The following is a 56,339-nucleotide window of genomic DNA, read 5'->3' as shown; positions in this document are numbered from 1 at the left end:
CCGCCGGTGCAGCGCGTCGCGGAAAAAGGCGATGACCTTCGGCTTTGGCCCTGACCGGGTGACCATCTGCATCCGGCTGGTGAAATCGTCGCTGGTCACGGGCAGGCGGCGCAGCCGGCCGGCGGCCGCGAACATGGCGGCATGGTGTGTGGGCAAAAGCCCAAGGCAGCTGCCGCTGAGAACGAGAACGATCTGCGCCTCGATGCAATGCACGATCCGGTCGGCATCGACCTGCATGAAGGACTTCTGTCGCTGGCGGCTCCAATATCCCCGGTGCGCCCAAGGGTGCGCGTAGGCGGCTTCCTGCGTGATTTCCTCGTCCGCCAGATCGAAGAGCGGATGCCCCTTGCCGCAATAGAGCGCGTGCTGCTCGTCGTAGAGGTCTTCGTAGTCAAGACCGCTGATCCTGTTGTCAAAACCGCCGATGCCGAGGTGATAATCGCCATCGACGACCCCAGTCAGGATATTTTGGGGCTGATCGACGCTCAGTTCCAGCCGGACCGATGGTGCGCTCGCGGCCAGATCGCCGATCGCATCGGGCAGTTTCAGGTGCGGGTCGGTGGCGATGCAGTCGACCATCGCCACTTTCAGCCGGCCAGCCAGAGATCCCTTGATCGCGGCCAGCTTGCCCGAATGCGCATCGAGCGTTTCCAGCAGATCCAGGCCAATTTCATGCACCATGCGGCCCTCGTCGGTCAGCAGGAAGCCGCGCCGCCCGCGCTGGCACAGCTTGACGCCCAGCCGTTCTTCGAGCGCGGTGATGTGGTTGGAGATCGTCGGCTGGCTGAGCCCCAATTCCGCCTGCGCGGCGGAAAACCCGTTGTTGCGCACGACGCTGTCGAAAACGGTCAATAGGTGAATGTCGGTGCCCGAGATTTTCATGAATGTATTGAAAACGCCAAATGTATCATATTGCAATGCGCTATTTCATGGTGGCAGGTTTTCCCTAGCATGGTCGTGCAGGCGGATGGCCCTGCCCACCGGCCTGACACCGAGTGCCCGAACCCGCAAACGCAGACTTGAACCGACCAGACGAAGCCGAACCGATGTCCGACCTAAACAAGACCGCATTGCGGGATGTGACCCTGTTCCCATTCTGGCTGGACGGCAACGGCGAGGTGCCGGCGATCGAGCCGCAGCTGATCGGCCGCACCGACGCTGATCTGCTGATCGTCGGCGGCGGCTTTACCGGCCTCTGGGCGGCGATACAGGCGAAGGAGGACGACCCCGGCCGCGACGTGGTGCTGATCGAGGCCGAAAAGGTCGCCTATGGCGCCTCGGGCCGGCCCGGCGGCATCGTTTCGACGTCGGTGATGCATGGGCTGCACAATGCGGCGCGCGTCTTCCCGGACGATCTGGAGCGGTTGGAACAGCTTGGCCACGCCAACATGAAGGGTTTCCTTGATACGCTGGACCGTCATCGCATCGACTGCGACGCCGAATGGAACGGCGAATTGACCGTCGCGGTCAGTGAAGATCACATCGAGGTGGTTCGCGAAGAGTATGAATTGCACAAGGCCCACGGCCACGAGGTCGAGTTGCTCGATCGCATGGCAACCCGGGCGCAGCTGGACTCGCCGCTGTTTCACGGCGCGCTGTGGTCCAAGCGGAACAGCGGCACGGTGCATCCGGCGAAACTGGCCTGGGGGCTGAAGCGGGCGGCATTGTCGCTGGGCGTACGGCTTTACGAGCAATGCCCGATGAAACGCATCGAGGACCGGGGCAATCACCTGCGTGTCGTCACCCGGGACGGCGAAGTGTACACGCCGAAGGTGTTGCTCTGCACGAACGCCTTTGCGGCCGGGCACAAGAAGATCCGCAGCCGCGTCGCCATGGTGCGCGACCGCGTCCTGATGACCCAGCCCCTGAGCGACGAGCAGATGGCCCGGATCGGATGGGCCAACCGGCAGGGCGTCTATGACACGCGCACCCAGCTCAATTACATGCGGCTGACCAGGGACAACCGGATCCTGTATGGCGGGCGGCTCGGTTATTTCATGCACAGCCCGCGCGACCCCGAGCTTGACCGAACCACCGAACCCTACGAAAGCCTTGCGGCGGCCTTTTTCCGTACCTTTCCGCAGCTTGACGATCTGCGGTTCAGCCACGCCTGGAGCGGACCGATCGCGCTGACCACCCGAATGGCGGTGCATTTCCAGACCTATTTCGGCGGCAAGGCGGTCTATGCCGGCGGCTATTCGGGCTTTGGCATTTCCACCAGCCGGTTCGGCGCCGAGTTCGGCCTGGCCAAGCTGCTGGGCAGCGACCGGCCCGAACTGGAGATGGAATTTGCCCGCACCATGCCGAACTGGATTCCGCCCGAACCGTTCCGCCATATCGGCGCAAGGATCACCATGCACGCGATGGATACCGCCGACCGGAAGGGCGGCTGGCGCAACCTGTGGCTCAAATTCGTCACGCGGATGGGCTTTCCGTTGGGGTAGGCGTCCGGTCAGAAGGTCGGCGGCGTGCAGGCGCTGACGATCACGCATTTCTCGGGGCCGACCTGGCGGAACCGGTGCGGCGTGCGGCTGTCGAAGTAATAGGCGTCGCCGGGGCCCAGGATCTTGCGCTGATCGCCGACCGTGACCTCGATGCGGCCCGAGACCACGATGCCGCCTTCCTCGGCTTCGTGCCCGTACATCACGCGGCCGGTGTCGGCGTTCAGTTCGTAGGTTTCCAGCAGGATCATCATCGCGCGCCCGAACAGGTTGGTGCCAACCTGTTTCAGGGACACGCCGCCCTTGCCGATCTCGGGCAGATCCTCGGCCGCGTAGAACACGGTTTTCTCCGGTTCCGGCTCGAATGCGAAGAACTCGGACAGGCTGACGGGAATGCCGTCCAGAATGCGCCGCAAGGCGCCGACCGACGGGTTGGTCTTGCCGGCTTCGATCAGCGAGATCGCCGAATTCGTGACATTCGCGCGCTTTGCCAGCGCGCGCTGGGACAGGCCGGCTTTTTCGCGCAGGGCGCGCAGCCGCAATCCCAGATCAAGGTCTTCGTCGAAACTGTTCGGCATGTTGAGTATCCGCAACGAATTCGTTTCGCCAAGCGATAAATCAACATGTTGCGGCAATCAAGAAACAGGCTGTCAAGCGGTGCCTCGACGAATTACTGTGCGCAAGCCAAAGAAACGGGGCCTCAAGGCCCGCCTTCCGCGAAAGGGAACGTCATGTCCAACGCACAGATTGCAGAACGCCGCGAGGCCGCCATTTCCCGGGGTGTCGGGATGCAGACACAGATCTATGTGGAGCGCGCGCAGAACGCCGAGGTCTGGGACGTGGAAGGCCGTCGCTACATCGATTTCGCGGCCGGGATCGCGGTGGTCAACACCGGCCATTGCCACCCGAAGGTGATGGAGGCGGTGCAGAAGCAGATGGGAAATTTCACCCACACCTGCCACCAGGTGCTGCCCTATGAAAACTACATCCGGCTGGCCGAGCGGCTGAACGACAAGGTGCCGGGCAATTTCGAGAAGAAGACGGTCTTTGTCACCACCGGCGCCGAAGCGGTCGAGAACGCGGTGAAGATCGCCCGGATCGCGACCGGACGCCCGGCGGTGATCGCCTTTGGTGGTGCCTTTCATGGCCGCACCTTCATGGGGATGAGCCTGACTGGCAAGGTCGCGCCCTACAAGAAGGGCTTTGGCGCCATGATGCCGGATGTCTACCACGTGCCGTTCCCGGTCGATTTGCACGGAACCTCGACCGAAGACGCGCTGGGCGCGCTCGACAAGCTGTTCAAGGCCGATCTGGACCCCGCGCGGGTCGCGGCGATCATCGTCGAACCGGTGCAGGGCGAGGGCGGCTTTTACCCGGCCCCGGCGAAACTGATGCGCGGCCTCCGCGCGCTGTGTGACCAGCACGGCATCGTGATGATCGCGGACGAGGTGCAGACCGGATTTGCCCGCACCGGCCACCTGTTCGCGATGGAAGGCTATGACGTCGCCGCCGATATCACCACCATGGCCAAGGGGCTGGCCGGTGGCCTGCCGCTGGCCGCCGTCACAGGCCGCGCCGATCTGATGGACGCCGCCGAACCCGGCGGTCTGGGCGGCACCTACGGCGGCAACCCGCTTGGCATCGCCGCCGCGCATGCGGTGCTGGACGTGATCGAGGAAGAAGACCTTTGCGCACGTGCAAACGAATTGGGCGCGCGTTTGAAACAACGCCTTGCGGCGATTTCGGAACGCACCCCGGAGTTGGTGGATATCCGCGGCCCCGGCTTCATGGTGGCGGCCGAGTTCAACACCGCCGACGGCAAGGCCCCGAACCCCGAGATGGCCAACGCGATCCGTGCCGAGGCGCTGAAGCGCGGCCTCGTCCTGCTGACCTGCGGCGTCTACGGCAACGTGATCCGGTTCCTGGCGCCGCTGACCGTGCCGGACGACATCTTCGCCGAGGCCATGGACATTCTCGAAGCGTCCGTGGACGCGGCGAAAAGCGCCTGACGCACAGGGCCGAAGGATCGCCGCGAACCTGGTGGCGATCTTTCGGCAACTTTCGTCCGCCGAAAGCGGGTGAAGCTCTTTGAGCAGGGCGACACTCCCGATACTGTCGTTGGCATGGAGGCTTGGGCCGCCGCGAAGGACGGCCGGAGTTGAAAACTCGCAGGGGGCTGTCGGTTGACGCTTGCCACAGGATCAGGAAGCGGGATGGTGGCGTCGCCTCTGGCGCGCCGGTTTCCCGGGAAGCTGGCGTTTGCGCTGATTTGGGCGGCGGCCTCGGCGCTGTCCGCCTGTTCCTTTGGTCCCACGACCTACACCAAGACAGTGACGCGGGCGGCGGCGGATACCGGCGGGACATTCCTCGCCCAGCGGGCCAGCACCCTGGGCGACCCGATGGACGGACGTTCCGGCGTCTACCTGGTGTCTGACGGGCCAGAGGCGCTGGCGCTTAGGCTTGTGTTGTCGGAACGGGCGGAACGCACGATCGACGCGCAATACTACCTGTTGCATGACGATGCCTCGGGCCATCTGTTCACCTGGCAGCTTTTGCAGGCGGCGGATCGCGGCGTACGGGTGCGCCTGCTGCTCGATGACATGGACGTCTCTGGCTACGACCGGATGACCGCGGCGCTTGACCGGCATCCCAACATCGACATCCGCCTGTTCAACCCGTTCCGACGCGGGTTCGGCAGGAACCTGGCCGCCGTTTTCGAGTTCGAGCGGGTCAACCGCAGGATGCACAACAAGTCGATGACCTTCGACAACGAGGTGACGCTCGTCGGGGGGCGCAATATCGGTGACGAGTATTTCGCGGCGCGCGAGGACAGCAATTACAACGATCTCGATGTCCTTGGCGTCGGCCCCATCGCCAAGGAGGTTTCGGCCTCGTTCGATGCTTATTGGAACAGCCCCTATGCCGTTCCCGCGAGCGTGGTGGTGGGCGACAAGAAACAGGACCTGACGCTTGCGGAGGCGCGGCAGGGCTTGTCCGAACTGGCCGCCGAAGCAAGGCGAAGCCCTTACGGGGAGGCGCTGAAGCATGGAATCCGCGAAAGCATCACCCACCGGCACCTTGGCCTGACCTGGGTGCCGGCACGGCTTTTGGCCGACCCGCCCGAGAAGGCGGCAGGCGACGCCGACGAACAGAGTTTCGTGGCCGCACAGATGCTTCCCTATCTGACGCGCGCCGAACAAGAACTGTATGTCTCATCCGCATATTTCGTGCCCAGGAAAAGGGGCGTTGAATTCCTGTCGCAGATGAGCGCGCGCGGGGTCGAGGTTTCGATCCTGACCAATTCTCTGGACTCCACCGACGTTGTGCCGGTCTACGGCCATTATGCCCTGTCTCGCGAGGATCTGCTGTCCGCCGGGGTGGAGTTGTGGGAGTTGCGCCCCGACAGTTCGCGCGAAGATCGAGAGCGCCTTGGTCTGGGGTTGTCCCAGTCCTCGCTGCACACGAAAGCCTTTGCCATCGACCGGAAGTATCTCTTTGTCGGGTCGTTCAACTGGGACCCGCGCTCGGTCAGGATCAACAACGAGATGGGCGTTCTGATCGAGTCGGAAGCCCTGGCCAACGAGGCGGTGCGGCGGTTCCAGGAAAATCTCGACAGGAACGCCTACCGGCTTCGCCTTGACGAGGATGGCGACATCGAATGGCTGGCACGGCGCGAGGACGGGGTGCTGCTGCTGTACCGGCGAGAGCCCATCGACTCGTCCTGGCGCGCGTTCATGAGCGGCGTCTATGCCATTCTGCCGATCGGAGGCCAGTTGTAAGTGGTTTGCTGCAAGCGCCGGTCGGCATCGACGGCGTTCAATCGGAACCGCTGCGGATTGCCGCCAATGCCAGCGCGGCGGTATCTTCGACCGAACCATCCGCCGGCACGCGGGTCCAGTCCCCGGCTTCGGCCCGAAGCGCCAGTTGTTTCTCCAGCACCCCGACATCGGCGTCCGATGCGTCCCCTGTGCGAGCGCTGATCCGGGCGCGCAAGGTTTTCGGGCCGCAGTCCATCCAGATCGGGCAGAACGGTACGCCCGCCCGTCGCGCCGCCAATCGCACTTGCTCGCGCTCGAACGGCGACAGGAAAGTGGCGTCGACGACAGCCGGGAAACCCTGTCTCAAGACACGCCCGGCGTCGCGCAGAAGCCGGGTATAAACCAGTTCCGTCGTTCCCGGCCCATACGCGTCTTCGGGCAGCCGGTCTTCGGGCGATACGCCGAACATGTGCTTTCGCGCTACGTCCGAACGCAGGACGACCGCGCCGATGCCCCGACCGATCTGCGGTGCGGCACGGCGCGCGATGGTCGATTTTCCCGAACCGGACAAGCCGCCGATGGCGATCAATCGCGGCTTTGCCTGGTCGCGAAGCGCCCTGATGGCGAAGGCGAGGCGTTCGCCGGCGCCGGGTTCGTGCGGGTCCGGTTCTTTGCGCGAGGCCGCGACAAGCGCCCGCACCGCCGCCCGCATGGAGATGAAAAGCGGCAGCAGCCCCAAGCCCGAATAGTCGCGCGTCGCGGAAAGATATCGGCAGAGAAAGGCGTTCGCCTGATCGCGCAATCCGCGCTCCAACATGTCCATCACGATGAAGGCGATGTCGTAGATGACGTCGGTCGAGGCCATTTCTTCGTTGAACTCCAGCGCATCGAACGGGGTGGGGCGGCCGTCGATCAGGCAGATGTTGCCCAGATGAAGGTCGCCGTGGCAGCGGCGCACATAGCCATGCCGCCTGCGGGCATTCAACTGCGCCGTGCGCTTGTCCAATTCCGATTGGGCCCGCGACCGCCAGTCTGTCAATGGGTCCTTCAGATCCGCAGCCGCCGGCGAAGTCTCGATGGCCTCGGAAATTTGCTCGATCGTCGCCTTGACCCGCGCAGCCCCGCCGAATTCTGGCGCGACGGGGGCGCCAAGGTGCATTTTCGCGACGGTATCGGCCAGCGCCTCGGCCAGTTGAACACCGAGTTCCCCGCGCTCGGCAAGGCGGTCGAATTCTCCGGCGCGGTCGAACCGGCGCATCCTGACCACCCAGTCCACAGGGTCACCTTGGCCGCCGAGCTGCAGCCTCCTCTCCCGGCGAACGATCGGCAGGACGTCACGGTAGATTTGGGCGGCAACCGTCTGGTTCACCTCGATTTCGCGCCGGCACGCGGCCTCGCGCCGATTCAGCGTGCTGAAGTCGAGGAAATTCGTCCGAATGGGGCGCTTGAGTTTGAACGCCTCGGTGTCCGTCAGGAAGATATGCGAGATATGCGTGTCGACGCGTTGAACCTGTTGCCCGTCATGCGTGGCGGGATCGGCCAGAAAGGCGATGACGGCCTGGTGTTCCGGGCTGTTCTCCGGGTTTTGGAGCGTTCCTGAGCCTTCGGTGTTCACGCCATGATCCTCTCGCGGGCCGCGTCCCAGACTAGCGCAGCAGCCTTTCGCGTTCCATTGCGCGAGATCAATGCGCCGGTCCTGGCTAATTTCTAGGCTGGTTGTCGTTCGGTGCCGGACCCATTCAGGGGGCGCTTCGCGTTTATCTCTTGCGCGCTGGCACAGCTTGTGGACGAGGGTGTGTAGCGGCGTCGACAAAGGCGCAAGCCCTTGATATGCATGGGGGAAGAGGTGCAGCGGTGACCCGGAACACTTTCACCACAAGGAACTTGCGCAAGGTCTATGGCGAAGGACCGGCGGCGGTTCACGCCCTGCGCGGCGTCGATCTGGAAATTCCCGAAGGAGAATTCGTGGTGCTGCTGGGTGCCTCGGGCAGCGGCAAGTCCACGCTTTTGAACATCCTGGGGGGGCTGGACCGGGGCAGCGAGGGCGTGGTCCATTTCCGCGACAAGGAACTGTCGGCGATGTCAGACACCGAGCTGACACGGTACAGGCGCGACCACGTCGGCTTTGTCTTTCAGTTCTACAACCTGATGCCCAGCCTGACCGCGCGCGAAAATGTCGAACTGGTGACCGAGATTGCGCGAAACCCGATGGATCCGGGCGAGGCGCTGGACCTTGTCGGCCTGGCCAATCGGGCCGACCATTTTCCGGCGCAACTGTCGGGCGGCGAGCAGCAGCGCGTCGCCATCGCCCGCGCCGTGGCCAAGCAGCCCGACGTGCTGTTCTGCGACGAGCCGACGGGCGCGCTTGACAGCACGACGGGCCGGGCCGTGCTGCATGTCCTGAAAGACGTGAACGAAAAGCTGGGCGCCACGGTCCTGATCGTCACTCATGCGGCGTCGCAGGCGGCGATGGCCGACCGCGTGATCCGGTTCGGGGATGGCGCGGTGATCGAGGTCACGGTCAACGAAACCAAGCTGACGCCCGAGGATATCGAATGGTAGGTTCCCGATGTCCCCGCTGACGAAAAAGCTTGGCCGCGATCTGTGGCGGATCAAGGGGCAGGCGATCGCGATCGCCCTGGTCATAGCCGTTGGCGTCCTGATGCAGGTCATGCAGACCGGTCTTGTCGCCAGCCTGGACGAAACCCGCCGCGCCTATTACGAGCGGTACCGCCTGGCCGAGATCTTTGCGCCGGTGGCGCGCACGCCTGAAAGGCTGGCGGCGGATCTGCGCCGGATACCCGGGGTTTCGGCGGTCGAAACCCGCATCGTCGGTCACGCTCTGTTGGATATGCCGGGGATCGACCTGCCATTGCAGGCTCAGGCCGTTTCCCTGCCGGACTTCCGCGAACCGCGCCTCAACAACGTCTATCTCACCGACGGGCGCATGTTCGAGGGCGACAGACCCGATGAGGTGGTGATCCTGGAGAGCTTCGCCAAGGCGCACGGGTTGAAGCCGGGTGACAGTCTGAACGTCACGATGAACGGCGCCCGGCGGACTTTCGGCATCGTCGGTTTCGCGATGTCGCCTGAGTTCCTGTATTCCACGGCCCCGGGCGAATTGGTGCCAGATGACGACCGGTTTGCCGTTCTATGGATGAGCCGCACCGCGCTGGAAGCGGCCTTCGACATGGACGGCGCGTTCAACGAGGCGCTTATCTCTCTGAGCCGGGGCACCGAACCTGCTGAGGTCATCTCGGCGGCCGACCGCCTGCTGGACCGTTTCGGGGGGCTCGGGGCCTACGGGCTCGAGGATCTGCAATCGGACAAGTTCATCGCCGAGGAAATCGATGGTTTGCGCCGGACAACGGCGACGGTTCCGCCGGTGTTCATGGCCGTGGCGGCCTTTCTTCTCTACATCGTCATTTCGCGCATGATGCAGGCCGAGCGCGAAGAGATCGGGCTGATGAAGGCGTTCGGCTATACCGACTGGGAAGTCGGCGCCCACTATCTGCAACTGATCCTTGCCATTGCCGTTTCCGGCGCGCTGTTTGGCGGGCTGATGGGCATTGCCGCGGGTCGGGCGCTGGTCGATGTCTACCTTCTTTACTACAAGTTCCCGTTCCTCGTTTTCCGGCTCGCTCCGTCCAGCTTCGTCATCGGCATCGGAGCGAGTGTCCTGGCGGCGTCGGCGGGCGGGCTTTTCGTGCTGCGCGGTGTGTTTGCCCTGACGCCAGCCGTGGCCATGCGGGCGGCCGCGCCGGCGGATTACAGCAAGTCCCTGAAGTTCGACGGGACGCTTTCGGGGTTCCTGGATCAGCCGACCCGGATGGTGCTGCGCCGCCTGACCCGGCAGCCTGTCCGCATGGGCGGCGCCATTGTCGGAATCGCGGCTGGCGTGGCGCTGTCGGCGGCGATGGCCGCGATCCTCGCGAGCTTCGATGAAATGATGGAACTGACCTTCGACGTGATCGACCGCAGCGACGTGACCGTAAGCTTCATTCATCCGATCGAAGCCCGAAGCCTGCACGATATCGAGACAATGACGGGCGTGATCGAGGTGGAGCCGGTGCGGATCGTTCCCGCGATTCTGAAAAACGGCCGCCATACCCATCGCGGCGCGATCAGCGGTCTGGTCGAGTTGCCGCGCCCGAACCGGGCGGTGGACGCGGATACGCGGGCCATACGCCTGCGGCAGGACGGCATCATCCTGTCGGCCAGTCTTGCCCGGCGGTTGGATATCGCCCCGGGCGACTGGCTGACGGTCGACGTGCGCGAGGGGCGGCGCCCCGAGGTGCGGTTGCCGGTGATCGCCGTGGCCGAAAGCCTGATGGGATCGCCCGCATACATGGAACTCTTGGCGCTGAACCGGGCCCTGAAAGAGCCTTTGCGCGTTTCGGGCGCCTATTTGCGCATCGATACCGCTCATGCCGGCGAGATCTACCGGGCGCTCAAGCACATGCCGATGGTGGCCGGGGTGGCGCCAAAGGGCGACAGCCGGGCAGCTTTTCAGGAAATCACGGACCGGGGCGCGGGCGCGACGCGCTACATCATGGCGCTGGTTGCCGGGATCATCACCTTTGGCGTGATCTACAATGCCGCCCGGGTGGCCCAGGCCGAACGGGCGCGCGACCTGGCCGGCCTGCGGGTGCTGGGTTTCACGCGCGGCGAGATCGCCTTTGTCCTGTTGGGCGAACTGGCGGTAGTTACGTTGTTGGCGCTGCCGCTGGGGGCGCTTGGCGGATACGGCCTGACCTTCGCGATCTCGGCGGGATTCAGCACGGATCTTTACCAGTTGCCCGCCAGCTTCGGATTCTCCACCTTCGGGCAGGCGATGGTCGTGGTGGTGGCGGCTGCGGTACTGTCGGGATGGGTGGTGAAACGGGATATCGACAGGTCGGACCTTGTTCTGGCCCTGAAAACTAGGGAGTGACCCACTTGGCACGCAAGAAGAATTCTCGCCTGCTTCTGACGACGATCGCAGTGGTACTCGTGGCCGGTGTCCTGACGGCGGCGTTCTGGCCCCGGTCCGTGCTGGTGGACATGGCCGATGTCCGGCAGGGCGAAATGATCGTGACGATCAACGAGGAAGGCCGCACGCGGGTCAAGGAACCCTATGTCGTCTCGTCGCCCGTGGCCGGCGAATTGCAGCGCGTGACGGTTCTGCCCGGTGAACGGGTCGTCGGCGGCGAAACCATCGTCGCCCGGATGCAACCCACCAATCCTTCGGCGCTGGACGTTCGGACACGCGAGCAGGCCCATGCGGCGGTCACCGCCGCCGAAGCCGCGTTGCGCGTGGCGCATGCGGATCTGAACGCTGCGCTGGCCAAGCACGACTTTGCCGAGAGCGATCTGGAAAGGGCGCAAAAGCTTGTCGACCGGGGTGTCGCCAGCAAGGTGGCGATGGAGCGCGCCGAACAGGCGGCCAAGGTCGCCAAGGCCAATCTCGACACGGTCAGGGCCGCCATCGCCATGCGCGAGGCAGAACTGGCCAATGCCCGCGCGCAACTGATCGGGTTCGACGACATGGCGCTGGCCGCGGCGCTGGCCGACAGCGAACGTCCTGCCTACAGCATCCCGCTGCGCGCGCCAATCGACGGAACGATCCTGAAGGTCAACCACAAGAGCGAAACGACCCTGCCGGCGGGCGAACCGATTCTGGAAATCGGGGATGTCGACGGCGATCTCGAAGTCATGGCCGAACTGCTGTCATCGGATGCGGTGCAGGTCACCGAAGGCGACCGCGTGGTCATCACCAATTGGGGCGGGCAGGGGGATCTGACCGGCACCGTCAGCCGGATCGACCCCTACGGATACACCAAGTACTCGGCCCTCGGCGTCGAGGAACAGCGGGTCGAGACCACGATACAGTTCGCCAACCCCGGCGAGGACCGGGGCGATCTGGGACATGGCTATCGGGTAGAGATCCGCATCGTCGTCTGGGAAAAGCCGGACGCGGTCGTCGTGCCCTCGGCCGCGCTGTTCCGGCAGGGGCAGGACTGGGCCGTGTTCGTTGTCGACGATGGCCGAGCCAAGCTGCGGAAGATCGATGTGGGCCGCAACAACGGCGTCGATGCCGAGGTTCTCGGAGGGCTGGAGACAGGGGATACAGTCGTCCTGTTCCCGTCCGCCAACCTGGTTGACGGAATGCGGATCGCCCGTCGGCAGCTGGATTGATTTCAGGCTTCCTGACAGGGTGGCATTGTTGCCCGTAGGCAAGGCACAAACGGCTACGGAACCGGATGCCCGAGGTTGCGGTTTACCGGGTGAAGCGCATGCAGTACCACTTGAATCGCTCCACTCCGAAAGGGCCGGCGCGATGGCTTCAACGCCTGCGAAGCAACGTCGCGAGCCTTGGTTCGGTTGTGTGCGAAGGGTTTGATGAGAATGCCGGGACAGCGTAAACGTGCCTGAAAACATTACTATTTTCACGACCATGAAGAACGAGGGGCCGTACATGCTCGAGTGGGTGGCGTTTCACCGGACACTCGGCGTCGAACACTTCGTGATTTTCACGAACAGTTGCGAGGACGGCACGGATGATATCGCGAAACGGCTGCAGGATCTGGGGCTGGCGACCCATGTCGTGAACGAGGTGGCAGAAGGCGGAAACCCGCAGCACCAGATGCTGCGGCGGGCCAGAAGGCAGCCAAAGGTGAAATCCGCCGATTGGCTTTTGTGCCTGGACGTGGACGAGTTCTGGAACATCCGTTGCGGTGACGGCACCTTTCCCGCCTTGATCTCGGAAGTGGAACGCCGTGCGGGCCGGCAGGTGGATGCCATTTCCTTTGCCTGGCGGCTGTTCGGCAGTTCGGGCAACATCGCATTCGAGGACAGGCCGGTCACCGAGGCGTTCACCATGGCGGATATCGACTTTCCCCATCATTCGGGGCGGGCGTCGGGCCTGAAGACCTTGTTCCGGAACAACGGCAAGTTCACCCGGTTCGGCCCTCACCGTCCGAAAGGCATGGAAGAGGGCAGGGAGGACGAAGTCGCCTGGTCTGATGCAGGCGGCAACCTGTTTCCCGCCGCTGACGTGGGCTGGCGGGCTTGGCGAAACTTCGATCATTCGCTGGGGCGGCTGCATCATTACTCGGTCCGGTCCCTTGATGGCTTCCTGGTCAAGCGGGACCGCGGCAGGACCAATCACATCCGTGTGGATCAGGGGCAGTCCTACTGGCGCGATATGAACGCCAACAAAACGCCCGATACGTCGATCCAGCCGATTGCCGAACGGGCGGCGCCCTTGCTGGCGGAACTGAAGGCCGATCCGGACCTGGCGCGCCTGCATCAAGACGCCTGCGACTGGCATCGCGCCAAGGTGGCCGAGATCAAGATGCGGTCCGACTGGGTTGCCTTCCGCAGCTGGCTGGCGGACAATCTGGTCTGAGGCCATGACAGAAGAACTATCGAAAAGCCAACTCAAGCCCGACCACCCGGACCGCACGACGGGGTACGAACGCATCCTGACCGACCCCGCGCCCCCCTGGTTCGTCGAGCTTTACCCGGGCGGCGACGGCAAGGGGTTCCTGCAGAAACTCGAGCGTCACGCGATCAGCTTCCATCACCGGTCCGAAGAACGCCTGGTCGTCAGCTTCGACAACATCGCCGTCGTGAACGACCTGTCATTCGCGCGCGAACCCTGGGGGTGGAAGTTCTTCCGGGACCGGAATTGGTCCCACCTGGGTGTATTCGCACGCACGAAGGCCTGGTTTCGGGACGAGGAAATCATCACCTATCTCGAAGGCAAGGCTCGTGAGGGTTTTTTTGACCGGTTTGGGCAAGTGGTGCTGACCGGCTCTTCGATGGGCGCTTTCGCGGCGCTGGCATTCGCACGGCTGGTTCCCGGCGCGACCGTGGTCGCCTTCAACCCGCAATCCACTCTGGACGAAAGGCTGGTACCCTGGGAAACGCGGTACCGCTATGGCCGCATCCAGAACTGGGATCTGCCCTATGGGGATTGTGCCGAGTCCCTGCCTTCGATTGGGCGGCTGTACTTGTTCTACGATCCCTTCTTCGACCTTGACCACAAGCACGCACAACGCCTGATGGGGCCAAACACCACGATCCTGAAAACCTGGTTCTCGAACCATTTCTCTGCGCCAATGCTGCGCAAGCTTGGTCTGCTGAAACCGCTGATGAACGGCGCGATGGATGGAACCCTGACCGAAGCGCAGTTCTATCAGATGTTCAGAGCCAGGCGCACGCTGCCGTGGTACATGCGTGGGTTGGAAGAACGGGGCGCCGAGACCCATGCGCAGCTTGTGCAGGCCGCGCGGCGCAAGTTCAAGACTCTGCGCCGCGAGAGCAGGCGGAACGCCGAACCTCAGGACGATGCGGACGGGCTCGACGCGTGACAGACGGGCGCGGCGTTTTCATCGGGCAGCGGCGGGACCGGCTGGGCGCGCGGTTGCTCATGTTGCTGACCTGCATCCGCTTGGGCGAGGATTTTGGAACCGGCTTCAGGGTGAACTGGTTTCCTCAGGGGGCCGATGCGCCCGAACTGGACAATCCCGAAGAACTGTTCGCACCGGACTGGATGGAGCAGCATTTCCTCTCGGAAAAGGACTTTGAGGACCTGAACCGGACGGCTGCGCCCATCTGGAGTTTTCAGAGCGACACGAGCCCGAACAGGCTGAACGCGCATCTGGCCTCGGGGCGTGCCGTCATCGTCGAGGAAGGTTTCGAGATACTGGCCTTTCCATGGGAGGACATCGAGGCCATCCGCCCGCGCTATCGCGCGTTCATGGACCGGATCGGCTTTGACCCCGCCATCAGGGCGATCATGGACCGTGCCGATCGGGTTCTGTCGGGGCAGGGTGTATCCGCCTATCACATCCGCAGAGGCGATATCCTGAACGGGTTGCCGTGGAAGCACACGACCTGGCCTGCGAAAGTCGAGCCGGAGGAGTATTACGAGCGGCATCTGGAAAAGGCTTCGGGCGCTCCGGCGATCATGTTTTCAGACCAGCCGGAGCTTCTGAAGCGGTTTCAGCGCGGCCATCCGCATCTGATGCAGATGTCCGACATCGCGGATCTGACCGGCATGACGCGGGCCCAGCGCGATTTCCTGGAACTCTACGCCATGTCGCGTGCCGATCAGATCATAGCCCCGATCATATCGGCGTTTTCCATGGCCGCAGCCCGCATCTCGGGGCGGCAGAGGCTGGTGTTTCGCGATGTGTTGACGGAACAGGAGATCGCGGAGGCCAATGAACGGGTGATCGGGCGCGTGCGACAGGGGCCTTCGGTCTTTCTGAACCCGTCCGAGGCCGCGCATATCTATTCCAAGGCGGCGCAGTACCTCAATGCGGGCGACCGCAGCAAGGAAGCCTATGACCTGGCTTGGCCGATCATCGAAGCCGGGGCGGACAACGCCTTTCTGCCGTTGTTGCAGGCGTTGAACTGTTTCTACCTGGGCAAGTGGGCCGAAGCGGAAAAGCTGGCGCGGGAGGGTTTGAACAACAAGCAACTTTGGCCCGAAGATCACGCGGCCTTGTGTGCCCTGCTGGGCGCCGTTCTGGGCGCGCGGGGGAAACGCTGGGGCGCGGGGCGGATGTTCACCCGCGCCTTTTGGGCGAAACCGATGCGGCCCGACGTCATCGTTCTGGGCTCGCGCATGCTGTACCGGAACCAGTTGCCCGAGCGCCTTTGCCCGCCGATCGACTGGGAACTTCAAAGGCACGTCCGGCAGCGCAGTTTCACGCCGTTCAGCAACCTGCATCTGGTGCAGTGGAAGGTGATCGTTCGACAGCCCTGCAATTTCGACATGATCCTGCTTGACTGGCACGAGCTTGCCCTGGATCAGAAAGCCCGGCGGTTGCTGGACAGCGGCGACCGCCTGGCGCAACTGAAAGAGGGCTTGGACCGTGTGGAAGCCATCGCCCCCGAGCATCCCAGCCGGCGCAGCCTGGCTGCCATGCTCGGATACCGTCTGGGAGAGGTATCCGCCGCTTGCGCGATAGACGAAAGCCGCGCCGTACTGGCGCTGTCGAATGAGAACCCCCTGTATCACAAGCGGTTGGCAGAATTGCTTGAGGCCGAAGGTGACCACCAGGCGGCGAGATTCGCGTATGGCGACGCCTTGGCCCTGTCCCCGGACAGCCCGTTTCTGATCTATTCATCCGGGCGCTTTCTGGAACGCATTGGCGCCAAGGATCAGGGAGAAAGCCAGATCCTGCAGGCGGCGGGCCTGGACAACGAGACAGCATCGATCCAGGGCGCGGCGGGCCAGATCCTCATGCGCCGTGGCGAGGATCACAAAGCCCGACGTTTCTTGGAGCGCGCCCGCGACCTTTGCCCGTCATACCAGCGGTTTGCCAACCAGTTGGACCGCATTTCTTCGCGGAGCTAGCGGTGTCACAGCCCTTCGGTGGCTAGCTGTCCGATATCGAATTGCATGGCATGCAAGACGCCCAGCCGCCGCGGATAGCGAAGCTCGCCGTCTGGATGCGTGTTTTGGCTCTCTTGCAACAATCGCGCGGCCGTGTTCAGCGCAGTCGTTTTTTCGGTCGCTTCGAGGGAATTGTATAGCTGTATCAAGCCCCGGCGGTGGCGCCGCTTGCGTGACCAGGCGGGAAGCCCGGCCCCGTCGGGAGTGGCGTCGCTGTCCGCCGCGCGCTCACTCCGCCTGATTTCGAGGATCTCGGGGTTCGCGTACTGCATGTGGCACAGAATGAGCTCCGGGGTCACGCGCCACGGGTTTCCGAAGACGCCGTGGCCGCCGACGCTCCACGATATCGGTTGGCGCGTGATGCAGGGTTTCGAGTAACGGGAACTGAACAACGCGGCCTGGCACTGAGGAAAAATTCCGGCAGATTGATTGTATGGTTGGCGTGGCGGCAGGATTTCGACGCCGACCGGCGAAATCGTGGCGAAGTCGCCAAGTTCGGTCAGTACGTCCTGCAACCTTCTGGTTGGGTCCGCGGCAAGAACGATTTCATCCACATCCGAGCATAGCACCGTATCGTGATGTCGAAGCATCATGGTTGAGATATCCGACAGGAAGCGCCACCGCTGCCGCTCGAGGTCTTCGGACATCGCCCCATTGCGGGGAACAGCCAGCAACTGACAGCCGGACGCGATTTCCTCGTGCCTTGGATCCTGGCCGTGACTGACAATGACAAGGTTGTTTCTTCCGAATTGTTCCGAGTAGTAGCGAACCCATTTCTCGAGAAACCAATAATCTTTCCACGCCATTGTGATCGCACAAATATTCATTCGAATATGCCCGTAGGTTCTGAGGTGATGGACATCGAAAAAAGGCCCCCGAACCTGTCCCGAGCCGAGGGTCAACTCGCTTAATTCATGGGTACTTCGATACGGAAGGGCTTTCGAAAAAGCAACGCCGCCAGTTGAGCCGAGATCGTTTGCATGCGCAGGCCAAAGGGCTGGTCTTTGGTATTCGCGCTCTGCTGCGGGAGGGCGACCTGGCGATTGACTGCGGCGCGAATGTCGCGAACCGGGGCGGATGTGGATGCGTACGAACCCGATCCCCTGGCATTCGAACAGCTGTCCGGGCAATGCGCAGGGCAAAAAGTGTCCGGCTCCACAATGTGGCCGTTGGCGCGCGCCAAGGGCAGGTGGATCTGATGAGATCGGTGTCCTTCGATCGGAACCCCTTGGCTCAGACGGTCAAAAGCACGGTCGTCTCCGGGAGTTCCGAGGTGGATGCCAACTCTGAAAACATGGTTTCGGTCCCGATCGTGCGCCTCGCCGCGATCATCGAAGAGCGGCTTGAGGAGCGCAATGACATCGCCCTTCTCAAACTGGACATCGAAGGCGCCGAACTTGAAGTGATGAACGATCTCATGGATCGGGATCTGTTGCGGCATGTCAGGCTGACCGTCGTGGAAACCCACGAGCGGCAGTTTCCCGAATTGCGGCGCGATTACCGCATGTTGCGCAGGCGGGTGGCGGCGGCGCAACTGGAGGATAGGGTGTTTCTTGACTGGATCTGAACGGTCCGGATGGGCCAATGCCGAGTTGCGCTCAGGCCTTGCCACCCGCAAACAGCTCGCGCCGGACGAACAGCGCGTCGCCCCAACCCAGACGTTTCATCTGGCACCAGGCCAGTTCAAATCCCAACGTCTTCAGAAATGGGACAAAATCACCAAGCGCCGTGTCGCCCTGATAGATTCCGCCGATGCTTGCCTCCATCCACAGGAATTGCATCCGACCGAGTGTCTTCATGCCCCCTTTGAGGACGTGAAGCTCGGCGCCTTGGGTATCGACAAAGAGGAGATCATACTCTGAAGTATCCACCTTTTGTTCGTCCAGGAGCGCATCGAGACTGCGGAGGGTCAGCTTGCGGGTCGTGTCGAAGGATATGCCGGACTTGATTTCCAGATGTGCGTCCGGAGCCAGAAAACTGGAGCTTTCTCCCGAATTCGACGCAACATGGAACTCGACCTCGCGACCGTCCTCGTCCCCGACCAGCGCCTTGACTGCCCGGTAGCCGGGATGCTGCGCGGCCCTTTTCGAAAGCATGGGAAAAGTTTCGTCCAACGGATCGATGAATACGCCGCGCGACACGCCGGAACGGGCAAGCTGGCGAATCTCGCGGCCGTTGTGCGCACCGACTTGGATCATGCCTTGCGGCAGGATCTTGAACTGGCTCTTCAGATATTCGACGGCGGGCAGTCCATTCGCGACCGGGGCTAGCTGGGATGTACTCATATGCAGTTTGACCTTGGACCAAGGGTTCCGTTCAACGCCCGGACCTGGTCCCGGCAGGCTTTGTTATCCGCTCTCGCAGGTTTGGATAAAGAGAATTCTTGGTTTCTGACGATTTTGACCTTCCGGCTTCGGAACCCGAAGGTATTTGGTTGCTTCGAGCAAAGCCTCTTTGCCTTTGATGGCGCGTGCCGTAAGGTTTCGGAAAACTCAAGGTGCGCGAAGGCGGGGCAGATCCTGAGTTCGCGAACGCATAACGGGCAGGAAGCACATGTCAGACGGAGAGCCGCTGTTCATCAGCGTGACCCCAATGAAAAACGAGGGTCCGTTCTTGCTGGAATGGGTGGCGCACAACTTGGCCATCGGCATCGACAAGATGGTCGTCATGACCAACGACTGCACTGACGGCACCGACACCTTGCTGGACAGGCTGGATGCGCGCGGAATTCTGACCCACGTGGACAACAATTCGGGCCGGCGGAGCAACCCCCAAAAACGCGCCTACAAGAAATTCATGAAAATGGGCGTGGCACGCGATCAGGACTGGGTGATCGTGATCGATGCAGACGAGCAGATCAACGTGAAGACCGGCGATCACACTCTGCGCGCCCTGACCGCGGCCATTCCCGACGCGCGGATGATTTCCATGACCTGGCGCCTGTTCGGCAATGCCGGCGTCGTCCGCTACGAGGACGGCTTTCTGTCTGAACGGTTCCAAATGGCGGCGCCCGAGCATTGTCCCCGCCCACCGCAGGCCTGGGGGCTGAAGACGATGTTCAAGGGCGGTCTGTGGGGTGTTCTGGGCGTTCACCGGCCAAAGCGCCCGCTTGTCGACGGCATGGACGAGTGTCATTGGTACAACGGGTCCGGGCAGCCGATGCCCGATCGTTATTTCACCGGAAGCTGGCGTTCTGCCAGGGACTCGGTCGGGTACGATCTTGTGCAGCTCAACCATTACGCGCTGAAGTCCTGCGAAAGCTATCTCGTCAAGAAAATGCGCGGACGTGCGCACCATCTTGGAGAAAGCCTGGGTCTGGAATACTGGAACATGATGAATCAGAACTCGGTCGAGGATCGCTCGATCGACGCCATCGCCCCGCGAAAGGCCGCCATGTACGAGGAACTGATGTCGGACGCCGAGACCGCACGTCTGCACAAGGCTTGCTGCGACTCGCACCGTGCGCAAATCGCGGAGTTGCGGGAGTTGCCCGAGATGGCGGACCTGCTAGCACGCATGATGGCGACCGGTCGGACGGAGAGCGTTTGATGGCGCGCTTCCATGTGGTTGATTTCGACGAACCAGGTGTAGTTGCAAAGGGCAAAGGCTCGCGCAACGTCATTCTGAGGCTGACGCGGACACTTGCAAAAATGGGTGTGCCGTCCAGCATCCTTTCGTGTTCGGACTTGCTGGATCAGGGAGCTGTACGAGACCCGAAAAGTTTCGTTCTTTTGCACTACAACGAGCTGTTTGTCGTTCAGAATGAAAAGGTCGACTGGCTGCGAGGGCGGGAACGAGAACTTGCCGACCTGGGGCACCACATTCTGCATTCGGTCGAACAGGGAAGAATTGTCGGTCACAAGATCCGCCAGAACCAAGTGTTGACGGAAGCGGGCGTACCCATGCCCAAGCTCATTCAGCTCAATGAAGAATTCGAAACTGTTTTTTCAAACGCCGTCAGCGATGCCCACGTTCCTGTGCAACTGATCGGGCCGGAAGAAGAAATTAACCCGGCCCGCTACAACACCGAATACATTGACTGTCGCCATGAATATGCGGGCGAACTCTGGCACGTATGCATACGCGCACAAGCCGTTGGTGGAAAGGTTCTCTTCGCTTGGGTGCGTGCCGGAACGGCGCCAAGTGTGCATACCCGCGATACTCCGGTCGATGCCGACCTGATACGATACTTCCATGACAAACTGATCACGCCTAACCAGGATCAGATCGCGGATATCGCCGCGGCGGTGAAGAGGGGTCTGGGGGTAGGACTGTTCGCGCATGACATTCTGCCCTGCGCCCGTACGGGTAAATTGTATCTGTGCGAAACGAACTTCAAATTCTATGACGGCAACCACCGTTTTCATATGGCGCCCATTCGGGAACAACACCCGGTTCCGTCCCTGTTTGACGGGCGCAAGGTGGGACGGCGGCTGGCCGCCGCGCTGATATCGGAATTGTCGTTGTGTTGATGGTCTTTCGCTTGCCGATTTCAGCATACGATGCAGCTGCAGCAATCTTGCCATGTTTGGTCAACCTCAAGGACCAAGACAAAAAAGCCGAAACGTGAACGAGGTCCCTGTATGCTTTGGCTTCACATAGGAATGCCCAAAACGGGAACCACTGCGCTACAAGGGTTTCTCCGAAGCAACCGCAACCTTTTGCCGGAATCTGGGCTGCGTTACATGGAGGCAGGCCGCCGACGGCTCAACGGAGAAGGCAATCTGCCCATCAGCCATAACAGGATCGTATTTGACCTCAACAAGACGCCCAGTTCCCTCGCCGGATTCCAAGAGGCGCTGGCCGAAGAATACGAGGCACATCGGCACCAGGCCTGCCTAGTCTCATCCGAGATGTTCTTCACGGCCGATATGGAGCGGCTAGCAAAAGTTTTTTCGGGCATTCCCGCCAAAGAGATCAGAGTTGTCTTTTATTGCCGCCGCTATTCAGATTTTTTCGAGGCCGACTACAAACAAAGAGCCAAAAACGGTCGCATCACTGGAGGCGCCACGAAGTTTGTCCGCGACCGGCTTGAGCAAATTGAGCGTTCTCCCGAAGGGCACAATTATTCCGGTCGTGTCGAACAGATCCGCATGGCCTTTCCCGAAGCGGCGATCGAACCGCAAATCTACGATCGCGCACTTTTGAAGAACGGCAACGTAATTGATGATTTTTTTGAGAAGATGGGCCTCGAAGTTCCTGACGGGGCATCCACGGACATGCCCGCCAATCCGTCGCTGTCCCGCGTGGCCAGCGAAGCATTCGGCATCGTGACGCGCGCGATGGGGAAACGGGAAAGCCGGAGGTTGCGCCGGCTTTCAGCAAAGGATCCGGTCATGTTGCGTCGTCATGATGTACTGGAATCTTCGGAACGCACTTGGCTGGACGGCTACCTTGCCGGCACGGACGACGGTTTTCTGCGCGAGTTCTTCCCCGACCGCAAAACGTTGTTTGAACCGCCGCAGTTGACCGAGGATGAACTCACCTTTCAACGGGACACCGCGGGAGAGGTCGAAGCCTTGCAAAAAGCCACTGAGATTGTTTTCCGAATGGCGTTGAGTTTCAACGTTTCAGGCCGCGGAATAGCGGGAAGGAAATGAATCGCGTTGTGTTCCTGCATCGGCCGGGGCAGGTCAACATGGGCGGCAAGATCATGCGTTGTGATCAGCTTTCCGTAATCGCCAGCAAGCATCTGGGGGATCGTTACCATTTTGAGGTCGCGTCGCCACCTCCACGACGTAGGCCGGTTCGACAACGCAGATTCGCCCAATCTCTTGACGGCGCCATTGTCATCCTGCTGAAAAACGCGCTGTCAGCGTTTACACCGTCCGCAATTCATGTCTTGCGCGCTCGGGTGCGTGGCCTTTGCATCGATCACCTCGACATTCCAGCCTCGCAGGAAACACTTGGCCTGGCGGATGTTCATATCGCCGCGTCTTTTCGAGGGAGGGACATTCTCGAAAAGACGCTGACCTCACGTGCTGACATCTCGCAGAGTGTCGAAGTGATGCATCTGGCGCATCATGCGGACCCGCGGCTGACCCCTGCACAAGACGAACCGGAAAACTTTGGGATTTCCTATTTTGGCAAGTTGTCGAATACCTACCTGCCGGCGGCCGTGGCAGGTTCAGTGCAGTCGCCTGACTACGGCCGCGACTACGGGTTTTCTTCGGTGATTGAGGCGATGCGCAGTTGCCCCATGCACTATTGCGTCCGCGAAAGAAGTGCTCGCCCTGCCGTCTCAGCCCGGCAGGCCAAGCCATTTACGAAAGGTTTCAATGCAGCGGCGGTTGACGCCAACGTCTTGGTAAACCGACAGGTTGATGATGCGATTGCCTATCTGGGTGAGGACTACCCCTTTCTGATCGATGACGCCTCGGAGCAATCGATCCTGGAGGGTATCGCAAGGGCGCGCGATTTGTACGGCAGCCCGGAATGGAGACGCGGACTGGAGGTAATGCGCGAAGTTCGCGCCCGCACCGCACCAGAGGAAATCGCGAGGCAACTTGGCGAGATTCTTGCGCTGTTTTAATGAATAATGCCTTGATCCAAAGGTGCAAGAGCAGCTTCGCTTATGTGCGAAGTAGTTCTATTTCGAGATCGGCTTTTTCCCGCTCATTTTCTTGGTTGTTGGAAGAAGAACGCGTCGTCGTTTGATTTTTGAAACGGCGCCGTCAATTTCCCTCTAATTCAGAAATCAGGGTCGAATGCCGTGGGGTCGACCTCAAACAGTTTGTACATGTGCTCGAGAAAACTTCCGTGAGGAGGTAGCGTGGTTTTCATCTCTCGAAACTTCCTGTGTTGAACCGACCCAAAAAGGTGAATTGAATAGGCACCTTCCCAATTAATTCTTGGGGAAACGCGATGAAAAGGTTTCAGTATGTGTTTTGGTTGCAGCGGATAGTGTGATGCCGCCGGCAATGCATGTCTTTCTTCCCCATGTTTGCGCATCAGCCAAGTAAGGGCGAGTGGTCCGAGCGCTTTATATGGCAAATCCTCAGGAGCTATTGCCCCGCTATCTTCTGAAAGGTCCTCCAATCGGCCTTTGTTTCTTTTCAGCCACGGGAAATTCACATTCGGTTTCTCGCAGGCTTTGATTAGATCAGATAATGTTGGCGAGTTATGAGGCACGCTTAGAACACCGACTGCCAATACGGGTGGATGCCATGCCAAAAAATAGTCCGATACAAAATCAAACGGCCTCAGAGCAAGAACGTCGGCGTCGACCCAGTAGTAGTTAGTCGTTGCCAATAAGAGGTACCGAAAATAGTCCGAAAAGGGTGCAAGAGAATTGCGTTCCTTGTTGACCCAGATTTTGTCTCTGCCGACAATTTGGTTGGCGTCTTTTATTGTCACGCCTGGCGGAACGTTCTTGACGTCATCGTAACAGAAAAGCACTGGATTCATGCCTTGTATTACCAAAGATTTCAGGCTGACATATTCCAAAGCGCTGAATGCGTCACCTACCCACAGCGTTGCCGGTTCTGTTCTAATGCGGTTTTCGTTGGACAATTCATTTCACCTAATCTTGAGGGGTCAAATCTTTGTAGTCGTTCCATTTATTTATCTCGCACGAACAAAGCACTAAATGCTCAAAGTGCCTTGTTCGCGCACGCGGCATGCGTAGCATGACCTAGACCAGTATGACATCGCAGTGTCACTCTACCGCAACCTCCTGCCTCAACCGCCCCGTTGTCTTGTCGAAGATCAGGATGCGTTGGTCGTCGGTGACGACGGCGTACCAGTTGTTGCCGATGGTCAGGGCCTGTGCGCGGGCGCCGTCGGGCAATTCGATCTGGTCGGGCAAGGTGGGGGTGCGGTCCGACAGACGGATGACAATCAGTGCGAATGTCACTAGAACGCCGCCAATCATCACCGCGGTCAGGGCCATGACCATCCGCCTGAGCAGTCTCAACTGCGGCGTTTCCTGCGGTTCTTGGGGTTCGGAAGGGACAGTCATGGGCACTCGCCTGGTAGAATTCGAAATCGCGGCCGCTCCGCCGCCCCGCCTTGATAAGGCGCTTTCGCGCGATGTGCCAGAAGAGGAAAGCCTGTCGCGGACCCGGTTGGCCCGCCTGATCGAGAACGGTTCGGTGTCGGTCGACGGCGCGGTGGTCACGGACGCCAAGGCGCGCGTCGTCGAGGGGGCGCGGATCTCCATTTCGGTCGAAGAGGCCGAGGACAGCCATATCGGGCCCGAGGACATCCCATTGGACGTCGTCTTCGAGGACGACGATCTGATCGTCATCAACAAGCCCGCGGGCATGGTGGTTCACCCTGCACCGGGCTCACCCGGCGGGACTTTGGTCAACGCCCTGCTGCATCATTGCGGCGACGATCTGTCCGGCGTCGGAGGCGTCAAGCGGCCCGGCATCGTGCACCGGATCGACAAGGACACCAGCGGCTTGCTGGTCGCCGCCAAATCCGACAAAGCGCATCAGGGGCTGGCGGCTCAGTTCGAGGCGCATAGCGTCGAGCGGTATTACCGCGCGGTCTGCTTTGGCGTACCCGAGGCGAACGATCCGCGTCTGCGCGGCGTCAAGGGGGCAAGCTTTGAGCCCGGAAACATCCTGCGCCTGACCACGCAACTGGCCCGCCACAAGACCGACCGCCAGAAACAGGCGGTGCTGTTTCACGGCGGACGCCATGCGGTGACGCGGGCCCGGGTGGTCGAGACCTTTGGATCTCCGGCCGTGCTTGCACTTGTCGAGTGCTGGCTGGAAACCGGGCGCACGCACCAGATCCGCGTGCACATGGCCCATGCCGGGCATGGGCTGGTCGGAGATCCGGTCTATGGCGGCAAGCGCAAGCTGCCAGCGCGGTCAATACGCGAGGAGGCGGCCGAGGCGGTGCGCGGCTTCCCGCGGCAGGCGCTTCACGCGGCGGTTCTGGGCTTTGAACACCCGGTCAGTGGTGAGAAACTTCGGTTCGAAGCGCCCCTGCCAGAAGACATGGAGAACCTGATTTCTGCGCTGCGCGCGCAGGTGTCATGAAGTGCAATTCAGCGTGATGAACGCATTCTTATCTTTTCTTAATGGAAGCTTAATAACAAACTGTTACCCCGTGGTCTTGAAAGGGCAACATGGATGACCCACATCCTATGTTAAAGAGCTAAACATTTCTCGGAGGGACACGGTACATGGCAAATTACGCAAATCTCCCTGCGCCGACGCCGGAAGGCGGTCTGAACCGCTATATGCAGGAGATCCGCAAGTTTCCTCTGCTCGAGCCGGAAGAAGAGTACATGCTGGCGAAACGCTGGGTCGAAGAGCAGGATACAGAGGCTGCGCACAAGATGGTGACGTCGCACCTGCGTCTGGCGGCCAAGATCGCCATGGGATACCGCGGCTACGGCTTGCCGCAGGCCGAGGTGATCTCGGAGGCCAATGTGGGCCTGATGCAGGCGGTCAAGCGGTTCGATCCGGAAAAGGGATTCCGTCTGGCCACCTACGCGATGTGGTGGATCCGCGCCTCGATCCAGGAATACATTCTGCGGTCCTGGTCGCTGGTCAAGCTGGGCACGACCTCGGCGCAGAAGAAGCTGTTCTTCAACCTGCGCAAGGCCAAGGCGCGCATCGGCGCACTGGAAGAGGGCGACCTGCGCCCCGAAAACGTCAAGCAGATCGCCGAGGATCTGGGCGTGACCGAAGATGATGTGATCAGCATGAATCGCCGCATGTCCGGAGGCGACGCGTCGCTGAACGCCACGGTCGGTTCGGACGGCGAAGGCACGATGCAGTGGCAGGACTGGCTGGAAGACGAAGATGCAGACCAGGCCAGCGACTATGAAGCCCGTGACGAGTTGGAAGCGCGGCGGGAACTGCTGGCCGAGGCGCTGGACGTTCTCAACGACCGGGAAAAGGATATCCTGACCCAGCGCCGCCTGATGGATCAGCCGGTGACGCTGGAGGATCTGAGCACGCAATACAAAGTGAGCCGCGAACGGATCCGTCAGATCGAGGTGCGGGCCTTCGAGAAGCTGCAGAAGAAGATGCGCGAACTGGCGCGCGAAAAGGGAATGCTGGCCACTATGTGATACGGCAACCGGTTTCCGAACGACCCCGTCCGGCCTTAGGTCCGGGCGGGGTTTCCTTTGCGAGGTCGGGGGCGAGGGGCCAGCCCCTCGCGCTCCCCGGAGTATTTGGAAAAAGATGAAGGCTGGTCAGTTGAGCCGGGCGCGGAAAACGCGAACCATGTTTTCGCCCATGACCTTGCGGATCTGCAATTCGTTCAGACCTTCGTCCAAAAGGGCCGAGGTCAAGGCGGCAAGCTCCGAAGTGTCGAAAGCGGTCTCGACCGAACCGTCATAGTCCGATCCAAGCGCCACGTGATCTTCGCCGACGGTTTCGACGGCCGCCTTGATCATTTTGGCGATGCCATTGGGGGAAATGTCGCCGCAGGTCACGTCCGCCCAGTACCCCATGCCGATCACGCCGCCGGTCGCGGCGATGTCCTGCATCAGATCGTCCGGGAAATTTCGTTTGACCGGGCAGTAACCATGCAAACCGCCGTGGCTGACGATCAGCGGAACGTCGGTGAGTTCCAGCACGTCACGTGCGACCTGCGGGCTGGAATGGGCGAGGTCGATGACAACGGGCCGGTTCGCCAGTTCGGCGACGACCGCTCGCCCGAACTCGGTGAGGCCGGAATTGCCCTCGCCATGCAGAGAGCCGCCCAATTCGTTGTCGAAGAAATGCTGCAACCCGAAAACCCGGTGGCCCGCGTCGAAGATCGGGTCGAGATTGGCCAGATCGCCTTCCAGCGGATGGCCTCCCTCGATACCGAGGATGCCGCCGACCACGTTTTCGCCCCGCGCCTTGGCATCCAGAACCATGTCGAGATCCGCGGCCGTCCTGATGATCTTGAGCTTGCCGTCCGACTCGGCCTCGAAGGCGTGCAGTTTCTCGGCCTGGTAGATCGCGCGTTCCCGAAGGCTGCCCCAGGTGCGCAGCGGCCAGAGCTGCCCGATCGCCAGAAGTGTAATGTTGTCAAAAGCATCTGCGGCGTTGCTGTCATAGTTCTGACCCGCCGGAGACTTGGTCACGGCAGTGAAGACCTGCAGCGCCACATTGCCCTCGATCAGGCGCGGGATGTCCACCTGACCGCGGTCGCCGCGCTGGTTCAGGTCGCGGTTCCAGAGCAGAGGATCTGCGTGCAGATCGCCCACGATCAGCGTTTCGTGCAGTTGCGCGGCGGTGTCCGATACTGGGTAGGGTTCATGGTCGATCACGTTGTTGCTGGTGTCCTCGACATGGGCCGGAAGGAAACCGAAGAAGATCACCGCCCCGGCGATCAAAGCCGCCAGCACCAGCCCGGACAGCCATTTCAGAATCCTTCGCATGTTCGCCTCTCCGCATTTTGTTGCCGGTAGAGTACGCACGGCTCTTGTTGAGGGAAGGCTGACTTTGCGTCGTCGGGCCGCCGACTTGCAGGATTTTCCCGACGCTGTAAGCTGAATGGCCTGCGAAGGAGAAATGGCATGGCCGGCGGCTGGGCGCGCGATGGCGCGGTAAGTGAACAGATCGAGGCGTCGATCAATGACGAACTGGCGCGGATGCAGTCGCAGAAGCGCCCGGTAGGAGAGAGCCTGACCCACTGCGCGGAATGCGAAGAACCGATCCCCGAGGCGCGGCGCGTGGCGTTGCCCGGCGTCAAGCTCTGCATCGATTGCCAGCAGGACCGGGATGCGGCGGTCAAGCCGCGCGCCGGCATCAATCGCCGCGGGTCCAAGGACAGCCAGTTGAAATAGGGTGAAGCGTCGGACCTATTTAGGTTTCTGGCGCCGTTTCCACCGCCTGTAAAGCTGGATGTCGAGCGCCGCGACCGCGACGCCCAGCGGGATCATCCAGAACCCCAGGATGGGCAGGAACCCCAAGGTACCGCCCAGGATCAGCACCAGACCCAGTGCCAGCCGCAACCCGCGCGGCACCCGAGCCCGAACCCGGTTCAGGAAGCCCCGGAAGCGGTCGCGGATGCTTTGCGGTTTCGGCGTTTCGGCCATGGCGCCGGCTTATTCCTCCATCGCCTCAAGCTCGTCGATCAAGCCCGAGATCATCGACAGCCCCTTGTCCCAGAATTTCGGGTCGCTGGCGTCAAGGCCGAAGGGAGCGAGCAATTCCTTGTGATGCTTGGATCCGCCTGCCTTGAGCATCTCGAAATACTTGTCCTCGAACCCTTCGGCACCGCTTTCGTAGACGGAGTAGAGCGCGTTCACCAGCCCGTCGCCGAAGGCATAGGCGTAGACGTAGAAGGGCGAGTGGACGAAATGGGGGATATAGGCCCAGAAGGTTTCGTACCCATCCATGAATTCAAACGCCGGACCAAGGCTTTCGGCCTGGACGCTCATCCACAATGCGTTGATGTCCTCGGGCGTCAGTTCTCCTTCGCGCCGTGCGGCGTGCAGCTTGCATTCGAAGTCGTAGAACGCGATCTGACGGACCACGGTGTTGATCATGTCCTCGACCTTGCCCGCCAGCAGCACCTTGCGCTGTTCCGGCGTCCTTGCGGTGTCGAGCATTTTGCGGAAGGTCAGCATCTCGCCGAAAACCGAGGCGGTCTCGGCCAGCGTCAGCGGGGTCGAGGCCAGCATCTCTCCCTGATCTGCGGCCAGCACCTGATGCACGCCGTGACCCAGTTCATGCGCCAGGGTCATCACGTCGCGCGGCTTGCCCAGATAGTTAAGCATGACGTAGGGATGAACCTCGGTCACGGTCGGATGCGAAAAGGCGCCGGGCGCCTTGCCCGGCTTCACGGCGGCATCGATCCATCCCTTTGAAAAGAAGGGCGCCGCGATCTCGCCCATGCGGGGATCGAAGGCGTTGTAGGCGTCCATGACCGTTTTCCGGGCTTCGTCCCAGTCGACGATGCGGGTATCCTCCATCGGCAGCGGCGCGTTGCGGTCCCAGACCTGCATCTTGTCTAGGCCCAGCCACTTCCGCTTCAACTCGTAGTAGCGGTGGCTGAGCTTGGGATAGGCAGCCACGACCGCCTTGCGCAGGGCTTCGACCACTTCCGGCTCGACGTCGTTCGACAGGTGGCGGCCGGTCTGCGCGGTCGGCATCTTGCGCCAACGGTCCACGACCTCCTTTTCCTTGGCCTGCGTGTTGTGAACACGGGCGAAGGTCTTGATATTGCTCTGGAACACGCTTGCCAGCTCTCGTGCCGCCTCTTCGCGCTTCGCACGGTCCTTGTCGGTCAGCAGGTTCAGGGTGCCTTCGATGTTCAACTCGTCGCCATCGACGACAAAGCTCAGTCCGGCGATGGTCTCGTCGAACAGACGTTCCCACGCGTCGCCGACGACGCCCAGATCGTGCAGGAACTTTTCCAGTTCGTCGGACAACTGATAAGGCTTCATCGCCCGGATGCGGCGGAACACCGGTTCATAGCGGGCGAGCTCGGCATTGGCGGCGAAAAGCGCCTTGAGAGCGTCGTCTTCGATCCGGTTCAGTTCCAGGGTGAAGAAGACCAGCGGAGTGGTGAAATTGGTGATCTTTTCCTGCATGTCCGACAGGAATTTCGCCCGCTCGGCATCGGTGGTCAGCTGATAGTAGCGCAGCCCGGCGAAGGACATGATGCGCCCGGCGACGGTGTTGATCCTTTCGTTGCGCTTCACGCAGTTCAACAGGCCGTCAGCGTCCAGATCGGCCAGCTTTCCCTCGTAGTCCGCTGCAAAACCGGCGCATTCCGCTTGGAGCCACTGCAGGTCCCGCGCCAGTTCCGGGGCGTCCTTGGAGGTGTAGAGATCGGTTAGATCCCATTCGGGGAGGTCACCCAGGTCGCGGGCGCCGCCGCGCGTGTTGGCATCGCGTACAGGAAAGGGAAGACGGATCATCGAACACCTCATGAAGCTGCGTTTGCCCACATCTATGCGCGGGACCACGCGATCACAAGCAATCAACGGTCCTTCGACGGGCGCCGGCGCTCAGGCGGTGCGGCGCGCGTTGTTCGGCAGGTTTGCCGAAAACAGTTCGGCGATCCGTTCGTAGACCGGGCCGCGAACGTCGGGGCCTTCCATCAGTACCTCGTGTTCGCCGTCAGGTATTTCCACCAGCGTACCATTGGGCCAGTCCTCCATACGCTTGCGGATCGCCTTGCGGTCCACGATCTGCTCATGACCGCCGAGGAAGGTCAGGCAGGGAATGTTCGGGGCGGGCTGCGCCATGAGGTACTTGCATTCGTCCAGCGCCTCGCGCAGCCACAGCGTGGAAGGAGCCCCCAGCGCCAGTTCGGGATGGGCGGCCAGTTGATCCTTCATCATGCGGAACATGTCCGGGTCCCGGGTCAGGACATTGCCCTCGAACGGCTGCGAGGCGACGTAGCTTTCCAGCGACGTGGTCGGCGGGGTCTTGTGGCCCAACCCGAAGCGCGGCCCCCAATAGGCGGTGATCTGGCTGAGGGGCTTCATGAGGGACGAGAAGAATATCCCCCACATCGGTCCGGTGAAGGCGCTGGCGCTGAAACAGTCCCGCTCCATCGCGGCGCGCTGCCCGATGGCGCCGCCCATGGAGTGACCGACGACAAACCACGGTTTCGGCAGGTCCAGTTCCGTCGCCAGGTCAAGAACCGCGGAAACATCCCGTTGATAGTCCGTGAACGCGTCGACATGGCCGATGCGCGGGTCGGGCAGCAACCGCTGCGCCAGCCCTTGTCCGCGCCAGTCGACGGCAAGAACGGCGAACCCGCGCCCGACGAATTCGCGCGCGGCATCGCCGTATTTCTCGACGTATTCCGTGCGGCCCGGAAACACCATCACCGTGCCGCTTGCCGCACCGGTGGGAAGCCAGTGTCCCGCGCGTATGCGGATACCGTCCGAGGTCTGCACCCAATGGGCCGCGCCACCGGCGGGGCCGCCGGCCACGTCTTCAAAGAATGGGGCCGGCGTCAGGGTCATCAGGCCAGCACCGATGCAAGCTTCATCGCAACACCCATGTCGCCATCCACGCTCAGCTTGCCGGACATGAAGGCGCCGGTGGGGTTCAACTCTCCGCTGAGGATCTGTTCGAAAGTCTCGGCATCGGCGCTCAGGGTCACGTCGGTATCCTCGTCGCTGACGCGCGCTCCGCCGGCGTCCAGCACGATGGAGCCGTGATCGGCAATCGCGAACTTGGCCGAGGAGTCGAATCCGCCGCCCGCCAGCTTTTCGTTCAGAGCGGCCGCGGCCTGTTCCAGAATGTCACTCATGGTATTCCTCATGTTGTTTCAGCGCCGTGATTGGACATCGACCAACGCTACGCTACAGTGACCATTGTTATGAGCATTGCATACCCCAATCTCAAAGGTATCGTCGCGGCAGTCGCGTTCATAGTCACGTTTTCCGGAAGCGGTGTGGCGGAAGAGACGATTTCCGGGGACGAAGCGACCTTGCTGGATCAACTGTCGCAGGCAGACCCGCCGCAGGCCTTGAGGATCGACCGGGAACTGCAGGCAATCTGGATGAAATCCGGCTCGGCCTCGGCCGATCTGCTGCTCGCGCGGGGGCGCGAAGCTCTGGACGTCGGAGATGTCGAAACGGCGATCGAACATCTGACGGCCCTCACGGACCATGCACCCGAATTCGCCGAGGGTTGGCACGCACGGGCCTCGGCCTTTTTCGGGCAGGAGCGCTATGGCTTGGCGCTTGCCGATCTCGAGCGCGCGCTGGCGCTCAACCCCAGCCAGTACGAGGCGATCTTTGGGCTGGGGCTGATCTTCGAGGCGCTTGGCCGCCCGGAACAGGCCTACGCGGCCTATTCCCGGGCGCTGTCTATACATCCCCATCACGAGGAAGTAACCAATGCCGTGAATCGGCTGAAGCCCCGGATCGAGGGCGAGGCACTCTAGCGCCCCGGAAACGGGGCAGGGGGCAAAGGTGAACGGGTCATCCCGAATCGTGGCCGTTCTTGGCCCGACCAACACAGGCAAAACGCATTATGCCGTGGAACGGATGCTGGGGCACCGGACAGGGGTCATCGGCCTGCCGCTGCGCCTGCTTGCGCGCGAGATCTATGACAAGATCGTCGCGATCCGCGGCCCTTCGGTCGTGGCGCTGGTCACGGGCGAAGAAAGGATCGTGCCGCCGCGCGCCCAGTTCTGGGTCTGCACGGTCGAGGCGATGCCGGAAGGCATGGGCGCGGATTTCGTGGCGGTGGACGAGATCCAGCTGTGCGCCGATCCCGAACGCGGCCACGTCTTTACCGACCGGCTGCTGCGGGCGCGGGGCACACACGAGACGCTGTTCCTGGGCGCGGACACCATGCGCGGGCCCATCGCCGCGCTGGTTCCCGAAGCGCAGTTCATGCGGCGCGAGCGGATGTCGCAACTGGTCTACTCGGGCTCGAAAAAGATCAGCCGTATGCCGCCGCGCAGCGCGATCGTCGGCTTTTCGGTGGAAAACGTCTATGCCATCGCCGAGTTGATCCGGCGTCAAAAAGGCGGTGCAGCGGTGGTGATGGGGGCTTTGTCGCCCCGCACGCGCAACGCGCAGGTGGCGCTCTACCAGAATGGTGAGGTCGATTACCTTGTCGCCACCGACGCCATCGGCATGGGGCTGAACCTGGATGTGAACCATGTCGCCTTTTCGGCACTGACCAAGTTCGACGGCCGGCGCATGAGGCCGCTCGCGCCGAACGAACTGGCTCAGATCGCCGGGCGGGCAGGGCGCGGCATGTCCGACGGCACCTTCGGCGTCACCGGCGAAGCGCCTCCTCTGGAAGACGGCGTGGCGCAAGCCATCATGGAAAGCCGCTTCACCCCGCTGAAAAAGCTCAACTGGCGCAACGCTGCGCTTCGTTTCGGTTCGGTGGCGGCGCTGATCGACTCGCTGGAAGTCAGCCCCGACGGCGAACATCTGACCAAGGCGCGGCCGGCCGACGACCTCAACGCGTTGAAATCCCTGGCTCAAGTGGCCGAGGTGGCGGCACGCGCCAGCGACGGCGCGTCGGTCCGTTTGCTGTGGGATGTCTGCCGGATTCCCGATTTCCGGGGCATCAGCCATGCCGAACATGCCGGGTTGCTCGAAGTGATCTACGGGCATTTGCACGAGCGCGGTTCGATCCCCGAGGACTTCATGGCGCGGCAAATCCGCCGGATAGACCGGACGGACGGGGATATTGATGCACTTTCCAAACGGTTGGCATATATTCGCACGTGGACATACGTCGCGCAGCGGAATGGCTGGGTACGCGACGAATCCCATTGGCGCGCCGAAACCCGCGCTGTAGAAGACAGGGTGTCGGACGCTCTTCATGACCGTTTGACTCAGAGATTTGTGGACCGGCGCACTTCTGTGCTGTTGCGCCGGCTCAAACAGAAGGAGGCCCTTTTGGCCGAAGTGAACGACAAGGGTGAAGTGACCGTCGAAGGCGAATTCGTCGGTCGTCTGGAAGGGTTCCGGTTCATCCCGGACAAGAATGCGCAGGGCGCCGAAGCCAAGACGCTGAAATCGGCATCGTTGCAGGCCCTGGCGCCGCAATTCCATCTGCGCGCCGACCGATTCTACAACGCGCCCGATACCGAGATCGATTTCACCGATCAGGGCGGTCTGATGTGGGGCGAACACGCCGTCGGCAAACTGGTTGTCGGGTCGGAGCCGCTCAAGCCCCAGGTCGAGGTTTTCGTTGACGAGGCGGCGGGCTCTGATGTGCAGCAGAAGGTTCAGCGCCGCCTGCAGCACTTCATCGACCGCAAGGTGGCCGCGCTGTTCGAACCGCTTCTGAACCTGTCGCGCGACGAGGCGCTGACCGGCTTGGCGCGCGGTTTCGCCTTCCGCATGGTCGAGGCGCTGGGCATTCTGCCACGCTCGGAGATTGCGCAGGAGGTCAAGGACCTGGACCAGGACGCCCGTGGCGCGCTGCGCAAGCATGGCATCCGGTTCGGCCAGTTCACGGTCTTCATGCCGCTGCTTCTCAAGCCCGCGCCGACGCGCCTGCGTCTGGTTCTGTGGGCGCTGGCCGAAGGTTTGCAGGAATTCCCCGAAGCGCCGCCGCCGGGTCTGGTGACCGTACCGACCGCGGCCGATGCGCCCAAGGGCTACGACACCATGTGCGGCTATCGCGCGGCGGGCGAACGCTCGATCCGCATCGACATGCTTGAGCGTCTGGCCGACATGCTGCGTTCCGAGGACAGCCGCGGCGGGTTCGAGGCCAAGGCGGACATGCTGTCGATCACCGGCATGACGTTGGAACAGTTTGCCGACCTGATGCAGGGGCTTGGCTACAAGGCCGAGCGCGGCGAACGCGCCAAGGCCAAGCCTGTCGCTGCTGCTCCTTCTGTCGAGGATGCTTCGGTTGACACCGCACCGGAAGGGCCGGATGCCGTTGAGACCCCGGAGACCCCGGCGCCGGCAGCTGAACCGGATGAGAGTGCAGCAGTGGCAGAGGCTCCGGAAGCCGACGCCAATGCAGCGGAAGTCGCACCCGCCGCGGCAGAGCCCGAAGAGCCGGAGACGGAGGTGTTCTATACCTTCACCTGGGGTCGCACCCGTCCTGCCAATCGGGGCCCGCGCCGCGAGCAGCGGACCGATCAAGCCCAAGGGCAGGGCAAGGGCAAACCTCGTGGCAAGCAGCGCGAAGGAGGCCGCGGCAAGCCGCAGGGCGCGAAGGGCGGCAAACCGCATCAGGGTGCCAAGACCTTCTCCTCGCGTCCGCCAAAGAAGGAAAAGGCCATCGATCCCGACAATCCTTTTGCGGCGTTGATGGCGCTGAAAGAGGACAACTGACCGGCCATGGCCGAGGCACCTGCCAAGCTGCGGATCGACAAGTGGCTCTGGCAGGCGCGGTTCTTCAAGACCCGCAGCCTGGCCGCCAAGCAGGTCGGCGGCGGCCATGTGCGGGTGAACGGGAACCGGGTCCTGAAACCGGCACATGCAGTGGGTCCCGGTGACGTCCTGACCTTTGCGCAGGGGCGCATCATCAGGGTGGTGCGCATCATGGCCCTGGGCGAACGGCGCGGCCCCGCGACCGAGGCGCAAACGCTGTATGCCGATCTGACCGAAAAGCAGGACGAGCCCCCGCCGAATCCGAAATACGAGGGAAATGGTAGGCCTTCGAAACGCGATCGGCGTGCGCTTGATCTTTCTCGCCGGTCGGAGGGGTGATCATCCCTTGAAGAAGGGGCTAGTCTGATTTAGCTAATCGCCCAAACCGCAAACGGGAATTCGACCATGACCTACGTTGTCACCGAGAACTGCATCGCCTGCAAATACACCGATTGTGTGGAAGTGTGCCCGGTGGACTGCTTCTACGAGGGCGAGAACACGTTGGTCATCCATCCCGACGAATGCATCGACTGCGGCGTCTGCGAACCCGAATGCCCGGCGGACGCGATTCGCCCCGACACCGAGCCGGGGATGGAGCAATGGGTCGAGTTCAACCGGAAATACGCCGAACAGTGGCCGGTGATCGTATCCAAGAAAGACCCTCTGCCGGACGCAGAGGAACGCGATGGCGAAGAAGGCAAGATGGAGAAGTACTTCTCGGAAGCGCCGGGCGAAGGCGGCTGAGTGATTCGCAGGTCAGGTTCGGGCCTTAGCGGGTTGGCCGGTCAATAATTCTTGGCTTCAGGCCTGTTGCCGCGCATCTGCGCCGGCTCCGCTTTCAGGCAGCCTGTTTTTGTGGTATGATGGTCTTCTACATGATGACAGAGACCGGGATGCGCTCCGTAAGTATGCTCACTTTGGAGTACTAATTTTGTGACAACTTCACCAGCTGTCGGGGCATCTCCGCCCTGCCTGCGGTTTTTTGTTGCCTGTGTTCCGGTCTGCAATGAAGGAAAGACTGAATGACCAAGTCGAAAAAGCTCGAATTCCGCCCCAACGACTATGTTGTGTACCCGGCGCACGGCGTCGGCCAGATCATCTCGATCGAACAACAGGAAGTCGCGGGATTTTCGCTCGAGCTGTTCGTGATTTCCTTTGAAAAGGACAAGATGACCCTGCGGGTGCCGACCAACAAGGCCACCGAATCCGGTCTGCGTTCCCTCAGTTCGCCTGACGTGATCAGTCAGGCCATGAAGACACTGAAGGGCAAGGCCAAGGTGAAACGCGCCATGTGGTCCCGCCGCGCCCAGGAATATGAACAGAAGATCAACTCGGGCGACTTGATCTCGATCGCCGAGGTGGTCCGCGACCTGCACCGCACCGACGACCAGCGGGAGCAGAGCTACTCCGAGCGTCAGCTTTACGAAGCCGCGCTCGAGCGTCTGACCCGCGAAGTCGCAGCCGTGTCCGGCGGCGACGAAATCTCGGCCGCAAAGCAGGTGGACGAGGTGCTGACCTCGCGCGCCGCCTGATCCAAAAACATGTCAAAAAAGGCCGCTCCTCACCGGGGCGGCCTTTTTCGTTGCTCGAACAGTTGCTTTCAAACCCGTAACCACGCTTAACTTTTGCTGACTGCGTGGAGGCGGAGAATGTCGAAGCTCAAGCAACAGGTGAGGACGCTTTATCTGGGCACCGGGCCAGTATCCGTCCGCTTTCGCTATGTGCTGATCGTGTTCGATGCTGCGACCATCATGTTCTTCGTCGGCACCGCGCATGTGGAACACGGTCCCGCATTGACTGCGGCCAGCATGGTGATGGGTCTGATCATCCTCATGGATTTCTCGGCCCGGCTGTGGATTGCCAAGGACAAGTGGAAGCATCTCAGACAGATCTACACGCTGGCGGATGCGATCGTGATAGCTGTGCTACTTCTCGATCCATTCCTGACCCAGACACTGGCCTTCCTGCGGGTTCTCAGGGCCCTGCGTCTGATCCATTCCTATCATCTGCTGCGCGATCTGCGTCGGGACAGCAGCTTTTTCCGGACGCACGAGGATGCGATCATCGCCACCATCAACCTGCTGGTCTTCGTGTTCGCCACTTCCTCTGCCGTTCTGGTGTTCTTTGTGCCGCCGAACAGTGAAACCCCTTACATCGATGCGCTCTATTTCACGATGGCGACGCTGACCACGACCGGGTTTGGCGACATCACCCTTTCGACGCCTGCGGGCAAGCTGTTCTCGGTCTTCATCATGGTGGTGGGCGTGGCGCTTTTCGTGCGGCTGGCGCAGGCGATTTTCATGCCCCGGAAGGTGCGGTACAGATGCCCGGGTTGCGGCCTTTTCCGGCATGATACCGATGCCGTCCACTGCAAGCATTGCGGCGGGCTTTTGAATATCGAGACCGGCGGGGCAAGCTAGACCTGCGCGCTCAGGGCCAGCAAGAACCCGATTTCTGCCGCCTGTTGCGTGGCGCCCAGAATATCACCCGTCTGCCCGCCGATTTTCGCCTTGGCGATCGCAGCAAGGACGGCCGCCGCCAGAGTGGCGAATAGCGCCGGGATCATTACGCTCGTCCCGGCAACAACCAGAATCAGCGCCAATGCCAGCGCCAGACCCGCCATGCAGGCCGAGGCCGGCGGTGCGCCGACGCGATGGCTTAGACCTGCGCCGCGCGCGTTCGGAAGGGCCGCCATCATCACCGGCATCAGCGCACGGGACCAGATCGCGGCAGCCGGAAGGATCCAGAACGCCCCGCCGGCGATCAGTGCGGCGATCGCCGAAAACCTCAGCAGTTGCGACAGGACCAGGGCCAGTACACCGTATGTTCCGATGTGGCTGTCCTTCATGATTTCCAAGCGGCGCTCGGGGGTGAACCCGCCCCAAAACCCATCTGCGGTGTCGGCCAGGCCGTCCTCGTGCATTGCACCGGTGGCGAAGGTCATCGTTGCCAGCACCAGCCCGGCGCAGATCCAAGGCGACAGATCGGCCGCAAGCCCGATCCATCCGACCCCGCAGGCCAGGAGCCCGACCGCCAGACCGGCCAGCGGGAAGGCCCAGGCCGCCTGCGCCTGACGTGTGAAGACTGCGTCAGGCAAGCGGGGTAGGGGCAAGCGCGTCAGCAGGACCAGCGCCAGTGGTATGTCCCAGAGGGAAAAGGGCTTTTTGTCGCTTTTGGTCACTCCCTGGCCTCTCCGGGTCTTGTGGCAACGGGTGCAATGGTTAAACACGCAGGACCACTCTGATGCAACGAGGCTTTCCATGCTGCCCGAACTGAAAGATCTGAAGACGTTCCGCGACTTGCTGGCCGATGCTACCGGACCGGACCGGGCCGCGGCGAAGGCCGCCGAAGAGCGCAATGGGCAACTGACGAAACCGCCAGGGGCCTTGGGGCGTCTCGAGGAACTGGCGATCTGGTATGCGGGTTGGCGTGGGGATGCACGGCCGCGGATCGACGCGCCGCAGGTCATCGTCTTTGCCGGCAATCACGGCGTGACGGCGCAGGGCGTATCCGCCTTTCCGCCGGAAGTGACCGAGCAGATGGTACTGAACTTCCGGCGTGGCGGGGCTGCGATCAACCAACTGGCCAAGGCCGCGGGCGCCAAGATGGATGTTCATGCGCTCGACCTGGACAAGCCGACTGCGGACTTCACCCAAGGTCCGGCGATGGGCGAGGACGAATTCCTGGCGGCTCTGCGGGCCGGGTGGCAGGCCGTGGACCCGAAGGCCGATCTGTTGGTTGTCGGTGAAATGGGGATCGGCAACACGACCCCCGCCGCGGCCATAGCCTGCGCGCTGTTCGGCGGGGCGGCTGCCGACTGGACCGGCCGTGGAACCGGGGTGGACGATGCCGGGCTGGCCAACAAGACCCGCGTCGTGGCTGAAGGCGTCGCCATGCATGGCGGCAACGGCGACGGGCTCGAGATCCTGCGCCGCCTTGGCGGTCGCGAGATTGCAGCCATGGCTGGGGCCATCGCGGCGGCGCGGATCCTGCGCATCCCGGTGATCCTTGACGGGTTCATCTGCTCGGCGGCGGCGGCATGCCTGGCGCATTCGGCGGCAGGGTCGCTGGACCATGCAATCGCAGGGCACCAAAGCGCCGAAAGCGCGCATGGAGCGGTTCTGGCCAGGCTGGGCATGCAGCCGCTGCTTGCGCTGGGGCTTCGCCTGGGCGAAGGCTCGGGCGCGGCCCTTGCCATCAATATCCTGAAAAGCGCCGTTGCCTGTCATTCCGGCATGGCGACCTTTGCCGAAGCCGGAGTTTCGGACGCCTGAAACGCGCGCTGACCCGCTTTGCGCGGGTCAGGCGGACTTCTTGGCGTTTTCCTCGGCCAGTTGCAGCAGCGCGGTCTCGAGATCCTTCTCCAGCAACTGCGACCGTTCGACATATGCCTTGTTCTCGGCGGTCGGGACGCCCGGGATCCACAATTCCGCCAGATCGCGCACCGTCTTGCGGTCATGGTGGTAGAAGGTCTGTTCAGCCTGCGCTGCCTCGTATTCGCTAAGACCCACATTCTCGAGCACGTAGCGGCCAGCCCGCAGCGCGGCGTCGAACACTTCGCGGACGATGTCGTTCGCGCCCGCCTGATAAAGTTCGTAGACATGGTTGCGGTCGCGCGCGCGGGCGACGATATGAATGTCCGGCCGATGACGGCGGGCGTAGGCAACCAGCTTGGTCACCTGCTTGTGATCGTCCATCGCGGCCACCAGCACCTGCGCCTTGTCGATGCCGGCGGCACGCAGTAGTTCGGGCCGGGTCGGATCGCCGAGGAATCCCTTGACCCCGAAACGGCGCATCAACTGGATCGTCTCGATGTTGTTGTCGAGGATCACCGTCTTGAAACCGCTGGCCTGCACAAGCCGGTTGACGATCTGACCGAAACGCCCGATCCCGGCGATGATGACCGGCCCCTTTTCGTCGATCTTGTCCGGCTGGGGCTGCGGGCTTCTTTCGCGCAGGTTGCGGGACAGCAGGTCATAGACGATGAAAAGCAACGGCGTGATCAGCATCGTCAGGGCGATGATCATCAACAGTTTTTGCCCCAGGGCAGGCGGAATGACATTCTGCTGGGTCGAAAAGGCCAGCAGCACGAAGCCGAATTCGCCCGCCTGCGCCAGGCCCAGCGTGAACAGCCAGTGATCGCGCCCCTTGAGCTTGAAGGCCCGGCCCACCAGGTACAGGATGATCCCCTTGATCAGGATCACCAGCAAAGCCAGTCCGATCAGGTCCAGCGGATCCTCGAAGAAAAAGCCCACGTCGATGCCTGCGCCGACGGTGATGAAGAACAGGCCCAGGAATAGGCCCTTGAACGGCTCCAGGTCGCTTTCCATTTCGTGCCGGAATTCCGAGCTTGCCAGCACCACGCCGGCGATGAACGCGCCGAGAGCCGGGGAAAGGCCCACCAGCGTCATGAGAAACGAGATGCCCACCACGATCATCAGCGCAAGCGCCGTGTACATCTCGCGCAGACGGGTGGCGTGGATGAAGCGGAACAGCGGCCGGGTCAGGTAGATGCCCGCCAGGACGACAAAGCCGACGGCGGCGATGGTCACCAACGTCACGGCCCAGCCCGGCAGCCCCTCGACAAGCGACAGGGTGTCGTGATGCGCCCCGGTGTCCGCCCTGCCAATCGACCCGTCCGCGGTGATATGGACATTGGGATAGATCGCCAGCAAGGGCAGGAGGGCCAGTATGGGAATGACGGCGATATCCTGCGTCAGCAGCACGGAAAAGGTCGCGCGCCCGCCCGTCGTCTGCATCAACCCCTTCTCCGACAAGGTTTGCAGCACGATGGCGGTGGATGACAGCGACAGGGTCAGGCCGACGGCCAGCGCGATTGTCCACGGTTGGTTGGCGGTGATGGCGACAAAGGCGATCGCCAATGTCGACAGGCCGATCTGCAGACCGCCAAGCCCCAGCAGCTTGTCCCTCATGTCCCAAAGCGCCCGCGGCTCCAACTCCAGACCGATGAGGAACAGCATCATCACCACGCCGAACTCTGCCACGTGCTGCAGATCCTCGGTCTCGGCGCCCACTAGCCCCAGGACCGGTCCGATCGCGATGCCGGCAGCCAGATACCCCAGCACCGAACCCAGGCCCAGGCGCGCCGACAGCGGCACCGCGATCACCGCGGCCGCCAGGTAGATCGAAGCCTGGTAGAGGAATTCTTCCATGATTGTCCTTTCTCGGGGCTCAGGTCGGCAAAGGGGCGTCGCGTTTCAGCTGATCCATGACGATCTGGCTTTGCACCCGCGCTACCGCAGGATGCGGCAGTATCACCTCGTGAAGCAAGCGGTTCAGGGCGGGAAGATCGTCGCAATAGACGTGTAAGAGGTAATCCGCCTCTCCGGTCATCGTCCAGGCGCTGGTGATCTCGGAGCGGGAGTTCACCATGCGGGCGAAACTGGCGGATTGTTCCGGGCCGTGAGTGCCCAGGTGGACCTGAATGAAACCCTGCACGTGAAGTCCCAGTTTCAGCGGGTCAAGCTTGGCGGCGTAGCCGGTTATGTAGCCCTCGGCCTCGAGCCGCTGCCGCCTGCGCCCGGCCTGGCTGGGCGACAGGTGCAGCATCTCTCCCAGCTGATGCGCCGTCAGGTGCGCGTTCTTTTGCAGGGCCGCCAGCAGGCGCGTGTCGGTGGAATCCAGCATGTGCGGCGTTTCCTCGTTTTCATGGCATGTAGTGCGGAAATCACGCATGTGAATAGAGGATATCGGAAAAGAACGCGCAGAAACAGCATGAGCTAAGAAGTATTCTTGACTCAGCTAATCGCATTCCCCCTACGAACAGGAGACGCGCCATGGGTCCTTTCCCCCACAACGCCCCGAAATCCGTCATCAGCAAAGAAAACCCCTCCGGCACCGACGGCTTCGAATTCGTCGAATTCGCCCATCCCGAGCCGCAGGAACTGCGTGTTCTGTTCGCCCGAATGGGATATGAACTGGTCGCGCGCCACAAGGACAAGCCTGCCGTCGAGCTTTGGCAACAGGGCGACGTGACCTACATCCTGAACGCCGACCCGGACAGTTTCGCCGCCAGGTTCGTCGATGAGCACGGGCCCTGCGCCCCGTCCATGGGCTGGCGCGTGGTCGATGCCCAAAAGGCTTACGAGCATGCCGTCTCGAAAGGGGCCGAGCCCTACGACGCCGCCGACAAGACCATGAATGTGCCGGCGATCAAGGGGATCGGCGGATCGCTGATCTATTTCATCGATCAGTATTACGATACCTCGCCCTACAACGAGGAATTCGAGTGGCTGAAACAGTCCAAGCCGCGTGGCGACGGGTTCTATTACCTCGATCACCTGACCCACAACGTCTACAAGGGCAACATGGACAAGTGGTTCAAGTTCTACGGCGACCTGTTCAACTTCAAGGAAATCCGCTTCTTCGACATTCAGGGCAAGTTCACCGGCCTCTACAGCCGGGCGCTGACCTCGCCCTGCGGCCGCATCCGCATCCCGATCAACGAGGACCGGGGCGAAACCGGGCAAATCGTGTCCTACCTCAAGAAGTACAAGGGCGAAGGCATTCAGCACATCGCGGTCGGCACCGATGACATCTATGCCTCGACCGACGCGATTGCCGAGAAGGGTCTGAAATTCATGCCGGGTCCGAACGAGGCGTATTACGACATGTCCTACGATCGCGTGAAGGGCCACGACGAGCCCAAGGACCGGATGATGAAGCATGGCATCCTGATCGATGGCGAAGGCGTGGTGGATGGAGGCGAGACCAAGATCCTGCTGCAGATCTTCTCGAAAACTGTGATCGGCCCGATCTTCTTCGAATTCATCCAGCGCAAGGGCGACGACGGCTTCGGCGAGGGCAACTTCAAGGCACTCTTCGAATCCATCGAACGCGAACAGATCGAAAGCGGCGAGATATCCGCCGCCTGACGACGCAATTGGGAGGCCGGATCGGTCAAGGCCGATCCGGAACTGCAAAGCGCCGCGCCATGATTGCGCGGCGCTTTTTTTGTTCTATACCAAGGCGTAGCCGGCGGTTGCTCAGTTGGGAGAGTCGCATCGACGAATGAGAGGCAAGCCGTGTGTCGTCTTACGGCGCCTCAGCCCTTGGGCATGCTCAGGGTCATGTTTCGACCGCTTTTCTGATAGCGCAATTCGCTGTCGCTGATGGCGATGATCTTGCCGCCGTCGATCCGATCGCCCACAGCCACTTTCTTGTACCGCCCGTTCGGCAGACGAACCAGGGCGCGGCGGTTTGCAGGGGTTCCGTAGACGCCGATCAGGTTGATGCGCTTGAGGTTGATCGCGTTGTCCACGGTCGCCTGGCGGGCCACCGATGCCGACGAAGGCAGTTTCGGAGTGACTTTCTGGGCGGCGACCGGTTCCGCCTCGTCCCCTTCCTCCAATTCGTCGCTCTGTGGCGCGGCGGCGGCGCTCTTTGCGGCCGGAGCCCGCGCGACCTGCACAGCGATGTTGGCAGGGCGGGGTTTCGGTACGGGAGCCCGGACAACGGCCAGCGCGGTCGGGGTCTCATCGACCTCGGGTTCGACCTGAAGGGATTCAGGGCGGATCTTGGGCCGGACGCCGGCCAGTTCCTCGCGCGACCGGCCGCCAAGGTTCAGCCGTTCGTTCTGCTCGACCAGCGTTTCAGGCCGCAGGCGCGGGCGCAGGCCGGCCAGACGCTGCTGCGCTTCGTCGATTTCGGGCGCGGGTTCGGCCCGCTCGGGCACGGCCGGCGGGACCGAGTCGGGACGGCCGAGATAGACCATTACCCCGTCAGGGTTGAGCGTGCCTTGCTCGCTGGGCGCGACGAGCCCGCGGTCATCCAGTTCGAACCGGGTGCCGGCGGAGACGGGCAGGCTTACTTGCTCGAGCGGCGCATCAGTGCCGAATTCCTGCGCCTTGGGCAAGGCAACGGCATCCTGCGACAGGTCGGCATGGTCGATCGACGAAACATAGAGGTCGATCGCCGGGTCGGAACCGGGAGCCTCCGGCGCCTGCGGCGCCTCGGCCAGCAGCTCCTCCGAAGAATAGACATCCTGCTCGCCTTCCGGGTCTTCTTCTCCAACCCTTTCAATGGTTTGCGGTTCGATGCTCAAGGCGTCCAAAACCGCGGTATCGGTGGCGGTCAAGTCGGTGTCAGGATCGGTATTCTCCTGCGGCGGCTGTTTCGCTGCCGGGGGAAGCGCATCGGCAGGAACCTCGTCATCGTCTGCGAAAACCTTTGCCTTGTCACCGCCCGGGCTTGGCGTCGCGTCCGCGATGATCCGTGTTTCTTCATCGGCGGGGGCAAAAGGTTCATCCCCAGGGAAAAGCAAGGCCCAGCCAATGACGGCCGTCACCACCACGGCACCGGCTGCAAGCGCCGGCACCAGCAAGCGGCGTTTGGCGGGGGTCTGGTTGCGAGCACCGAAAATGGTCATGCGCTGCGCCTCGTCCATGTCCTCGCTTCCGGGCAGGCGCTGCGCGGCAAAGGCTTTGGGAGACGCGGGTTCCGCGATCGGGTGGATGGTGGGCGCGTCGGGGGTCGGCTTATCAGGCTCCGCCGGGTCAGCGGTCGCCGCCTGGGATTCCGGTTCGGTTTCGGTTTCCTGAACAGGGGCTATGGCGGCGTCGGTCGCTGCAGGCTCTTCGGCGGTGGCAGTCTTGTCGCTTTCCGCGAGCCCGGCCTCGACTGTGTCGTCCTCTGCGCTCTTGTCGGACCTGGCTTCGCCGGTGTTTTCCTTTGTGCTCTCGGCGGGTTCAACCTCACCAATGACCTCGACCGCGATGCCGTCCGGTTCCACTGCGTCGGACCCTGTCAACTGTTTGCCCAAGGGCGACAGGCCAAAGAACGGCTCGCCGGGATAATCCTCGGGCGAGGGCTTGGCGACATAGCTGACGGGCTGAAACCCCTGCTCGACGGCAAAGCCGTTCGCCTCGTCCAGCGTCAGCTTGGCGACCGCGGCGGCGTGGGTGATCGGTCCGTCCTGAACGGTGTCCAGGACGATCTCGGACAGGGAATAGGGGATCGCCTCGGCCAGTTTTGCCCGGACCGCGTCCAGCCTTTCATCTTCCGGCAAGTCGCCCGTTTCCACGGCCAGGTAGCGGACCTGGTCGTTCGGAATGATGATCTTGCACCGCGTGTCGTCATCCAGCGCCGCGGCGCGGTCCCGAAGGTCGCGCATCGCCTCTTTCAGGCCGGGCGCATCGACGGGAACCGTGCCGACAAGCAGCCAGCCGCCATCGGTTCGATGCAGCAACGCGATACCATCGATCGACAAGGACAACGCAAATGCGGGTTTCATGGATTGGAATGACCGTAAAGTTTTGGTTCCGCGTGAACATATCGGCGTTCACGCGGCGAGATTAAAGCAGGATGTCGCCAAGGGAAAGAAAAACGCCTGCTTCCCCCTTGTCCGGCAAAGCTCCGCGCACCCATCTTTATGGAGCAACAACGGGAGAAAGCGTTTTGAAGACACTTGCTTTTCTTATCGCCGCGCTTGTCGCGGCAACGACGGCCCTGGCCGATGCGCAAGAACGTCGCATCACGGTGACCGGAACGGGATCCGCCGAGGCTGCGCCGGACATGGCGACGATCACCCTGGGCGTCACGAACCAGGACACCGAGGCCGCGGCTGCGATGTGGGCCACCTCCGAAGTGGTGGCCCAGATTCTGACTCGACTGGAGCAGATGGGGGTCGAACCCCGCGACGTGCAGACCCGCGACCTGTCGGTTTCTCCGGTCTGGAACAGGAACCCCGAGAAAGAAGATGAAGCACCGAAAATCACCGGCTTCGTCGCCTCGAACCGGGTTTTCGTCCGCCTGCGCGACCTCGATCAACTGGGTGAGGTTCTGGACGCGGTCATCCGCGACGGCGCAAACGAGTTCGGGGGGCTGAGTTTCGGCGTTCTCGACCCCGAACCGCTCGCCGCCACGGCGCGGGCCGAGGCCGTTGCCGACGCGATGGCCAAGGCGCAGCAACTTGCCGAGGCGGCTGGGTTGAAGCTGGGCAAGGTGATCTCGATCGATGAACATGGTGCGGTTGGTCGTCCGATGATGCGCATGTCGGAAATGGCGATGGCCGATGCGGGCAGCGTTCCGGTCGCAGCCGGCGAGATCGCGGTGGAAGCTTCCGTATCGATGGTGTTCGAAATCGCAGAGTGACGCCTAGGGATCCGGACGGGCCATCAACGGCCGGATCTGTTGGCCCGTCGCATCGAAGTTGTCGGGCGAAAGCCAAGCTTCGAAGGCGTCGCGTATTCGCGGCCAGTCCTTGTCGATGATGGCGTACCAGGCAGTATCCCGGTTGCGGCCTTTGTAGTGGGTAGCCTGCCGGAAAACGCCCTCGAACTGAAACCCCAGCCTTTCCGCGGCCCGGCGCGACGGCGCGTTCAGCGCGTCGCATTTCCATTCGTATCGGCGGTATCCCAGTTCGTCGAACACGCGCCGCATCATCAGGTACATGGTTTCGGTCGCTTCGGGCCTGCGTTGCAGCAGGGGCGAGAAGTGGATGTGGCCGACTTCGATCACGCCGCTTGCCGGGTCAATCCGAAGGTAAGACGCCATCCCGACCGGGTTTCCGGCGGAATCGAGAAGTGTGTGAAACAGCGGATCGGTTCCGCCGCAACTGCTTTCCAGCCAATCGGAGAACCCGGATTCGGAGTGAAACGGCCCGTAAGGCAGGTAGGTCCAGTTCCGCCCCTCCGTGTCCTCGGCAAACGCCCGGAAAAGCCCGGGCGCGTGCGATGCAGGGTCAAGCGGCACCACCGTGCAGAACCTGCCACGCATAGGTGATCGCGGCGGCACCGGACGGGGAAACTTGTCCGGTACCGGATCGCCGATGGGTTGCCCCAACGGGTTTGTTCTTGGTTCTGCCACGGTGTCGTCTTCAGGAATGCCGCTCAGGCGCTGGCCTTGGCGAGCGCCTGGTCCAGGTCGGCGATCAGGTCGTCGGCATCTTCGATCCCGATGGAGACGCGCACCACGTTCGGGCCTGCTCCGGCAGCTTGCTGCTGTTCCGGCGTCAGCTGGCGGTGTGTGGTCGAGGCCGAATGGATGATCAGCGACCGGGTGTCGCCAAGGTTGGCGACATGGCTGAAGATCTCGAGCGCGTTGACCAGTTTCACGCAGGCGTCGTAGCCGCCCTTGACCGCGAATGTGAACAACGCGCCGGCACCTTTGGGATACTGCGCCTTGACCCGGTCGTGATAGGGCGACGAGGGCAGCCCGGCATAGGTCACGTAGTCCACCCGGTCGTCCTTTTCCAGCCAGGCGGCGATCTTCTCGGCGTTTTCCACGTGGCGCTGCATCCGCAGGCTCAGGGTCTCGATGCCCATGAGCGTGTAATGCGCGCCCTGCGGGTTCATCGTCATCCCCAGATCGCGCAGCCCCACGGCGATGCCGTGAAAGGTAAATGCGAGCGGGCCGAAGGTTTCGTGGAACTTGAGGCCATGATAGGCGGGCTCAGCCTCGCTGAGCGACGGGAACTTGTCATTGGCCGACCAGTCGAACCTGCCCGAGTCGACGATCGCGCCGCCCGTGACCGTGCCGTTGCCGGTCAGGTACTTGGTGGTCGAGTGCACAACCAAAGTCGCGCCCTGTTCGATCGGGCGGCAGAGATAGGGGGTGGCCGAAGTGTTATCCACGATCAGGGGAATGCCCGCCGCGTCGGCCAGGTCGGCCAGTGCGCGGATGTCGGTGACATAGCCGCCCGGATTGGCGATCGATTCACAGAAGATTGCGCGGGTGTCGTCGTCGATGGCGGCCTTCACCGCCTCCAGATCGTCGGTGTCGACGAATTTCGCAGACCAGCCAAAGCGTTTGATGGACTGGCTGAACTGGGTGACGGTGCCGCCATAGAGACGGGTCGATGCGACCACGTTGCGGCCCGGCCCCATCAGCGGGAACAGCGCCATGATCTGCGCAGCGTGACCGGACGAGCAGCAGACCGCGCCGACGCCGCCTTCGAGAGTGGCGATGCGTTCCTGAAGAACCGCCACCGTCGGGTTGGTCAGGCGCGAATAGATGTAGCCCACCTCTTGCAGGTTGAAGAGCGCGGCGGCGTGATCCGCGTCGCGGAACACGTAGGCCGTAGTCTGGTAGATCGGCGTCTGCCGCGCGCCGGTGGCCGGGTCGGGTCGCGCGCCCGCGTGGATCTGCAAGGTGTCGAAGCCGTAGGTGGGGCCGTCGGACATGGTCAAAGTCTCCCTTTGGAAATTCGTTGCGGCAATCTGTAGGGCATCGACCGTCCGGGTACAACGGAGCTTGATTAACGAGATGTGCGGCTGCTCCTGGCCCATCAGGTTGGATCCGGCGTCCTAACGCTGCCACAAGCCCTTGGATTTGATCCTTTTTCGGATGACCTGTTCCTTGGCGGGCAGATCGTTCTGGTCGAACATGGCGCGAACCTTGGCGCCCTTGCCTTGAAAGACCAGCTTCTTCAGGGGGTCGTAGGTCTTGAGAACCTTCTTGATCTTGTTGGGCGCCGACACGGTTTCGAGAATTTCGACAACCCGGTCGGATTCGCGCGCATAGAGAAGCGGGAACAGGCGGTAGTGGCAACTGACCGACCCGTCCAGCAAACCCGGCGGCAAAGCGTCGCGACCGCCGCCGAAGGAATGGATCACCAAGGGCAGCGCGACCTGATCCAGCCAAGGATCCAGGTTCTGCCCGACCAGTTCGGGAAGACCCTCGTCGCGGATCGCGACCGCATATTCCAAGAACCGTTGCCCGAAGACGCGCGGGCAGGCGTGAAAGAAATATCCGGCGTTGAAATAGAGGTAACGCCGCCAATAGTCCTTGGGCTGGTCCAGATCCAACGAGCTTTCGAAATCCAGTTCGAACCGGCGGAAGAGCGCATGCCAGATCTCGTCCACACCGGGCCCGTAGAGGGTCGGCTTGGGCCACGTCCCCTCGACCCTGAGCGACGCGCCCGGGCGGTTGAAATCAAAGGGCACCGAGGTCAGATCGCCGGTGATCAGCGTGTCGGTGTCGAAAAAGACGAAGGGCTCGCCTTCGGGCATCGCGAACAGCGCCTCGATCTTGTTGCCGTAGGGATAGGATTCGCCGAACACCTTGGTTTCGAAGGGCAGGATTTCGGCATCGAGATGCTCCAGGGCCCTGAGCACGTCCTGATTGCCGATGGCGGGGTCGTTCGCCCACTTGGGCCCTTCTTGCGGGACGGCGACGAAAAGGCGCCCTTTGAAATCGGGCGAGGAATGGCGCAGCGACGCAGCGAACAGGACGGCTTCGTATTGCAGGCGGTTGTTCTGGCCGACGACCATGACGTTGAAATTTGTGGCGGATTTCTGGTTCATATCGCGATCTCTGCAATGCGCCGGTGTGTGCTGCCGTCCCGGTCGGCGTCGCGGACTATAGGGCGATGTCGAGGCCGCCAAAACCCCGAAACAGGCGCATGGCTGCGTGATCCTGTTTGAAATCGTCGCCGTATTCGCCACTTTGGAGAAGCAAGGCAACCAGGAGAGAGCCGATGAGGATCAACGCCGACTTCACCAAGCGCGCCGCCGTCCATTTCGCGGATACCGATTGGGTGAAATCGCCCGCCGCCGGCGTCGAGCGCAAGATGCTCGACCGGATCGGAGACGAGGTTGCGCGCGCCACAACCATCGTCCGTTTCGCCCCGGGCAGCGCCTTTGCCGCCCATACCCATGACGGCGGAGAAGAGTTTCTTGTTCTCGATGGGGTCTTTCAGGACGAAACGGGCCACTTTCCGGCAGGCAGCTATGTGCGCAACCCGCCCACTTCTTCGCACACGCCCTCGGCGCAGGATGGCGCGACCATCCTGGTCAAGCTGCATCAGTTCGACCCTGACGACCGGACCGCGGTGCGCCTGTCCTTGAAGGCCAGTGGCAATGCGGCCCTGTTCAAGAATGCACGCGAGGATGTGCGGGTCGCAACGTGGGGGCCGGGCGAAGCCGTCGAACTGGATGCGGTGGGCGGGATCGAGGTCTTTGTCATCGAAGGCGGCTTTGCCGAAGCAGAAGAGGATTTCTCGGTTTGGGATTGGCTGCGCCTGCCGCCTGGTTCCGTCTTTCACGGAGTCGCGGGGCCGAAAGGGGCGCGGGTCTGGATCAAGTCGGGTCATCTGGCCGACATGGTCTGATCATCCCGAAAAAATCTTCTGACCGAAACCAAACTGAAATCCGGGCCTTGCGCGCGGATTTCCCATTTTTTTGACCGCTTGGCAAATTTTACCAATTGATAAAAAAATTCATTGTGGCAAGCTGGGGTCAATAACAAACATATCTACAGGGAGTAGAGTGATGGCACAGGGCCAGATGGCTCCCGGCATCGTTGCCGGGCGGCTCTCCAGCGATGAGCTGACCTCGAATTTCGCGGATCTGCATCCCCCATTCGCGCCGCATGAAGCGGCGGTGGCTGCGGATCGATGCTATTTCTGCTATGACGCGCCGTGCGTGACCGCCTGTCCGACGGACATCGACATCCCGCTGTTCATCCGCCAGATCCAGGCGGGGCAGCCGGAGGCGGCGGGAAAGACCATTCTGGATCAGAACATCCTCGGCGGCATGTGCGCCCGGGTCTGTCCTACGGAAACGCTCTGCGAAGAGGCCTGCGTGCGCGAAACCGCTGAAGGAAAGCCGGTCGAGATCGGGCGTCTGCAGCGTTTTGCCACCGACATCGTGATGGCAAAGGGCGATCACCCGTTTGATCGCGCCGCTCCGACGGGCAAGACCGTTGCCGTCGTCGGGGCAGGGCCGGCGGGATTGGCATGCGCGCACCGGCTGGCAATGTTGGGCCATGACGTGGTGATCCATGAGGCCAGGCCGAAGCCTGGCGGGCTGAATGAATACGGCATCGCGGCCTACAAGGCGACGAACAACTTCGCACAGGCCGAAGTGGACTGGCTGTTGAAGATCGGTGGCATAGCCATCGAAACCGGCTCGGTTCTCGGAGAAACCATTTCCCTGGACGGTCTGCTGGAAAACTATGACGCGGTGTTTCTGTCCATCGGTCTGGCCGGAGTGAATGCCCTGCGCGTCAAGGGCGTCGACGCCGAGGGCGTACGTCACGCTGTCGATTTCATCGCCGAAGTGCGTCAGGCCGAGGACTTGGCAAAACTGCCGGTCGGCCGGAACGTCGTGATCATCGGTGGTGGAATGACAGCGGTGGATGCCGCCGTGAAATCCAAGCTTCTGGGGGCGGAACACGTCACCATTGCCTATCGCCGTGGACGCGATGCGATGGGGGCCAGCAGGTACGAACAGGATCTCGCGGCCGCGAACGGAGTCAAGATCATGTGCAACGTGCAGCCGGTGGCCATTCATGGCAACGGCGCAGCGGCCGAGATCGAGTTGGAGTATACTTCCAGTGAAAACGGCAAGCTGACCGGAACCGGCGAAACCGTGCGCCTGCCGGCAGACCAGGTTCTAAAGGCCATCGGCCAGACGCTCGAAGGCGCGCCGGAAGGCCTGGACCTGGACGGAAGCAAGATCGGCGTATCCGGGCCGGGCCGCACCTCGATCAAGGGCGTTTGGGCCGGCGGCGACTGCGCCGCGGGTGGTGACGATCTGACCGTGACCGCCGTGGCCGAGGGCCGGGACGCGGCGATGGACATCCACGCGACACTGGTTTCGTGATAGGCTGGGGGCATTCCCATTCCCCCAATTTGCCCGAGGTATTCCGATGTCCGACACAGAAGTCGCAGTTGCCTGTCACTATACCACCGGCGCCCTGATACAACGGGTGCGCGATGCTCTGCGCGCCAGCGGTGTCGATCCGGATGCCGCCACTGCTGCAGACCTGAAGGCGGGAGATGAGTTTCACACGGGCGGCGTCGCTGCCACCGATCACCTGTTCGCGCAGCTCACGGTGACCGGTGCGACTCGGGTTCTGGATGTCGGCTGCGGGATCGGCGGAACGTCCCGCTACGCGGCCGACCGCTATGGGGCGGACGTGACCGGCGTTGATCTGACCCCGGAATTCGTGGAAACCGCCAGGGCGCTGAGCGATCTGGTCGGACTGGGTGAAAAAACGTCGTTTCTGTCCGGCAGTGCGCTGGACATGCCCGTGCCGGATGCCAGCTTCGACCTGGCGGTCATGTTGCACGTGGGCATGAATATCAAGGACAAGTACCGCCTGTTCGCCGAAGTGTCCCGTACCTTGACTGATGGCGGCGTTTTCGCGCTGTTCGACGTGATGGGCGGTGCAGTGAAGGAACCGCTGGCCTTTCCTTTGCCCTGGTCTAGTGTGCCTGACACGTCATTTGTCGATACGCCGGACCACTACAGGGATGCTGCAAAGGCCGCGGGCCTGACATTGACGGCGGAAACCGATCGGACGGCCTTTGCGGTCAAGTTCTTTGAAGAGGCGTTCGCACGCATCGCCGAAAACGGGCCAGCGCCGCTCGGCATCCATCTGATGATGGGCGATACCGCGCCCGAGAAGTTTCGCAACTACGTCGAAAACATTCACGCCGGGCGCATCCGCCCGACCGAGATGATATTCAGAAAAACCGGCTGAGCCGGGGAGGAGGACCAATGGCCGATCTGACAACCGATTTTCTGGGGATCAAAAGCCCCAATCCGTTCTGGCTGGCCTCGGCGCCGCCGACGGACAAGGAATACAACGTCCGCCGCGCTTTCGAGGCTGGATGGGGCGGCGTCGTGTGGAAGACGCTGGGGGCCGAGGGGCCGCCGGTCGTCAACGTCAACGGTCCGCGCTATGGCGCGATCTACGGGGCCGACCGACGGCTGCTTGGCCTCAACAACATCGAACTCATCACCGACCGTCCGCTGGAGGTGAACCTCGAGGAAATCGCTCGGGTGAAGTCGGACTATCCCGACCGCGCCGTGATCGTGTCGATCATGGTGCCCTGCGAGGAAGCGGCGTGGAAAGCGATCCTCCCGCGGGTGGCCGAAACCGGGGCCGATGGCATCGAGCTCAATTTCGGCTGCCCGCATGGGATGAGTGAGCGTGGCATGGGCAGCGCCGTCGGGCAGGTGCCGGAATACATCGAAATGGTCACGCGCTGGTGCAAGACCCATTACGACAAGCCGGTGATCGTCAAGCTGACGCCGAACATCACCGATATCCGCTTTCCGGCGCGGGCGGCCAAAAACGGCGGCGCGGATGCGGTGTCGCTGATCAACACGATCAGTTCGATTACCTCGGTCGATCTGGACACGTTCAGCCCCGAACCGTCGATCGACGGCAAGGGCAGCCACGGCGGCTATTGCGGCCCGGCCGTCAAGCCGATCGCACTGAACATGGTGGCCGAGATCGCCCGCGATCCGGAAACCCGTGGGTTGCCGATCTCGGGAATCGGCGGAGTGACCACATGGCGCGACGCGGCCGAGTTCATGAGCCTTGGTTGCGGAACGGTTCAGGTCTGCACCGCCGCGATGACCTATGGATTCCGCATCGTCGAGGAACTGAACGCGGGCCTGAGCAAGTGGATGGATGAAAAGGGCTATTCCAACACTGCGGATATCGTGGGCCGTGCCGTGCCCAACGTGACCGACTGGCAGTATTTGAACCTGAACTACGTGGCCAAGGCAAAGATCGACCAGGACCAGTGCATCAAATGCGGTCGTTGCTATGCCGCCTGCGAGGACACCAGCCATCAGGCGATCTCGATGTCGCCGGACCGCGTATTCGAGGTGATCGACGAGGAATGCGTCGCCTGCAACCTGTGTGTCGACGTCTGCCCTGTCGAGGGGTGCATCTCGATGGTGCCGATGAAGCCGGGCGAGGTCGATCCGCGCACCGGCAAGGTGGTCGAGGCAGAGTACGCCAACTGGACCACGCATCCGAACAACCCGATGGCCAAGGCGGCCGAGTGACCCGCGGAAATCCGCGGCCGCACTGGCGCGTGCGGTTGGGCTTGTGTAAAGCGGGGCGGCAAGACCGCCCCGTATTGTTCAAGAGCGCATAAAGATGTTCAGGCAAATTCTTCCGGTAAGCGCGCTGCTGCTCGGCTCGGCCCTGCTGCTGTTTGCCGGCGGAATCAACGGCCTGATCCTGCCCATCCGGGGCACGGCCGAGGGATTCAGCGCATCCTCGCTCGGCCTGCTGGGCACCGGCTGGGCGTTCGGCTACGTGGCCGGGTGCCTGATGACGCCGCCCTTGGTGGGCAAGGTCGGGCATATCCGCTCGTTCGGGGTGATGGCGGCCTTTGCCGCGGTCGCCGTTCTTGTCTCGCTGATCTTCCTGACGCCCTGTGCCTGGATTCCGCTGCGCGCGCTGTCCGGGTTCTGTTTTGCGGGCGCCGCGATGATCGTCGAAAGCTGGCTGAGCGAACGCGCCGATCCTTCATCCCGCGGTCGGATTTTCGGGCTTTACACCATGGTAAACCTCGCGGCTTCGACCGCCGGGCAACTGGTTCTGACGCTCGGGGACCCGATGGGTTTCCTGTTCTTCATCTTGCCCGCGATCTTCTACTGCCTGGCGCTGGTTCCGACGGCGATCTCCACGACCGAGGTGCCCAAGCCGCTGGTCAGCGTACGTCTGGACCTCAAGGCGCTGTGGCGGAACTCGCCCGTCGCGGTGTTCGGCGTGTTTTTTGTCGGCATCTCCAACAGCGCCTTCGGCACGCTGGCCGCGGTTTATGCCGACCGCATCGGATTGGCCGTGGCGTCGGTTGCGCTGTTCGCCAGTCTGCCGGTGCTTGCCGGCGCCTTTTCACAGGTTCCCATCGGCTGGATGTCGGACCGGATGGACCGGAGGGTCGTTCTGGTCGGGGTTGCGCTGACCGCGCTTGCGGTCGATCTGGTCTTCATATTGCTCCGCCCGGAAGCGGTCGAGGTCAACCTGGCCCTGTCCGCGCTTTTCGGAGCGGCGATTTACGCCATGTATCCGATCATCATCGCCCATGCCAACGACCACGCGCCCGAGGGGACGGCGATTCAGGTCAGCGGCGGGTTGCTGATGGTTTTCGGGCTTGGGTCCATAGCGGGTCCGATGGTCGCCGGTTTCAGCATGACACCGTTCGGCGGGCAGGGGCTGTTCATCACTTCGGCATTGGCCCATGGCCTGCTGATCCTGTTCGCGATCTTCCGGATATGGACGCGGGCTGCGGTCGAGGCCGAGGACAAGGCCGTATTCGTGCCGTCACCCGCGGCCCGCGCAATGACGCCCGAGACAACCGTTCTGGCCGTGGGCGAAGGCGAGGACCGGGAACTGCCTGCCGAGGGTTGAGCCTCGAAACTACGGCCTGGGCGTCAGCAACCGGCGGTACAGGGTCTCAAGAAAATCAGGTGCGCCGGCAAAGGGGTCTTCCTCGCCCAGAACCGCGCGGACCTGAACGTCGAAATCGGCGTAATGCTGCGTCAGGGACCAGATCGAAAAGATCAGGTGATAGGGATGGACGCGGGCGATCCGGCCCTGATCCATCCAGCGTTCCATCAGGGCGGCTTTTTCATCCACCAGCGCCTTGAGGTCCTGCGACAGCGCCTCGTGAATCCGGGGTGCCCCCTGCACCAGTTCGTTCGCGAACAAGCGGCTTTCCCGCGGCAATTCCTGGCTCATCTGCAGCTTTCGGCGGACGTAGCCAAGGATCTCTTCCAACGGGTCGCCGTTGTCCTCGAGCGCCCGAAGCGGGTCGAGCCAAGTGTCGAGAAGACCGGAGAGAAGCGCGGTGTGAATTGCCTCCTTGGAAGGGAAATAGTAGAGCAGGTTGGGTTTGCTCAGTCCCGCCTCGGCGGCGATCTGGTCTACGGTCGCTCCGCGGAACCCGTGCGCCGAGAACACGTTCAGGGCGGCGTCCAGAATGGCGGCCCGGTTCTTCCTCTGGATCCTCGTCGGGGCACGGTCGTTTGCCATCGGCGTTTCTTGTCTCGTTTTTCCAGCGGCGCGCCCCTTGAACGGGCAAATTTCCGGCAGCGTGATGCAATTTCTTGACTGGTGTCTTGCCCGTGATAGCGTGAGTTTGACCAGATGGTCAAATCATGAGACCAAAAGCGAGCCAAATCGCGAGCAACAGGGGGAGAGACATGGCGGCTCCGGCGCAGAACCTCAGGATCAACGGCGACAGATTGTGGGACAGCCTGATGGAGATGGCCAGGATCGGTCCCGGAGTGGCCGGGGGC

Annotated in this window: 53 protein-coding genes (2 of these 53 only partly in view); 32 read left to right on the top strand and 21 right to left on the bottom strand. The window is 62.2% G+C overall.

Going from position 1 to position 56,339, the window contains the following annotated elements; all coding sequences use genetic code 11:
* A protein-coding gene (locus FGK63_RS07860; protein WP_138841057.1) for a LysR family transcriptional regulator crosses the window boundary here: on the bottom strand, positions 1 to 882 show its 5' portion. 12 nt of this gene lie to the left of the window's left edge; 882 of the gene's 894 nt are visible here — the first part of the coding sequence; its start codon is at positions 880 to 882; its stop codon lies off the left edge, out of view.
* A 164-nt stretch (positions 883 to 1,046) separates the two neighbouring features.
* On the opposite strand from FGK63_RS07860, the gene FGK63_RS07855 reads away from it, so the two are divergent.
* Entirely contained in the window at positions 1,047 to 2,444 is a 1,398-nt protein-coding gene (locus FGK63_RS07855) for an NAD(P)/FAD-dependent oxidoreductase (RefSeq protein ID WP_138841056.1), read from the top strand.
* Positions 2,445 to 2,452: 8 nt separating this feature from the next.
* Here FGK63_RS07855 and FGK63_RS07850 read toward each other — a convergent pair whose 3' ends face one another.
* Complete coding sequence (locus FGK63_RS07850) at positions 2,453 to 3,019, bottom strand: cupin domain-containing protein (RefSeq protein WP_138841055.1); 567 nt, start codon at positions 3,017 to 3,019, stop codon at positions 2,453 to 2,455.
* A gap of 153 nt (positions 3,020 to 3,172) precedes the next feature.
* On the opposite strand from FGK63_RS07850, the gene FGK63_RS07845 reads away from it, so the two are divergent.
* Both FGK63_RS07845 and FGK63_RS07840 read left to right on the top strand, forming a co-directional pair.
* Positions 3,173 to 4,450, top strand: a complete 1,278-nt coding sequence (locus tag FGK63_RS07845; protein WP_138841054.1) for a 4-aminobutyrate--2-oxoglutarate transaminase — start codon at positions 3,173 to 3,175, stop codon at positions 4,448 to 4,450.
* 204 nt (positions 4,451 to 4,654) lie between these two features.
* A complete protein-coding gene (locus tag FGK63_RS07840) occupies positions 4,655 to 6,220 on the top strand; it encodes a phospholipase D family protein (protein ID WP_138841053.1) in 1,566 nt (521 codons plus the stop codon).
* Positions 6,221 to 6,257: 37 nt separating this feature from the next.
* On the opposite strand, the gene FGK63_RS07835 is transcribed toward FGK63_RS07840, so the two are convergent.
* Positions 6,258 to 7,814 carry a bifunctional aminoglycoside phosphotransferase/ATP-binding protein gene (locus FGK63_RS07835; protein ID WP_138841052.1) on the bottom strand — a complete coding sequence of 519 codons (1,557 nt, stop codon included), beginning with the start codon at positions 7,812 to 7,814 and terminating at the stop codon, positions 6,258 to 6,260.
* Positions 7,815 to 8,053: 239 nt separating this feature from the next.
* Here FGK63_RS07835 and FGK63_RS07830 point away from each other — a divergent pair, with 239 nt between their 5' ends.
* The 6 genes from FGK63_RS07830 to FGK63_RS07805 all read left to right on the top strand — a co-directional run bounded on the left by FGK63_RS07830 (position 8,054) and on the right by FGK63_RS07805 (position 16,553).
* Positions 8,054 to 8,761 (top strand): ABC transporter ATP-binding protein, encoded by a 708-nt coding sequence (locus tag FGK63_RS07830; protein ID WP_246043973.1) that lies wholly within the window; start codon positions 8,054 to 8,056, stop codon positions 8,759 to 8,761.
* 7 nt (positions 8,762 to 8,768) lie between these two features.
* Positions 8,769 to 11,132: an ABC transporter permease gene (locus tag FGK63_RS07825; protein ID WP_138841050.1), complete on the top strand. Its 2,364-nt coding sequence runs from the start codon at positions 8,769 to 8,771 to the stop codon at positions 11,130 to 11,132.
* Positions 11,129 to 12,376: an efflux RND transporter periplasmic adaptor subunit gene (locus FGK63_RS07820; RefSeq protein ID WP_138841049.1), complete on the top strand. Its 1,248-nt coding sequence runs from the start codon at positions 11,129 to 11,131 to the stop codon at positions 12,374 to 12,376. Before FGK63_RS07825 ends, FGK63_RS07820 begins: the two co-directional genes overlap by 4 nt.
* Positions 12,377 to 12,605: 229 nt before the next feature.
* Complete coding sequence (locus FGK63_RS07815) at positions 12,606 to 13,589, top strand: glycosyltransferase family 2 protein (protein ID WP_138841048.1); 984 nt, start codon at positions 12,606 to 12,608, stop codon at positions 13,587 to 13,589.
* Between the two features lie 4 nt (positions 13,590 to 13,593).
* Positions 13,594 to 14,556 (top strand): hypothetical protein, encoded by a 963-nt coding sequence (locus FGK63_RS07810; protein ID WP_138841047.1) that lies wholly within the window; start codon positions 13,594 to 13,596, stop codon positions 14,554 to 14,556.
* On the top strand, positions 14,553 to 16,553 hold the full coding sequence (locus tag FGK63_RS07805; RefSeq protein WP_138841046.1) for a hypothetical protein: 2,001 nt from the start codon (positions 14,553 to 14,555) through the stop codon (positions 16,551 to 16,553). Before FGK63_RS07810 ends, FGK63_RS07805 begins: the two co-directional genes overlap by 4 nt.
* Before the next feature lie 5 nt (positions 16,554 to 16,558).
* Here the strand turns inward: FGK63_RS07805 and FGK63_RS07800 are convergent, their stop codons facing one another.
* Positions 16,559 to 17,494 carry a glycosyltransferase family 2 protein gene (locus FGK63_RS07800; RefSeq protein WP_138841045.1) on the bottom strand — a complete coding sequence of 312 codons (936 nt, stop codon included), beginning with the start codon at positions 17,492 to 17,494 and terminating at the stop codon, positions 16,559 to 16,561.
* A gap of 5 nt (positions 17,495 to 17,499) precedes the next feature.
* The gene (locus tag FGK63_RS21160; RefSeq protein WP_342777321.1) at positions 17,500 to 17,775 is read right to left on the bottom strand and encodes a hypothetical protein; all 276 of its coding nucleotides are present in this window, start codon (positions 17,773 to 17,775) and stop codon (positions 17,500 to 17,502) included.
* On the opposite strand from FGK63_RS21160, the gene FGK63_RS07795 reads away from it, so the two are divergent.
* Positions 17,722 to 18,159 carry an FkbM family methyltransferase gene (locus FGK63_RS07795; RefSeq protein ID WP_342777320.1) on the top strand — a complete coding sequence of 146 codons (438 nt, stop codon included), beginning with the start codon at positions 17,722 to 17,724 and terminating at the stop codon, positions 18,157 to 18,159. The genes FGK63_RS21160 and FGK63_RS07795 overlap by 54 nt on opposite strands.
* A 31-nt stretch (positions 18,160 to 18,190) precedes the next feature.
* Here the strand turns inward: FGK63_RS07795 and FGK63_RS07790 are convergent, their stop codons facing one another.
* The gene (locus FGK63_RS07790) at positions 18,191 to 18,877 is read right to left on the bottom strand and encodes an FkbM family methyltransferase (RefSeq protein ID WP_138841043.1); all 687 of its coding nucleotides are present in this window, start codon (positions 18,875 to 18,877) and stop codon (positions 18,191 to 18,193) included.
* 268 nt (positions 18,878 to 19,145) lie between these two features.
* Between FGK63_RS07790 and FGK63_RS07785 the strand changes: the two genes are divergently transcribed.
* The 4 genes from FGK63_RS07785 to FGK63_RS07770 all read left to right on the top strand — a co-directional run bounded on the left by FGK63_RS07785 (position 19,146) and on the right by FGK63_RS07770 (position 23,124).
* Positions 19,146 to 20,141 (top strand): glycosyltransferase family 2 protein, encoded by a 996-nt coding sequence (locus FGK63_RS07785; RefSeq protein WP_138841042.1) that lies wholly within the window; start codon positions 19,146 to 19,148, stop codon positions 20,139 to 20,141.
* Positions 20,141 to 21,064 carry a hypothetical protein gene (locus tag FGK63_RS07780; protein WP_138841041.1) on the top strand — a complete coding sequence of 308 codons (924 nt, stop codon included), beginning with the start codon at positions 20,141 to 20,143 and terminating at the stop codon, positions 21,062 to 21,064. Before FGK63_RS07785 ends, FGK63_RS07780 begins: the two co-directional genes overlap by 1 nt.
* Positions 21,065 to 21,196: 132 nt before the next feature.
* Positions 21,197 to 22,192: a hypothetical protein gene (locus FGK63_RS07775; protein WP_218961116.1), complete on the top strand. Its 996-nt coding sequence runs from the start codon at positions 21,197 to 21,199 to the stop codon at positions 22,190 to 22,192.
* Positions 22,189 to 23,124 carry a hypothetical protein gene (locus tag FGK63_RS07770; RefSeq protein WP_138841039.1) on the top strand — a complete coding sequence of 312 codons (936 nt, stop codon included), beginning with the start codon at positions 22,189 to 22,191 and terminating at the stop codon, positions 23,122 to 23,124. Before FGK63_RS07775 ends, FGK63_RS07770 begins: the two co-directional genes overlap by 4 nt.
* A gap of 158 nt (positions 23,125 to 23,282) precedes the next feature.
* On the opposite strand, the gene FGK63_RS07765 is transcribed toward FGK63_RS07770, so the two are convergent.
* Together FGK63_RS07765 and FGK63_RS07760 are read right to left on the bottom strand one after the other, a co-directional pair.
* Positions 23,283 to 24,104 carry a hypothetical protein gene (locus FGK63_RS07765; RefSeq protein WP_138841038.1) on the bottom strand — a complete coding sequence of 274 codons (822 nt, stop codon included), beginning with the start codon at positions 24,102 to 24,104 and terminating at the stop codon, positions 23,283 to 23,285.
* A gap of 145 nt (positions 24,105 to 24,249) precedes the next feature.
* Positions 24,250 to 24,552 carry a DUF6476 family protein gene (locus tag FGK63_RS07760; RefSeq protein WP_138841037.1) on the bottom strand — a complete coding sequence of 101 codons (303 nt, stop codon included), beginning with the start codon at positions 24,550 to 24,552 and terminating at the stop codon, positions 24,250 to 24,252.
* On the opposite strand from FGK63_RS07760, the gene FGK63_RS07755 reads away from it, so the two are divergent.
* Both FGK63_RS07755 and rpoH read left to right on the top strand, forming a co-directional pair.
* Positions 24,551 to 25,585: an RluA family pseudouridine synthase gene (locus tag FGK63_RS07755; protein WP_138841036.1), complete on the top strand. Its 1,035-nt coding sequence runs from the start codon at positions 24,551 to 24,553 to the stop codon at positions 25,583 to 25,585. The genes FGK63_RS07760 and FGK63_RS07755 overlap by 2 nt on opposite strands.
* 146 nt (positions 25,586 to 25,731) lie before the next feature.
* The gene (rpoH, locus tag FGK63_RS07750) at positions 25,732 to 26,628 is read left to right on the top strand and encodes an RNA polymerase sigma factor RpoH (RefSeq protein WP_138841035.1); all 897 of its coding nucleotides are present in this window, start codon (positions 25,732 to 25,734) and stop codon (positions 26,626 to 26,628) included.
* Positions 26,629 to 26,754: 126 nt separating this feature from the next.
* Here the strand turns inward: rpoH and FGK63_RS07745 are convergent, their stop codons facing one another.
* Positions 26,755 to 27,933: a dipeptidase gene (locus tag FGK63_RS07745; RefSeq protein WP_138841034.1), complete on the bottom strand. Its 1,179-nt coding sequence runs from the start codon at positions 27,931 to 27,933 to the stop codon at positions 26,755 to 26,757.
* Between the two features lie 138 nt (positions 27,934 to 28,071).
* On the opposite strand from FGK63_RS07745, the gene FGK63_RS07740 reads away from it, so the two are divergent.
* Positions 28,072 to 28,341 (top strand): DksA/TraR family C4-type zinc finger protein, encoded by a 270-nt coding sequence (locus FGK63_RS07740; protein WP_138841033.1) that lies wholly within the window; start codon positions 28,072 to 28,074, stop codon positions 28,339 to 28,341.
* A gap of 15 nt (positions 28,342 to 28,356) precedes the next feature.
* Here the strand turns inward: FGK63_RS07740 and FGK63_RS07735 are convergent, their stop codons facing one another.
* The 4 genes from FGK63_RS07735 to FGK63_RS07720 all read right to left on the bottom strand — a co-directional run bounded on the left by FGK63_RS07735 (position 28,357) and on the right by FGK63_RS07720 (position 31,772).
* Positions 28,357 to 28,593 carry a hypothetical protein gene (locus tag FGK63_RS07735; RefSeq protein ID WP_138841032.1) on the bottom strand — a complete coding sequence of 79 codons (237 nt, stop codon included), beginning with the start codon at positions 28,591 to 28,593 and terminating at the stop codon, positions 28,357 to 28,359.
* A 9-nt stretch (positions 28,594 to 28,602) separates the two neighbouring features.
* On the bottom strand, positions 28,603 to 30,423 hold the full coding sequence (locus FGK63_RS07730) for a M3 family oligoendopeptidase (protein WP_138841031.1): 1,821 nt from the start codon (positions 30,421 to 30,423) through the stop codon (positions 28,603 to 28,605).
* A gap of 90 nt (positions 30,424 to 30,513) precedes the next feature.
* A complete protein-coding gene (locus FGK63_RS07725; protein WP_138841030.1) occupies positions 30,514 to 31,482 on the bottom strand; it encodes an alpha/beta fold hydrolase in 969 nt (322 codons plus the stop codon).
* The gene (locus FGK63_RS07720; RefSeq protein WP_138841029.1) at positions 31,482 to 31,772 is read right to left on the bottom strand and encodes an SCP2 sterol-binding domain-containing protein; all 291 of its coding nucleotides are present in this window, start codon (positions 31,770 to 31,772) and stop codon (positions 31,482 to 31,484) included. Before FGK63_RS07720 ends, FGK63_RS07725 begins: the two co-directional genes overlap by 1 nt.
* A 69-nt stretch (positions 31,773 to 31,841) precedes the next feature.
* Between FGK63_RS07720 and FGK63_RS07715 the strand changes: the two genes are divergently transcribed.
* The 6 genes from FGK63_RS07715 (at position 31,842) to FGK63_RS07690 (ending at position 37,745) form a co-directional block, all read left to right on the top strand.
* Positions 31,842 to 32,411, top strand: coding sequence for a tetratricopeptide repeat protein (locus FGK63_RS07715; RefSeq protein WP_171052592.1), 570 nt, complete (start codon positions 31,842 to 31,844; stop codon positions 32,409 to 32,411).
* A 28-nt stretch (positions 32,412 to 32,439) separates the two neighbouring features.
* Positions 32,440 to 35,286 carry a helicase-related protein gene (locus tag FGK63_RS07710; protein WP_138841027.1) on the top strand — a complete coding sequence of 949 codons (2,847 nt, stop codon included), beginning with the start codon at positions 32,440 to 32,442 and terminating at the stop codon, positions 35,284 to 35,286.
* Between the two features lie 6 nt (positions 35,287 to 35,292).
* Positions 35,293 to 35,664, top strand: a complete 372-nt coding sequence (locus FGK63_RS07705) for an RNA-binding S4 domain-containing protein (protein ID WP_138841026.1) — start codon at positions 35,293 to 35,295, stop codon at positions 35,662 to 35,664.
* Positions 35,665 to 35,730: 66 nt separating this feature from the next.
* Positions 35,731 to 36,069: a ferredoxin FdxA gene (fdxA, locus tag FGK63_RS07700; RefSeq protein WP_138841025.1), complete on the top strand. Its 339-nt coding sequence runs from the start codon at positions 35,731 to 35,733 to the stop codon at positions 36,067 to 36,069.
* Between the two features lie 278 nt (positions 36,070 to 36,347).
* Complete coding sequence (locus FGK63_RS07695) at positions 36,348 to 36,857, top strand: CarD family transcriptional regulator (protein ID WP_138841024.1); 510 nt, start codon at positions 36,348 to 36,350, stop codon at positions 36,855 to 36,857.
* Between the two features lie 117 nt (positions 36,858 to 36,974).
* Positions 36,975 to 37,745: an ion channel gene (locus FGK63_RS07690; RefSeq protein WP_138841023.1), complete on the top strand. Its 771-nt coding sequence runs from the start codon at positions 36,975 to 36,977 to the stop codon at positions 37,743 to 37,745.
* Here the strand turns inward: FGK63_RS07690 and cobS are convergent.
* Positions 37,742 to 38,506, bottom strand: coding sequence for an adenosylcobinamide-GDP ribazoletransferase (gene cobS, locus FGK63_RS07685; RefSeq protein WP_246043972.1), 765 nt, complete (start codon positions 38,504 to 38,506; stop codon positions 37,742 to 37,744). The genes FGK63_RS07690 and cobS overlap by 4 nt on opposite strands.
* Before the next feature lie 79 nt (positions 38,507 to 38,585).
* Here cobS and cobT point away from each other — a divergent pair, with 79 nt between their 5' ends.
* The gene (cobT, locus tag FGK63_RS07680; protein ID WP_138841021.1) at positions 38,586 to 39,599 is read left to right on the top strand and encodes a nicotinate-nucleotide--dimethylbenzimidazole phosphoribosyltransferase; all 1,014 of its coding nucleotides are present in this window, start codon (positions 38,586 to 38,588) and stop codon (positions 39,597 to 39,599) included.
* 27 nt (positions 39,600 to 39,626) lie between these two features.
* Here the strand turns inward: cobT and FGK63_RS07675 are convergent, their stop codons facing one another.
* Positions 39,627 to 41,498 (bottom strand): monovalent cation:proton antiporter-2 (CPA2) family protein, encoded by a 1,872-nt coding sequence (locus FGK63_RS07675; protein WP_138841020.1) that lies wholly within the window; start codon positions 41,496 to 41,498, stop codon positions 39,627 to 39,629.
* A 19-nt stretch (positions 41,499 to 41,517) separates the two neighbouring features.
* A complete protein-coding gene (locus FGK63_RS07670) occupies positions 41,518 to 41,973 on the bottom strand; it encodes an Lrp/AsnC family transcriptional regulator (RefSeq protein ID WP_138841019.1) in 456 nt (151 codons plus the stop codon).
* Between the two features lie 149 nt (positions 41,974 to 42,122).
* Between FGK63_RS07670 and hppD the strand changes: the two genes are divergently transcribed.
* Positions 42,123 to 43,220, top strand: a complete 1,098-nt coding sequence (gene hppD / locus FGK63_RS07665) for a 4-hydroxyphenylpyruvate dioxygenase (protein ID WP_138841018.1) — start codon at positions 42,123 to 42,125, stop codon at positions 43,218 to 43,220.
* A 170-nt stretch (positions 43,221 to 43,390) separates the two neighbouring features.
* On the opposite strand, the gene FGK63_RS07660 is transcribed toward hppD, so the two are convergent.
* Positions 43,391 to 45,577, bottom strand: coding sequence for a hypothetical protein (locus FGK63_RS07660; protein WP_138841017.1), 2,187 nt, complete (start codon positions 45,575 to 45,577; stop codon positions 43,391 to 43,393).
* 164 nt (positions 45,578 to 45,741) lie between these two features.
* Here FGK63_RS07660 and FGK63_RS07655 point away from each other — a divergent pair, with 164 nt between their 5' ends.
* Entirely contained in the window at positions 45,742 to 46,437 is a 696-nt protein-coding gene (locus tag FGK63_RS07655) for an SIMPL domain-containing protein (protein ID WP_138841016.1), read from the top strand.
* A gap of 3 nt (positions 46,438 to 46,440) precedes the next feature.
* Here FGK63_RS07655 and FGK63_RS07650 read toward each other — a convergent pair whose 3' ends face one another.
* The 3 genes from FGK63_RS07650 to FGK63_RS07640 all read right to left on the bottom strand — a co-directional run bounded on the left by FGK63_RS07650 (position 46,441) and on the right by FGK63_RS07640 (position 49,589).
* Positions 46,441 to 47,151, bottom strand: a complete 711-nt coding sequence (locus FGK63_RS07650; RefSeq protein ID WP_246043971.1) for a GNAT family N-acetyltransferase — start codon at positions 47,149 to 47,151, stop codon at positions 46,441 to 46,443.
* Positions 47,152 to 47,174: 23 nt separating this feature from the next.
* Positions 47,175 to 48,467, bottom strand: coding sequence for an O-acetylhomoserine aminocarboxypropyltransferase/cysteine synthase family protein (locus FGK63_RS07645; protein ID WP_138841015.1), 1,293 nt, complete (start codon positions 48,465 to 48,467; stop codon positions 47,175 to 47,177).
* Between the two features lie 123 nt (positions 48,468 to 48,590).
* Positions 48,591 to 49,589: a hypothetical protein gene (locus FGK63_RS07640; protein ID WP_138841014.1), complete on the bottom strand. Its 999-nt coding sequence runs from the start codon at positions 49,587 to 49,589 to the stop codon at positions 48,591 to 48,593.
* Positions 49,590 to 49,762: 173 nt separating this feature from the next.
* Here FGK63_RS07640 and FGK63_RS07635 point away from each other — a divergent pair, with 173 nt between their 5' ends.
* The 5 genes from FGK63_RS07635 to FGK63_RS07615 all read left to right on the top strand — a co-directional run bounded on the left by FGK63_RS07635 (position 49,763) and on the right by FGK63_RS07615 (position 55,449).
* Positions 49,763 to 50,395: a cupin domain-containing protein gene (locus tag FGK63_RS07635; protein ID WP_138841013.1), complete on the top strand. Its 633-nt coding sequence runs from the start codon at positions 49,763 to 49,765 to the stop codon at positions 50,393 to 50,395.
* 160 nt (positions 50,396 to 50,555) lie between these two features.
* Positions 50,556 to 51,890, top strand: coding sequence for an NAD(P)-dependent oxidoreductase (locus FGK63_RS07630; protein WP_138841012.1), 1,335 nt, complete (start codon positions 50,556 to 50,558; stop codon positions 51,888 to 51,890).
* 46 nt (positions 51,891 to 51,936) lie between these two features.
* On the top strand, positions 51,937 to 52,773 hold the full coding sequence (locus FGK63_RS07625) for a class I SAM-dependent methyltransferase (protein WP_138841011.1): 837 nt from the start codon (positions 51,937 to 51,939) through the stop codon (positions 52,771 to 52,773).
* A 17-nt stretch (positions 52,774 to 52,790) separates the two neighbouring features.
* A complete protein-coding gene (gene preA / locus FGK63_RS07620; protein ID WP_138841010.1) occupies positions 52,791 to 54,095 on the top strand; it encodes an NAD-dependent dihydropyrimidine dehydrogenase subunit PreA in 1,305 nt (434 codons plus the stop codon).
* 94 nt (positions 54,096 to 54,189) lie between these two features.
* Positions 54,190 to 55,449, top strand: a complete 1,260-nt coding sequence (locus tag FGK63_RS07615; RefSeq protein WP_138841009.1) for an MFS transporter — start codon at positions 54,190 to 54,192, stop codon at positions 55,447 to 55,449.
* Between the two features lie 9 nt (positions 55,450 to 55,458).
* Here FGK63_RS07615 and FGK63_RS07610 read toward each other — a convergent pair whose 3' ends face one another.
* Complete coding sequence (locus tag FGK63_RS07610; protein ID WP_138841008.1) at positions 55,459 to 56,073, bottom strand: TetR family transcriptional regulator C-terminal domain-containing protein; 615 nt, start codon at positions 56,071 to 56,073, stop codon at positions 55,459 to 55,461.
* 170 nt (positions 56,074 to 56,243) lie between these two features.
* On the opposite strand from FGK63_RS07610, the gene FGK63_RS07605 reads away from it, so the two are divergent.
* On the top strand, positions 56,244 to 56,339 hold the 5' end (the start) of the coding sequence (locus tag FGK63_RS07605) for a Zn-dependent hydrolase (protein WP_138841007.1). Its footprint extends 1,155 nt past the window's final position; only the first 96 of its 1,251 coding nucleotides appear in the window; its start codon is at positions 56,244 to 56,246; its stop codon lies off the right edge, out of view.

This window comes from Ruegeria sediminis, from assembly GCF_005938215.1.
Lineage (GTDB): Bacteria > Pseudomonadota > Alphaproteobacteria > Rhodobacterales > Rhodobacteraceae > Ruegeria > Ruegeria sediminis.
This window is presented reverse-complemented; position numbering and strand designations above follow the sequence as displayed.

Bases quoted from the DNA above. Each gene is read 5' to 3' on its own strand.
- FGK63_RS07855 (WP_138841056.1), top strand. From the start codon at position 1,047: ATGTCCGACCTAAACAAGACCGCATTGCGGGATGTGACCCTGTTCCCA.
- FGK63_RS07850 (WP_138841055.1), bottom strand. From the start codon at position 3,019: ATGCCGAACAGTTTCGACGAAGACCTTGATCTGGGATTGCGGCTGCGC.
- FGK63_RS07845 (WP_138841054.1), top strand. From the start codon at position 3,173: ATGTCCAACGCACAGATTGCAGAACGCCGCGAGGCCGCCATTTCCCGG.
- FGK63_RS07840 (WP_138841053.1), top strand. From the start codon at position 4,655: ATGGTGGCGTCGCCTCTGGCGCGCCGGTTTCCCGGGAAGCTGGCGTTT.
- FGK63_RS07825 (WP_138841050.1), top strand. From the start codon at position 8,769: ATGTCCCCGCTGACGAAAAAGCTTGGCCGCGATCTGTGGCGGATCAAG.
- FGK63_RS07810 (WP_138841047.1), top strand. From the start codon at position 13,594: ATGACAGAAGAACTATCGAAAAGCCAACTCAAGCCCGACCACCCGGAC.
- FGK63_RS07795 (WP_342777320.1), top strand. From the start codon at position 17,722: ATGCGCAGGGCAAAAAGTGTCCGGCTCCACAATGTGGCCGTTGGCGCG.
- FGK63_RS07790 (WP_138841043.1), bottom strand. From the start codon at position 18,877: ATGAGTACATCCCAGCTAGCCCCGGTCGCGAATGGACTGCCCGCCGTC.
- FGK63_RS07785 (WP_138841042.1), top strand. From the start codon at position 19,146: ATGTCAGACGGAGAGCCGCTGTTCATCAGCGTGACCCCAATGAAAAAC.
- FGK63_RS07780 (WP_138841041.1), top strand. From the start codon at position 20,141: ATGGCGCGCTTCCATGTGGTTGATTTCGACGAACCAGGTGTAGTTGCA.
- FGK63_RS07775 (WP_218961116.1), top strand. From the start codon at position 21,197: ATGCCCAAAACGGGAACCACTGCGCTACAAGGGTTTCTCCGAAGCAAC.
- FGK63_RS07770 (WP_138841039.1), top strand. From the start codon at position 22,189: ATGAATCGCGTTGTGTTCCTGCATCGGCCGGGGCAGGTCAACATGGGC.
- FGK63_RS07755 (WP_138841036.1), top strand. From the start codon at position 24,551: ATGGGCACTCGCCTGGTAGAATTCGAAATCGCGGCCGCTCCGCCGCCC.
- FGK63_RS07760 (WP_138841037.1), bottom strand. From the start codon at position 24,552: ATGACTGTCCCTTCCGAACCCCAAGAACCGCAGGAAACGCCGCAGTTG.
- rpoH (WP_138841035.1), top strand. From the start codon at position 25,732: ATGGCAAATTACGCAAATCTCCCTGCGCCGACGCCGGAAGGCGGTCTG.
- FGK63_RS07745 (WP_138841034.1), bottom strand. From the start codon at position 27,933: ATGCGAAGGATTCTGAAATGGCTGTCCGGGCTGGTGCTGGCGGCTTTG.
- FGK63_RS07740 (WP_138841033.1), top strand. From the start codon at position 28,072: ATGGCCGGCGGCTGGGCGCGCGATGGCGCGGTAAGTGAACAGATCGAG.
- FGK63_RS07735 (WP_138841032.1), bottom strand. From the start codon at position 28,593: ATGGCCGAAACGCCGAAACCGCAAAGCATCCGCGACCGCTTCCGGGGC.
- FGK63_RS07730 (WP_138841031.1), bottom strand. From the start codon at position 30,423: ATGATCCGTCTTCCCTTTCCTGTACGCGATGCCAACACGCGCGGCGGC.
- FGK63_RS07725 (WP_138841030.1), bottom strand. From the start codon at position 31,482: ATGACCCTGACGCCGGCCCCATTCTTTGAAGACGTGGCCGGCGGCCCC.
- FGK63_RS07720 (WP_138841029.1), bottom strand. From the start codon at position 31,772: ATGAGTGACATTCTGGAACAGGCCGCGGCCGCTCTGAACGAAAAGCTG.
- FGK63_RS07715 (WP_171052592.1), top strand. From the start codon at position 31,842: ATGAGCATTGCATACCCCAATCTCAAAGGTATCGTCGCGGCAGTCGCG.
- FGK63_RS07705 (WP_138841026.1), top strand. From the start codon at position 35,293: ATGGCCGAGGCACCTGCCAAGCTGCGGATCGACAAGTGGCTCTGGCAG.
- fdxA (WP_138841025.1), top strand. From the start codon at position 35,731: ATGACCTACGTTGTCACCGAGAACTGCATCGCCTGCAAATACACCGAT.
- FGK63_RS07695 (WP_138841024.1), top strand. From the start codon at position 36,348: ATGACCAAGTCGAAAAAGCTCGAATTCCGCCCCAACGACTATGTTGTG.
- FGK63_RS07690 (WP_138841023.1), top strand. From the start codon at position 36,975: ATGTCGAAGCTCAAGCAACAGGTGAGGACGCTTTATCTGGGCACCGGG.
- cobT (WP_138841021.1), top strand. From the start codon at position 38,586: ATGCTGCCCGAACTGAAAGATCTGAAGACGTTCCGCGACTTGCTGGCC.
- FGK63_RS07675 (WP_138841020.1), bottom strand. From the start codon at position 41,498: ATGGAAGAATTCCTCTACCAGGCTTCGATCTACCTGGCGGCCGCGGTG.
- FGK63_RS07670 (WP_138841019.1), bottom strand. From the start codon at position 41,973: ATGCTGGATTCCACCGACACGCGCCTGCTGGCGGCCCTGCAAAAGAAC.
- hppD (WP_138841018.1), top strand. From the start codon at position 42,123: ATGGGTCCTTTCCCCCACAACGCCCCGAAATCCGTCATCAGCAAAGAA.
- FGK63_RS07660 (WP_138841017.1), bottom strand. From the start codon at position 45,577: ATGAAACCCGCATTTGCGTTGTCCTTGTCGATCGATGGTATCGCGTTG.
- FGK63_RS07645 (WP_138841015.1), bottom strand. From the start codon at position 48,467: ATGTCCGACGGCCCCACCTACGGCTTCGACACCTTGCAGATCCACGCG.
- FGK63_RS07640 (WP_138841014.1), bottom strand. From the start codon at position 49,589: ATGAACCAGAAATCCGCCACAAATTTCAACGTCATGGTCGTCGGCCAG.
- FGK63_RS07635 (WP_138841013.1), top strand. From the start codon at position 49,763: ATGAGGATCAACGCCGACTTCACCAAGCGCGCCGCCGTCCATTTCGCG.
- FGK63_RS07630 (WP_138841012.1), top strand. From the start codon at position 50,556: ATGGCACAGGGCCAGATGGCTCCCGGCATCGTTGCCGGGCGGCTCTCC.
- FGK63_RS07625 (WP_138841011.1), top strand. From the start codon at position 51,937: ATGTCCGACACAGAAGTCGCAGTTGCCTGTCACTATACCACCGGCGCC.
- preA (WP_138841010.1), top strand. From the start codon at position 52,791: ATGGCCGATCTGACAACCGATTTTCTGGGGATCAAAAGCCCCAATCCG.
- FGK63_RS07615 (WP_138841009.1), top strand. From the start codon at position 54,190: ATGTTCAGGCAAATTCTTCCGGTAAGCGCGCTGCTGCTCGGCTCGGCC.
- FGK63_RS07610 (WP_138841008.1), bottom strand. From the start codon at position 56,073: ATGGCAAACGACCGTGCCCCGACGAGGATCCAGAGGAAGAACCGGGCC.